Here is a 47,141-nt window from a genome sequence, read left to right as displayed (position 1 = left end):
CCCCGCCCCGCCGCTCGAGCTGGTCTGGTCGACCCGCTGGGTGTACGCCGGGATCGCGCCGATGTCGTGGGCCAATCCGTTCATCACGCCGGTCTGTCCCTCGAACTCGCCGCTGGCCATGTTCGAGACGTACAGGTGCTCGACGTCGCTCGCGTCAACGCCCGCGTCCTCGAGGCACTCGAGTCCGGCCTCCGCGAGGAGTTCCTGAATCCACTCCTCGCGCTGGCCGAACTGGGTCATCGAGGCGCCGATGATTGCGACACGTTCCATACCCCATCCGACTCAACTCAATGATTTATATGGACGGGTTCGCGGCAGTGCTCCGGGTCGGGCCGCGGCTACTGCCGTCGCGTTCGAACCGCCGTCCCCGAGAGGTTAATCCAGAGCATCCCCTCGCCCATTTCCTCGTAGTCGAACGTCGCGCCGACGACCGCGTCGGCGCCGAGCTCCTCGGCTTCCATCCGAATGTCAGCGAGCGCCTCGGTTCGCCCCTTCTCGACTTTCTTCTCGTAGGAGTCGCTGCGTCCGCCGACGACGTCCCGGATGCCGGCGGCGATGTCGCTGACGACGTTCGCACCCATGATCGCTTCTCCGGAGACGACGCCGAGGTACTCGGTCACCGCTCTCCCGTCCAGTCCGTCGGTCGTAGTAACGGTAACGTCCGTCATTCGTCCGGACGTGCGGACGGCTCCACCATAAGCCTAGAGGCCGGACGCCGGGTCGCTCCCGGACCGTCAGGCCGACTCCGCCGCGGCCGTCTGGAGCTCGCTCGCGCGGGAACGGGCCTGCGAGACGACCGCGGGGCGGGCCTCGAAGGAGACGAGCACGTCGTCGTCGCCGTAGCTGACGTCCTCGACGTGGGCGTTGTCGTGGAGCCAGGAGACGACGCTCATCGTGTCGTCGGTCATCGGGAGAACGAGCCGCTCCTGCTCCCAGGCGGGCAACTCGCGGTCGATGCGCTCGAGCAGGGCGTCGACGTTCGTTCCCTCCCTGGCGCTGACGGCGACGGGGTTCGGCGCGAGCGCCGACAGGGCCTCGCGCTTCTCGGCGAGTTCGTCCTCGCTGACCTGGTCGATCTTGTTCAGCACCGTCACGATCGGCGCCTCGTTGCGCTCGTAGAGGGTGTCGTGGCTGGTCACGAGCTTCTCGTGGATCTCGTCGACGTCCTCGCTGACGTCGACGACGAGCAAGACGAGATCCGCCCGGTAAACGGAGTCGAGCGTCGACTTGAACGACTCGACCAGCCAGTGGGGCAGGTCGCTGATGAACCCGACCGTGTCGGTCACCAGCACGTCCCGGGGTTCGATAGCCGCCCGGCGGGTCGTCGTCCCCAGCGTCGTGAACAGCCTGTCCTGGGACTCGGCGGTCGTCTCGAGGTCGGGGTGGAGCTGCTCGTTCTCACCGACGTCGAGGTCCGCCGCGAGCCGGCGAAGCAGCGTCGACTTCCCGGCGTTGGTGTATCCCGCGAGCGCGACCAGATCGAATCCCGAGTCGCGCCGTCGCTCGCGGCGGTGCTCCTCGGTCTGCTCGATGCGCTCGAGCTCGTCTTTGATACGGCTGATCTGATCCTTGATGTCCTGCTCGCGGCTCTCGTCGTACTCGCCCAGCCCCATGAACCCGGGGTGTTCCTCGCGCTTGGCGAGGCTCGTCTTGGCCTCGGCCCGCGGGAGCTCGTAGCGCAGCTCCGCGAGTTCGACCTGAAGCTGGGCCTTCCGGGTCTGGGCGCGCTGACCGAAGATTTCAAGAATCAGCGTGAACCGGTCGATAACCTCGACGCCCTCCGGCAACAGCTGACCGAGGTTGTACGTCTGGTAGGGTCCCAGCCGGTTGTCGAAAATGACCGTCTCCGCGTCGGTCCGTTCGACGACCGCGGCAAGCTCCTCGGCTTTCCCCTCGCCGAGCTGGAGCGCCGCGTCGGCCGTTCGGGACTGGGTCACCTCGCCGACGACGGTGTAGTCCGCGGCTTCGGCGAGCTCGCGGATCTCGGTCGTGTCTGCGGTGCCGGAGTCGACTCGCTTGGCGATGATCGCGTTCATACGAGTTGTCGTGTTCGGGGACGGCGGTGGTCGCTCGGGACGGCTCGTCCGTCGCTACCCTCGGCCCGTGACCGTCGCCCGAGCGACGCGCGCGTTCGGACGCTACGGATGGCGGTCGAACACCTCCGTCGAACGGTCGCGGGTCATAGCTCGGGGTACGCCGCCGATCGTCTTGAATCCAGTGCACGATGGGGCTTGGATCGGCGCCCTCGATCGAGAAGCGGAGCGAATCGGTCGCTATCGAGTGTTGAGCTCGTCCTTGTCCTTGACGAGTTCGGTTTCGGCCTCGCCGCTTGAGTGTTCGTTGACCGTGTCGTAGAACTCGTTTTGCAGTCCGGCCGGGAACGTCAACACACCGATCCAGGAGCCGTCGGCCTGCCACTCCTCGCGCTCGAGATCGCCGAACTCGCGGATCTTCGCCTGGGCGCTGCCGGCGTGTTCGGCGGGGATCTGGACCGCCATCGTCACCTCCTCGAACCGGATCGGAATCACCGGCCGCAGGGCGTCCAAGGCCTCGTCGACCTGCTGTTGGACCGGTTCCATCGGATCGACGGTAAAGCCGGCCTCCTCGAGGGCGTTGTCGATCCGCTCGGGCGGATGCGGGGCGTTGTCCATCTGCGGGTTGACCGCGTTGCGCGTGATCGTATCGATCAACTGCTTGCGCTTTCGCTCTTGCATCTCGCGGCGCTGGTCGGCCGTGATCTGGATCTCCCCTTCCCTGATGACCTCGGGGATGATCTCCATGGGATCGGTCGTGTCGAAGACCGTCTCGAGATCGCTCTCGGCGGGTCGGTCCCCCCGGGAGGCGTTCTCGAAGACGTCCTCGGCGGCGATGACGTCCTCGAGGTCGCCCTCGAAGTCGCCGCGTTTGATCGCCAGCGCCGCGTCCGGGTCTACGAGTACCTCGAAGCGCGCCCCGTGTGACTCGAGTCGCGCCGTCACCGCCTCGTCGAGCGATATCATACCCGAGCATACCTCCGGCCGGGTAAAAGAGCTTTTCCTGCCGGCGTTTTACCGTCCGGAGCCGGTTACTCGTCGGCTTCGTCGGTCTCCTCGCCGTCGTCGAGCAGGTCGTTCTCCTCGAGGTGGTCCTCGATGCGGTCGTAGTCGAACTGCTCGAAGCGCTCGGTCTCGGCATCGACCGTCGCGAGACCGACCTCGCTGGGCAGCAAGGAGCCGTCGTTGACCGACGCGAGCGCGTCGAGTGCGAGCGCGATACCGCCGTCGAGGTCGGCTTCGTCGTCGTAGTTCTCCTCTAAGTACTCCTGGAGCTCGCCGCGGTCGGAGCCGACGGCCAGGGCCTTCCACTCGTAGGGCGTTCCCGAGGGATCGGTCTCGAACAGTCGCGGCTCGCCGTTGTCGATGCCGCCGACGATCAGCGCGACGCCGAACGGTCGGGCGCCGCCGACCTGGGTGTACTGCTGGATGTGGTCGGTGACCTCCTTCGTGAGCGTCTCGACGCCGATCGGCTCGCCGTAGCGCAGCTGGTTGACCTGGGCCTGGCGGCGCGCGAAGTCGATCAGCTGGCGCGCGTCGGCGACGTGGCCGGCGCTGGCGATGCCGACGTGGTCGTCGGCCTTGTGTATCTTCTCGACGCTCGAGTCCTCGAGCAGCGGCGACGGAACTCGCTTGTCGACGGCCAGTACGACGCCGTCGTCGGTCCGCACGCCGATGCTTGCTGTACCCCGCTTGACCGCCTCGCGAGCGTACTCGACCTGGTAGAGTCGGCCGTCGGGCGAGAAGATCGTGATGCCGCGGTCGTACGCCTGCTGTTGTTGTTGTCCCTGCATAGTATCACGCGAAATCGCAATCGAGGTCTGTCGCGCCCGCGAACGCGTCATCGAGTCGCACGTCTGCAGACCCGTCGCGCACGACGGCGACTCGCTCTTCGTTCCCGAACACGACGTTTCTCTCCTCCGAATCTTGCCGGCCGCGTCCTAAATAGTTTTCTTCACCGGCACGGATCGTGCCACTGATACCGCAGACCCGGAGGCCGACCGCAGCGCCGTCGATCTCGTCGATGCAAGCGATCGCCGCCCTGGCGGGTTCGGTCTCGCCCCGGCGGACCCGAACGATCGCCGACCCCGCGCCGTCGTCGAAGGTAAACCGGACGACGGTTAGATCCGCCGCGGCGCTACCCGGATCGCCGAGCAGGTTCTGACCCGCGTACCAACACTCCCGCTGGAACGCCCGCCGATCGATCTCGGCGTCGGGCCAGGCCTCGAGCTCGATGACGAGATAGCGCCACCGGGGCCGGAGGTGTTTCGGGAGGTGTTTCATCCGTCGATCCGGGCGTCCGTTTCGGGCTCGCCGTCGGTCGCCGGACCGCGCTCGGCGACCAGGACGCCGACCTGGTCGTGGACCCGCTCGACGGCCGTCAGCGAGAAGCCCGCGCTCGTGAAGGCGTCCGCGAGGGTGCCCACCGTCGCGGGATCGTCGACGTCGGGCGAGTAGAAGGGTTCCTCGGGATCGGGTTCGCCGAAGAACATGACGTCGCCGAGGACGAACTTCCGGGGCTCGAGGCCGGCGATGACCTCGATCGCCTCCCGTTTCTCCTCGTCGGAGAGGTGGTGCATCGCGAAGTTCGACGTCACCACGTCGACGGGCCCGTCGTACTCGGGCTCGCGGAAGGTTCCCCGATCGAACTCGACGGTGTCGAGGCCTTCATCTTGGGCTTTCGCGTGCGCCTCGTCCATCATCCCCTCGCTGATATCGCGGCCGACCACGCGCTCGGCGTCGGGCGCGAGCGCGAGCGCGATGGCGCCCGTGCCGGTTCCCAGATCGAGGACGACGTCGTCGCCGTCGGGCGCGGCGTGTTCGATCACCAGGTTCGCACACGCGCGGTACTCGGCGGACTGGTCGTCGTCGTAGTCGCCGGCGATCTCGTCGAAGCGATCCGCGTGCTCATCGAGGCTCCTCTTCATACCTGCCCCGTTCGACCCCCGGCTCAATGAACGACTCGGACTGGACGTGTCGGTTGCGCTCGGCGACGCGGCCCCACTCGGCGAGGCCGTCCGCGACGAACTCGCCCGAGAGGCCGATCTCCTCGCCTAACGCCTGCAGCTCCCGGGGCGCGCGGAGCTCGAGGTGCGATGTCGGGTCTGCGCTGACGACGTACGGTGCGTCGTAGTAGTCGACGATCTCGGCGAGCTTGCGCAGCGACTGAATCGCTCGCACGCGCCGACCGCCGCTTTCCCGGAGCGCCCTCGAGAGGTCGAACTCGATGCGGACGCCGTTCTCGACGGCCGCCTTCGCCAGCACGTGGTTGACGTCGCCGTCGCCCGCCATCGGTCCCGCCAGCACGTCGACTTTCGCCTGCTCGACCGCGAAGCGGTTCAGAGCGTTCGTCCCACCCTCGAGGGCGACGATCGTCCGCGAGGTGCGGTAGTTGCCGACCGCACCGCTTGCCTCCTGGGGGGTTTCGGCCCGGATCTCGACGCCGTCGACGACGTCGATTCCGTACGTTTCGGCGATCGCGTCGGCGTCGTAGTCGGCCCGCGATCCGGAGCGGTTGCGCACGACCACGCCCTCGTAGCCGTAGTCGGCCGCCCGCTTGGCGAGCCTGGCGACCGTGCTCTGTCCCTCGGGGTGGGCGCGGACGGCCTCGTACATACTCGAGGACTCTCGGGGCTTCGACTTGGGGTTTGCGTCACGCGCCGCCTTGATCTACCTGACCGAGTAACACACTACGGCCGGGAGCGCGCTCGCCGGTTTCGGCGAGCGCGCGACTCGGGGAAGGGCAGGCAGACTCCCAGTACTCACCGCGAGCGAACCCGAAGGGTGAGCGAGCGGACCGACGACCGATGTGAGTGAGGACTATCGGGACGAACGAACGGAGGGAGGAGTGTTTTTGATCGAAATTTTATCGAGGGACATCGCGGTCGCGAACCGCCGCGACCGCGATAGACCGTAGAATAAAATTTCGTTAATTGAGAATCGACTGCGCCACGGTCGCGAGCTGGCCGTTGTCGGCCTCGGTCAGTCGCTCGTCGCCGATCTTCAGGCGCAGGCGCGGGCGACCGACGTCGATGGGAACCTTCTCGGTGTCGATCAGGCCCATGTCCTCGAGCTTGGTCTTCGTGCGGCTAAAGGTCGCCTTGCTTGCGATGCCGACGTCCTCGCCCCACTTGCTGATGTCGTACAGCAGCGCCTCGTTCTTGGCGGCCACGAGCAGCGAGATCGTCACCTCGTCGAGCCCGTCGCCGTCGCCGCGGGCGGTCTCGAGCGAGTCGAGGATGGCGCTGAAGTCCTCCTGGGCATCGGGGCTGATCTCGTCGGAGAGCGTGTTCTGTACGTCCGAAATCGGCGGCGTCCGGAGATTGTACTCCGTGGCGTCCTCCCAGCGGATCGCGTACGCGTCGTGGGTGTCCGCGACGAAGCTCTCGTCGTCGGTGACCAGGCCGCCGACGCGGTCGTTCGCGTGGACGATAGCGACGACGCTGTCTTCCGTGACGAGCAGGGAGTTCTCGGGCGCCTCCTCGAGCGAGCGCAGCGAGAGCGACCCCTGGCTGACGAGGTCGGCGGCGTTCGAGGCGACGATGAAGTCGTCCATAACGTCTTTGAGCGTGCGCTCGTCGGCGAGCATGTGAACCGACGGGAGCTCGCCGTCGAAGGCGGTCGCGACGGAGACGAACTCCTTGATGGCCTCGCGCGAGGGGTTGACCATGTAGACGTCACCGCTCGCGTCTTCGAGGACCGATTCGAGGATATCGTCAATCTGGTGATTGAGTAAATTCGAGGTCATGCCAATACAGAAGTAAACGAGGTACAGTTACTTAATTTTGGTGGCCGTTTTTCCGCCAGAACCGCCGCGTTCCGTTCGATCGCCCGGCGTGAACGCGAGCCCGCGGGCGGATTCTGCCGCCTCGAGCCACATTAAATTCTACAATTTATGACATCAAATTAATATTGTAGATCGCCCTGTGTCTAATTATCTTTGAAATTACGACAAAACTTATGTTGGAGTTCTGGTATTGTAGGATTGCATGGGTGCAATTGGTGACCTGATCGACTCGGTGCAGGTGTGTGTGGAACAGCGACTTCGAACGGATCCGGACCGACCGCTCTTCCGAACCAGCGCTATCAGTACGTACAGCGGCCCCTAGCCGCTCAGACGAACCGCGACCACAGTTCTCCGGACCAGTAGATATCGCCGTCGTAGATGACCGACGACCCCGTACTTTTCAGCAGCGACACGAGTTCGGTCCGTTCGATCGTAAAACTCGACTCGTTTCCACAGAGGTAGGCGTACTCGCTGTCGGTCGTGTGGGGCACGTAGTACGATCCCGTCGCGCGGGTCGAGTAGCAGTCGAAGGTAACCAGGTAGCGGTCGTCCTCGAGTTCCTCAAGGGTGATCGTCGTCGGCAAGCGACTCTCGCTTTGGGTGAGCGAGTGGGTACCGTCGCCGACGACGGCGTAGTCCTTGCCCATCATGATCCGGCGGCGAGCGAGCCGGAGCGCGCGCTCGATGCTGAACCCGTGGACGAGCAGCCTGGCGAACGTCGAACCGACCTTGATGGCGTGGTCGTTCAGCACCTTCCGGAACGTCACCGCGCCCGCGACGCTGCCCTTCTCGATCAGTTCCATCCCCTCGTAGTAGGAGCCGCAGGCGTTGAGGAAGAACGTCTGTGCGGAACACCGATCCAGGCTCGAGGCCGAGAGCATCCCGTCGGTGCAACGCAGGCCGTCGGTCTCGCAGTGACCGATGTAGTGGACGAAGTCGTAGTCGCTCTCGAAGACGGCGGCGAGTTCGTTTCGCGTCAGCCCCTCCTCGACGGTGACGTCCATCCGGACCTCGTTCGATCGCTGTCGGTAAATCTCGGCGACGTCGTCGTGTTCGCCGGCCATGTCGGGGTCGTTCAGGACGACGCAGATCGACGTCGCCTCGCTCGAGCGCTCGAGGTACGACAGCCGGTTGTGGTAGGCCGCGGCGGTCGACTTGAAGACGTCGATCGGCACGCCGTCGGCGAGCCAGCCGTGGGCCCGCGCGTCCCGCAGGTCCGGTTTGACGATGTCGACCGACGCGACCTGCCCCGAGTGGGCTCCGCCCGGCGAGCCGTTTCCGCCCCGGTAGAAGTCCGTCAGCGACCGTTCGATCAGCTCCTGACCCTCGAGTTCGGAGGTTCGCGGCGTGTAGAGAAGGCTCATCCGATCGAGCAGGAACGGGAGCGTCTCGGCGGTCTCGTACTCCGGGGTGACGTACGTCGCGAGGTGCCACTCCGGGAGTCGGTGTTCGATCGCGTCGAAGGGCGTCTCGAGGTAGGCCGCGAGCCGGGTCGCCGGCGTCGCCTCGTACAGCCGCTCGGCGTCGAACTCCAGCGCGTCGAGCAGACCCGCCTCGGCGAGTTGCGTTCCGTACGGACCGGCGTTGCGGACCAGACAGTCCAGAAAGAACGTCTTTCGGAGGAGTCGTTCCACGTTGCGCTCGAGGCCGGGCATCGGCGACAGCTCCGTTTCGACGCCCTCCTCGGGAACCCGGAGTCGGGGACGCATTCCGACGCCGTCGGCGCCGTTCGTCGTTCGCACCGTCGCCTGGAGGTGGTACGCGAGCGGGGCGGTGACGTACAGCGACTCGTAGCAGGGTGGAACGACGAGTTCGATCCCGCTGTCCCGGTGCTCCGAGCGGATGGCGTCCGGAATCTCGAGGTCATCGCCGAACTCGATCAGCGGCGGATGGCCCCGGAGCGTCGGGTAGGTGCGGTCGGGGCTGGCGGTCTTGTACGACGAGGAGAGATACGAGATGGCCGACGCGACGTCGGCCGGCGAGTCGGAGACGGTGATCGTCCCCGCGGGGCGTTCGTGGCGGCTCCTGAGTCCGACGACGACGCGAACCGGCTCCGGGAACGAGACGACGATCGACTCGAAGTCGTCGGTCTTTCGAATCGTCGCGCGCCCCGAGAACCGGAGGTAGCTCTTGATCTCCGTGTCGACGTCGATCACGTACTCGTCGGTCGGCAACGAGAGCGGTTGACCGCCGGGATCGAGCTCGTACCGGGCGCTCGAGCCGAGCGCGAACGCGTAGACGACCGCGTTCGGAAACCGGAGCTCGTCGGTCGTGACGGTGATCGTCTCGTCGACGGGACGCGGGAGCTCGCGCCCGGTACCGACGACCGAGAGATCGCTACCGACGACGGTGAGCTCGGCGTTGTCCGTGTCCATGACGTGGAGCGCGTCCCCGGCCATCGCCCACTCTATCATTCGATATACTGAATGCCCGCCCGATTAGTTAGGTGTATCGGACGTTCCTCTCCGCCCGAAACGTCTCCCTGGCTGAACGTACCGACTCGACTTGCCGTAGACGGGTACACTTATACGGAGTCCGAACCGCACACCAGACATGGATCACGAGCACGTCCGGGACGTCGATCCCGCCGTCGCCGACGCACTCGAGGGAGAGATCGACCGGCAGCGCGAGTCCCTGCAGATGATCGCCAGCGAGAACCACGTCAGCCGCGCCGTCCTCGACGCCCAGGGCAGCGCCCTCACCAACAAGTACGCCGAGGGCTACCCGGGCGCCCGGTACTACGGCGGCTGCGAGTACGCCGACGAGGTCGAGGAACTCGCCATCGAGCGCGCGACGGAGCTGTTCGGGGCCGAGCACGTCAACGTCCAGCCCCACTCGGGCACCCAGGCCAACCAGGCCGTCTACTTCGCGATGCTCGAGCCCGGCGATAAGATCCTCTCGCTGGATCTGAACCACGGCGGCCACCTGAGCCACGGCCACCCCGCGAACTTCGTCGGCCAGCTCTACGAGGTCGAACAGTACGAGGTCGACCCGGAGACGGGGTATCTCGACTACGAGGGGCTGGCCGAGCACGCCGCCGAGTTCGAGCCCGACGTCATCGTCTCGGGGTACTCGGCGTACCCCCGCGAGGTCGAGTGGGAGCGCATCCAGGAGGCGGCCGACGACGTCGGCGCCTACCACCTCGCCGATATCGCCCACATCACGGGCCTGGTCGCCGCGGGCGTCCACGAATCGCCCGTCGGCGTCGCCGACTTCGTCACCGGCAGCACCCACAAGACGATCCGCTCCGGACGGGGCGGGATCGTGATGTGCGACGAGGAGTACGCCGACGACATCGACGCCGCCGTCTTCCCCGGCGGACAGGGCGGCCCGCTGATGCACAACGTCGCCGGCAAGGCGGTCGGATTCAAGGAGGCTCTCCAGCCGGAGTTCGAAGAGTACGCCGAACAGACCGTCGCGAACGCGAAGGCGCTTGGCGATCAGCTCTCCGAGCACGGGTTCTCGCTGGTCTCGAACGGAACCGACAACCACCTCGTGCTCGTCGACCTCCGGGAGAGCCACCCCGACACCAGCGGGGGCGACGCCGAGGAGGCTCTCGAGGACGCCGGGATCGTCCTCAACGGGAACACGGTGCCCGGCGAGACGCGCTCGCCGTTCGATCCCTCGGGGATCCGCGCCGGTACGCCCGGGCTGACGACCCGGGGATTCGACGAGGACGACTGCCGCGAGGTCGCCGACCTGATCGCGCGCGTGATCGACGCGCCCGACGACGAGGACGTCATCGCCGACGTTCGCGACGAGGTCGCGACGCTTTGCGAGGCGAACCCGCTCTACGAGTAGCGATCGATAGCGATCCGTTTCGGTAGCCGGCGACCGACAGGTCGCCGGCGCGTGCCTTTTCCGACCCGTTCCTGTACGCCCGCCGTGTCGACGCGCTCGACGAGGGGCGCCGATCCACGACCTGTCCACAGACGTGGGTATCGAGTTCCGTCCGTGGGTGGAGATGAGCACGAACCCGAGCGTTGATTAGCCTCGCGGTCGCCTCCTCGAGTATGACCGAGATCATCGACGGGAAGGCGGTCGCGAGCCGGATCCGCGACGATCTGACGGAATCGATCGAGCGACTCGCGGACGCCGGCGCCCGGCCCGGGCTGGCGACGGTGCTGATGGGCGACGATCCCGCGAGCCAGACGTACGTGAACATGAAACAACGGGACTGCGAGGAGGTCGGCATCGAGAGCCACCACGTCGACGTCGACGGCGACGCCCCCGCCGAGGAGCTGTACGACGCGATCGCCGATCTCAACGGGAACGACGACGTCCACGGCTACATCGTCCAGGCACCGGTTCCCGACCACGTCGACTACCGCGATGTGATCCGCCGGGTCGACCCCGCGAAGGACGTCGACGGCTTCCACCCCGAGAACGTCGGTCGACTGGTCGCCGGCGACGCCCGGTTCCGTCCCTGCACGCCCCACGGCGTCCAGAAGCTGCTCGAGGCCGCCGGCGTCGAGACGGAGGGCGCGGACGTGACCATCGTCGGCCGCTCCGATATCGTCGGCAAGCCGCTGGCGAACCTGCTGATCCAGAAGGCCGACGACGGGAACGCGACGGTCACCGTCTGTCACTCCCGCACCGAGGACCTCGCCGAGAAGACCCGCAGCGCTGATATCGTCGTCGCGGCCGCGGGCGCGCCCGAGCTGGTCGACGGCTCGATGGTCGGCGAGGGCGCGGTCGTGATCGACGTCGGCGTCAACCGCGTCGATGCCGACACCGAGAAGGGGTACGAGCTCGTCGGCGACGTCGAGTTCGAAAGCGCCAGAGAGCGGGCGAGCGCGATCACGCCCGTCCCCGGGGGGGTCGGGCCGATGACCCGCGCGATGTTGCTCTACAACACGGTCAAGGCCGCGAGCCTGCAGGAGGACGTGGCCGTCGACCTGCCCTGAGCTGCAGGTTCGAGGCCGACGACGGACGTCCCTTCAGCCGTCCTCGAATCGGATCAGGCCGCGCTCCTCGAGTTGCATGAGGAAGTACGCGAGCGTCTCGTCGACGGGTTCGACCCGGTCGGCGTCGTGCGCGTCGGCGACGATCGACGCGATCTCCGAGATCGTGTGGTCGCCGTCGCAGTGACGCCAGACGGTCGTCCCGACGGAGTCCAACGTCAGCTCGCGTTCCCTGCTCGTCCCGAAGAGGTCGAACAGGAACCGATCGAGCCGGTTTCGCGGCGTTTTCGTCCAGGTGATCGCGACCCGGGACTCGCCGTCGACGGTCGTCTCTTGCCAGTCCTCGGCGTCCCGCCGCGGAACCGCGGTCGGCGCGTGTCCGCTCATAGTCGGACGGTCGATCAGGCGTTCTCCGACTCGGACGCGTTCCAGAGCACGCTCGCCGCGAACAGGCCCACGAGGGCGACGAGGGCGACGACGCCGAGCGTCGCCTGGGTGGCGCCCGCGAGGCCGAGCGGGAACGGGGCGCCCTCGGCGTTCCCGATCCCGCCGACGTAGAGCGCGCCGATGACGATCCCCATGATCGCCTCGCCGGTGATCAGTCCGGCCGCGACGATCCGCCCCCTCGAGGTCGTCCGTTCGGCGAGCGATCCCTCCTCGTCGTCGCGTCGTTCGACGTACCGGTCGATCCCGGCCCGGAGCAGCCCCCCGAGGAAGATCGGCGTCGCGAGCGTGATCGGCAGGTAGATGCCCACCGCGAACGGGAGGACGGGGACGTCCATGAGGATCAGAACCAACGCGAAGACGGCGCCGATGAGGATCATCCCCCACTGGGCGGTACCCGTGAGCACGCCCTCGGAGATCAGCGCCATCATCCCGGCCTGGGGCGCGGGGATCGTCTCGCTCCCGATGCCGTAGGCCCGGTCGAAAAAGGACAGGACCCAGCCCGCGAACAGCGCCGACAGCGCGATCCCGATCACCTGCGCGAGCTGTTGTTTTCGCGGCGTCGCGCCGAGGAGCTGGCCCGTCTTGAGGTCCTGGGAGGTGTCGCCGGCGACCGCCGCGGCGATCGCGACGACCGAGGCCGTCATCAACACGACGACGGGGTCGGTCGCGCCGACCGACCGCAGCGCCAGCGCGGCGATCAGGATCGTGGCCACGGCCATCCCGGAGACGGGGTTCGAGGAGCTGCCGACGATCCCGACGAGGTACGCCGAGACGGCGACGAAGAGGAACGCGGCGATCACGGCGATGAACCCGCCGACGAGGCCGACCTGTACCTGGGGCACCGCGACCAGCGCGAGCGCGATCAGGACGGCGCCGACCACGACGACCTTCATCGGCAGGTCGCGCTGGGTTCGTTTCGCGTCGGCGGTCGCGCCGGAGCCGCCGATCTCCGCTGCGGCGGTCCCCAGCGCGTCGACGATGGTGCCCCGCATCGAGAGGATGGCGTAGAAGCCGCCGACGATCATCGCGCCCGCGCCGACGTAGCGGACGTACTCGTCCCAGACGGCGTCGGCCTGGGCCATCAGCGCCGCGTCGGCGGCCGACTCGGGGACGAACCCGCCGGTGATCAACAGCGGGATCAGCATCAGCCAGGCGACCAGCCCGCCGCCGAACACGTAGCCGGCGATCCGCGGCCCGATGATGTAGCCGACGCCCAGCAGCGCGGGCGTGAAGTCGCCGCCGATGGCGAACCCGTCGGTCTCGCCGACCGAGAACGCCGTCTGGATCGTCGTCCGGAACGCGGCCATCCCGTTGGCCAGCCACATGTAGAGGAAGCTCACCAGAAAACCGAAGGAGATGAGCTTCACGCCCTCGTCGCCGCGGGACCCGGCCTCGAGCACGTCCGCACAGGCGGTCCCCTCCGGGTAGGGGAGTTCCTCGTGGCGGTCGACGATGAGATAACGGCGCATCGGGACCATGAAGAGAACCCCGAGCAGCCCGCCCAGCACCGCGACCACCGCAGTGTTGACGATGTCGATGGGCTGATCGAGGAAGGTAACCCCCGCGATGGTGAAGATGACGCCGGCCGCGAGCGCCTCGCCGGCGGAGGTCATCGTCTGGACGATGTTGTTCTCGAGGACCGTTCCGCCGATACCGACCCGTCGAAGGCCGTAGAAGACGCCCATACTGATAACCGCGGCCGGAATCGAGGCGCTGATCGTCATCCCCGAGCGCATCCCGAGGTACATGTTCGCCGTCAGCATCACGACGTTGAGCGCGAGCCCGATGAGCACCGCCTTGATCGTGAGCTCGGCGACGCTGCGTCCCGCGGGGACGTGGGGACTCGGCCCCGCCGCCGATTCGCTGGCTGTACGATCGTCGGTCCGCACCGCTCCGTCTTCCGATGGTCCGTGTGACATGATAGAGCCCAGTGGACGCTCCCGCGAGCCGCCGGCGCGGCGACGGTCGAGCGTCCCTGCGGTCGCTTCGACGCTAACCGGTCACGGGTATAAATGCGGCAAGATCTGTCCGTCCGTACACTATATGCTACCGTTTCACAGGTAGTGTGAGGTCGATCGAGTGGTTCTGGGCAGGTCCGTTCCACGGCGTCGGAGACGGAACGGCGGCCGACCCCGCAGCGGTCACTCGAGCTCCTCGAGTTGCTCCTGGGCTCGGGCGAACGCCAGTTCGTCGCCCCGCAGCCCGTTCGCGAGGTCGCGGGTCGCCTCGACCAACCGCTCGGCCGTGCGCGGCTCGACGTCGCCGTCGAGCATCCGGATTCGCTTGACGTGCTCGCCCAGCGTCTCGAGGGCGCCGCGCTCGGCGCCGGTTAGCTCCCGGCTCTCGCTCCAGTCGCGGACGTCGCGTCGGTACTCTCGAACCGCGTTCGCGTAGGCGAGCCCGCGGGCGCCCCGTAGCGACGGCGGCACGTCCTCGGCGGGCGGGCGCTCGCCCTCGTCGGCCCCCCGTAGCAGCGAGAGGAAGTACAGTTCCTCCCGGTCCTCGAGGTCGGCGGCGCGACCGACGACGTCGGCGACGTGGAGCAGTTCGATCGCGGCCAGGTAGTCGTCGTCGAGTTCGCGGAGGTCGCCGGCGTTGATGAACCCCCGCCGCCGAACGTACTCTTTCGTGCGGTCGCGTGCGCGTCTCGCGAGTTCGTCGGTCGACACCTCGTCGATGGCGTTTCGAACGGGGGTGAGATCGAACTCGACGGCGAGGTCGGTGTGTTCGGTGCGCGCGTCGAGGCCGACGCTGCGGAGGCTCCCACAGGCGGGACAGCCGACGCTGCCCGTCTCGTAGTACGACCACCTGGTTCCACACTCCTTGCACTCGCGTTCGCCCCTGACCTTCATGCTCGACGGTACGGACGGGTCGGCAAAAAGTCCCGGCGGACCCCGGCGGCGAGCCCGCGAGCGACGGGTCCCGTCACCGAGCCGCAAGCGATCGATTGCCGACCGGAAAACCGCCACTTACTTTCGAAATCGAACGGCCCCGCGTCGGGTCCGCGGCCTCGACGTCGCCAATCTCGGATTAGCGTCCGCCACGGCGACCTTTTTTGCGATCGGTCCGGTAGTGGTCGGCATGCGCGACGAGGAGGAAATCCGGGAGCAGTACGAGTTCCTCGAGGAGCACCTCGAGAGCGAGGAGATGCGTCACGACGGCGTCAGAGAGATGTTCACCTACTACAAGCGAGCCCTGGGGTGGGTGCTCGAGGAGGAACACATCTAACGTCCTCCCGCGAGTGGCGTCGTCGAGTTCCCGTTACAGACGGGGCCCACGGATTGGAGCGGGTCCCCGCTCGTCGAAGACGGTGGGGTCGTGCCGGTCCGATCCCAGCCCGAGGTAGTGGGCTCTCTCCTCGAGCCACCGTGAGGCGGGGGGCTCAACCTCGGAGGAGGCCGCGACCGTCGGACGACGCTTTCCGCGCACCGATCGCACGCGGCCGTCGCCTCCGGGACGGGTCGTGAGCTCCGATCGGACGTTCGCTACCGTCTGTCGGCAGTACGAGGAGTCCCTCCGAACGGAACCTCTCGGCGTCCGACCGATTTGCGACAAACTTAAGTATGGGGAACGGAATCTTTCGAGTGACGCTTCGCTTGGAGGGCCGAAGCGTCAGCGGGGACCAATTCAGGGCGGCAAGCGGCCGCGCGACATTTTTCCGTCGCGCGGCCTGCTTTCCTGTTTCCACACTCACTGTCTATCGACCGATACGTGTGCGTGTTCCAAACCCGCCCGAAACCGGTCGGTTCGAACTGGTGGTCAGACGACATGAAAGCGGAGTTACGATCCGTCTCCGACCTAAATCCCAATTGAGTTATCATTTGAAACTGGCCGAAACAGCTATCCTCGATGGTAATATCCCCGTTTCGGTCGAAACGACCCGATAGCCTTATTAAAATTCGACAGTAAGTAGGAGTGGTACTTTCCCAATGTACGACCTGACAGGATTCCAGCGCGATCTCCTCTACGTCATCGCCGGCGAGGAAGAACCACACGGGCTGGCCATCAAGGAGGAACTCGAGGAGTACTACGAGAAGGAGATCCACCACGGTCGGTTGTATCCCAACCTCGACACGCTCGTCGACAAGGGGCTCGTCGAGAAGGGGAGCCGGGACCGTCGGACCAACTTCTACACGCTCACCCGTCGCGGTCGCCGGGAGCTCGAGGCGCGCCGGGAGTGGGAAGCGCAGTACGTCGATCTGTAAGGCGCGCTGACACGTCCGGACGACGAGACCGCTCGGTTCCTGTCGGTCCGGCCTCCTCGCCGGAACGCCGCCGGCGCCGAACGGGGCGAGTCGAGCGTGCCCGTCCCGGATCGCCCCGGGCGGCGGCGGTCGGCTTATATACGCCCGTGCGAAACTACGTGGAGTGAACGGGGTTACGCTGCAGCTGGCCGAGGGACCGCTCGACGCCACCGTCGCCCGCATCGCGCTGGCCGGGGCGCTGGGTCTGTTCCTCGGGCTCGAGCGCGAGTGGTCACAGAAGTCCGCCGGAATCCGCACCTTCTCGCTGATCAGTCTGCTCGCCGCGGTCTTTACGATCCTCGTTCTCGAGACCGACGTCGGAGAGAGCCTGCTGGCGCTGGGCGGAGTGCTCGTGATCGTTCAGGGCGTGTTACTCGCCGTACAGGGGTTGACCAGCGACGAGGACGAGACCAGGCTCTCGCTGACGACGTCGGTGTCGATGCTGGTCGCCTACGGCGTCGGCGCGCTCGTCGCTTCCGGCTTCATCATCGAGGGCGTCACCGTCGCCGTCCTCTCGTCGCTGCTGTTGGTCCTGAAGCGGGAACTGCACCAGTTCGCCGGCGGACTCAACCGCGAGGAGATGCGCTCGACGACGGAGTTCGCGATCCTCGCCTTCGTCGTCTACCCGCTGTTGCCCGCCCGGTACGAACTCGATCTCGGCGAGTTGACGATCCCGCTCGAGCCACAGGTCATCTGGCTGATGGTCGTCGCCGTCGCCGGAATCGGCATCGCGAACTACGCGATCGTCTCGACCTACGGCGGCCGCGGGATCGCCGTCACCGGCTTTTTCGGCGGGCTGGCGTCCTCGACGGCCGTCGTCGGGACGATGCTCGATCACGTCAACCAGCGCCCCGAGGCGGCCTCATACGCCGTCGCCGCAATCTTGCTCGCGAACGCGGCGATGGCCGCCCGAAACCTGGCGATCGCGGTCGGGTTCACGGTCGGCAGCGGCAGCGCCGTCCTGCTCGAGGCGGTCGTCCCGCTCGGGGCGGTCATCCTGCTGGCGTTCGTCATCGCCGGTCTCACCGCCGACTGGCGCGAGTCGGGATCGATGGAACTCGAGAGTCCGTTTTCGTTGAAAAACGCCCTCGGATTCGGCGCCGTCTTCCTCGTCGTGCTCGTGTTCGGCTCGCTCGCCGAGACGTGGTTCGGCACCCTCGGGTTCTACGCGACCGCGGTCGCCAGCGGGTTCGTCTCGAGTGCGGGCGCGACGACCTCCGCGGTCGTCCTCTACCGCGGGGGCCAGCTCAGCGACCCGGAGGCGACGATCGCGATCCTGCTGGCGACGGTCTCGAGCATCGTCGTCAAGACGGCGCTGGCGGCGACGTCCTCGAACAAGGGGTTTCGCAATCAGGTCGCGCTTTACAGCGCCGTCCTGCTGGTCGGGGGCGGGCTCGCGGCCGCGCTGGTCGTCGTGTAGCGGGCGAGGGAGCGTCTCTTTAACTCGGTAGCGCCCCAACGGCGTGCATGGACCGCGACACGGTCGAACCGCAGGTGGGGACGATGCCCGGCGAGCGGGCGAAACGCTGGGCCGAGTACCACCATCGATACGCCGCGCCGAGCACGTACGTCTACGAGTTCGTCTGGGACGCGCAGGCCGACGCCGTCGGCCCGTTCTGCACCGACGTCGACGGCAACGTCCTGCTGGATTTTACGAGCCACGTCGCCGCCGCACCGCTTGGCTACAACAACCCGACGATCCGCGAGAAGCTCGCCGAGTTCGATCTCGTCGATCCGTTGAAGATCGCCGGCCAGGACTTCTACGTCAGCGGCGGCTGGCCGCCCGAGGACCCCGAGTTTCCGGGCCCGACGCAGTTGATGGACCGATTAGTCGCGATGACCGACCACTACGACATGGATCGGGTTTTCCTCTCGAACTCCGGCGCCGAAGCCGTCGAAAACGCGATCAAGATCTGCTACGCCGCGGGCGGCCACCGCGCCGTTACCTTCGAGGGCGCGTTCCACGGCCGGACGCTGGGCGCGCTCTCGCTGAACCGCTCGAAGACCGTCCACCGGCGGGGCTATCCCGAAATTCCGGGCGTCGTCAGCGTTCCCTACCCCGCGACCCCCGAGGAGTACGAGACCCGCTGGCTGACCAACGGTCCCGGCGGGAACGTCCTCGCCGACAAGCTCCACCCCGAACGGGGCGTGATCGACCCCGACGAGGTCGCCTACCTCATCCTCGAGCCGATTCAGGGCGAGGGCGGCTACCGCGTCGCCGACCCCGAGTTCGCCCGGGACCTCGAGGACCTCCGCGAGCGCTACGACCTGACGATCGTCGCCGACGAGATCCAGTCCGGGCTCGGCCGCACCGGGGAGCTGTGGGCCGTCGACGACCTCGAGTTGACCCCCGACGTCATCGCCGCCGGAAAGGGACTACGTGTCGGCGCGACGATCTCGCGGTCCGACGTCTTCCCCGAGGAGACGGGGCGGCTCTCCTCGACGTGGGGCGCCGGCGACGCGATCGCCGCGATGCAGGGGGTCCTGACGATCGACGCCATCCACGAGGACGACCTGCTTTCGAACGTCCGCGAACGCGGCGAGCAGCTCCGCCGTCGCCTCGAGGCGGCCGACCTGCCGGGGGCCGTCGACGTTCGCGGGAAGGGGCTGATGGTCGCCGTCGAGTTCGACACCGAGCAGCGACGCGAGGCCGTCGTCGCGGCCACCCTCGAGCGGGGGCTGCTCACGATCGGCTGCGGCCACGCGTCGCTGCGACTCCTGCCGCCGCTCGACGTCACCGAGCGGGAGATCGACCTCGGGGTCGAACTGTTGCTCGGGGCCGTCGAGAGCGCCGCAGCCGACCGGTCGCGGTCCGCGTAGGCGGACCACGAAAGCCGCAGCTACTTGGCGCTACCGCACCCAGTGGCGATACGATGATCGGTGCCTACACCATCGGCAAGAAGGCGCTACTGTTCGGGTACAAGCGATACGGCGTTCCGGGAGCGATCCTCTCCGGCGGCGTCGTGCTGGCGGGCTACGTGGCCGTCCGCCGCCTGCTTCGCGGCGACTCGAACGCGAACTCGCTCGGCGAAGCCCTCGAGAACGAACTCGAAGAGACGACGACGGACGACGACGGGGCGACCGACGGCTCGAGCGCGTCGAACTAGCGCGCGACTCGGTCGGTCGCCGTCGGCGACCGCAACGCTATCCTGCAGCCGCTTCGAACCGCCGATAGATGTCACGAGAACCGCGGATCCGACAGCTCGTCGAGGAGCTNGTCGGCGACCGCAACGCTATCCTGCAGCCGCTTCGAACCGCCGATAGATGTCACGAGAACCGCGGATCCGACAGCTCGTCGAGGAGCTCTCGCTCGAGGAGAAGGTTCGGCTCACACACGGCGCGAACGATCCCGAAGGGCGCGCGACCGGGTACGTAGCGGGCGTCGAGCGACTCGGAATCCCCCCGCTTCGGATGGCCGACGGGCCCCTCGGCGTGCGGATCCCCGACGAGTCCGCGACGGCGTTTCCCGCCCCGATCGCGCTGGCCGCGACCTTCGACGCGGATCTCGCGAGCGAGCACGGGGAAGCGCTGGGCCGCGAGACCAGGGGCAAGGGACAGGACGTCCTGCTCGCCCCCGGCGCGAACCTCGTTCGGGTCCCCCACAATGGTCGGAACTTCGAGTACTTCGCCGAGGACCCCGTCCTCTCGGCGTCGCTCGCGGGGGCCGTCGTCGCGGGGGTCCAGTCCCAGGACGTCGTCGCGACGCCGAAACACTACGTCGCGAACAGCCAGGAAACCGCCCGCGCCGCCGTCGACGCCGAGATCGACGAGCGCCCGCTGCGCGAACTGTACCTCCCGTCGTTTCGGTCTGCCGTCGAGGCTGGCGCGGGCTCGGTTATGACCGCCTACAACGACGTCAACGGGACCCGGATGAGCGACCACGAGCGGCTGGTTCGAGACGTGCTGAAGGGCGAGTGGGGGTTCGAGGGGTACGTCGTCTCGGACTGGTTCGGCACCGAGGGAGCCGCCGCCGCGGCCAACGGCGGCCTCGACGTCGAGATGCCGGGAATCTCGATGGCGGAGATGCAGTCCGCGATGGCGGGCGACGACGCCGACGCGCCCGACCCCGCGGGCGGGGACGGTGACGAAGCCGACGAGCTCCCGGACGCGATCGCCGACGGGATGCCCGACCACGAGAGCTGCGAGCGGTTCGCCGACTCGCTGGCCGACGCGGTCGAATCGGGCGCCGTTTCCGAGGAGCGACTCGACGACATGGTCGCGCGGGTTCTCCGGGAGATGGACCGCATCGGCCTGCTCGAGGACGGCGACGACCGCACGGACGGCGCGGTCGACACGCCCGCCCACCGCGAGCTCGCGACCCGTGTCGCGACGCGTGGGACGGTGCTGCTCGAGAACGACGGGGTCCTGCCGCTCTCGGACGACGCGGACGTCGCCGTTATCGGCCCGAACGTCGACGAGCCCGTTCTCGGCGGCGGCGGGTCCTCGGAGACGACGCCCGTCGTCGAAACCGATCCGCAAGCCGGAATCGCCGAGCGCGCCGACGGCGAGGTGACGGTCGCACACGGCCTCCCGCGGGTCGAGGGTGTCTCGATGCTCGAGGAGTTCGCCGGTGTCGACGCCGACGAGGACGATCCCGAGGATTCCGCCGGCGGTCCGGACCTCGAGGGCGCCGCGGCGGCCGCGCGCGAGGCCGACGTCGCGGTCGTCTTCGTTCGCGACACCGCGAGCGAGGCGGTCGACCGCGAGGATCTGCGCCTGCCCGGTCGACAGGACGAACTGGTCGAGACGGTCGCCGCGGAAAACGACCGCACGGTCGTCGTCGCCAACTCGAGCGGGCCGATCGAGTGCCCGTGGCGCGAGGAGGTCGCGGCCGTCCTCGAGAACTGGTACCCCGGACAGGCCCACGGCGAGGCCGTCGCCGCGGTGCTGTACGGCGACGCCGACCCGGGCGGACGACTGCCCGTGACGTTCGCGCCCGAGGGCGCCTACCCGACGGCCAACGGGCGCCGTTACCCGGGCGTCGACGGGACGGCTCGCTACGACGAGGGCGTCTTCGTCGGCTACCGCCACTTCGATTCGGCCGAGCGGGAGCCAACCTACCCCTTCGGCCACGGCCGCAGCTACGCCGACTACGAGTACGTCGGCGCCGACCCGGACCTCGAGGACGGAACGGTTCGCGTCGCCGTCGAGAACACGACCGACCGGGACGGACGGGAGGTCGTCCAGGTCTACGTTCGTCCGCCGTCCGTCGAGGGGGTCGATCGCCCCGTTCGCGAACTCGCGGGCTTCGAGAGCGTCGCGATCCCGGCCGGCGAGCGCGTCTCGGTCGCGGTCGACCTCGAGGACCTCGCGTTCGCTCGCTACGGCGAGGACGGTGAGGGCTGGACGGTCGATCCGGGCGAGTACGTCCTCGAGATCGGTCGTTCCTCGCGGGATGTCCGGGAGACCCTGCGGACGGAACTCGAGGACGGGTTCCGAAAACGGGTTCGGGAGTCGCTCGCGACCCGCGAGTCGTCCTCGGCCGATCGGCGCGATCGGTAGCTGGCGAGGTGAGGGTGGGCGTCCGAGCAGTCGGTACGGCAGCGTTATTCGCCTGGGACGGCATTCGGACTCGTGGAGCTGAAATCGACACNGATGTGTATAAGAGACAGGGACGGTACTGCTGCCGGTCATTCTCTACGCGACGTACCGACGGAACTGGAACGTGGCGGTTTTCGCCGCGGTATTTACGCTACTCAACCCGATTCTGTTCTCGCCGCCGGAGACCGAGGACGCGTGGATGACCCGCGTCGTGCTCGCCGAGCGATGGTGGAGGGAACGCGGGAACGGCGTTATCGGCCTCACCTACCCGGCCGTTCTCAACGCCGCCAACGTCCCGATGACGGCGTACGCGGTCGTCGCGGCGTACCGACAGCGGCCGCTTCGAGCCGCGCTCGCCGGCGTCGCTTCTATGGCGCTCAAGTTCTGGTACGTGGCGGCCCTCGTCCGCGAGTACGACGCCGAGACGAAAACGACACCGTAGCGTGTACCGACGGACCGTCGTACCTCGTCTCGATCGCGACTGGAGTCGGCTACCGGAGCCGCGTTACGCTACCGCTCGCCTCGAAGTTCCTCGACGTGGTCGATCCGCTGCTGGACGAGATCGGGTTTGCCGATGTCGTGGCGGACGTGGAGTCCCTCCTCGCCGGCGACCTCGAGGGCGTCCTCGGCGATCTCCTCGGCTGCGGTGATCGAGTCGGCGACGCCGACGACGGCGACGGCTCGCGAGGTCGTGGTGTAGATGCCGTCGTCGCGTTCGTCTACACTGGCGTAGTACAGCAGGGCGTCGCCCGCGCTCTCTCGCGGGTCGCTTTGCTCCCCGCTCGAGTTCTCCGTGGCGCGTGCCACACGCGCCACGCTCTCCTCGTCGGCCTGCACCTTCGCACCCGCCTTCGGATCCGTCGGGTACCCCTCGGGGACGGCGTACTTACAGACCGTCGCCTGCGAGGCGAACTCGAGTTCGGGCAGCTTCTCGCCGTCGCGGGCGGCCGTCAGGACCTCGAGGAACTCGGTCTCGAGGACGGGCAGGGTGTTCATCGCCTCGGGGTCGCCGAAGCGGGCGTTGAACTCGATCACCTTCGGCCCCTCGGCAGTGAGCATGAACTGGCCGTAGAGGACGCCGCGGTAGCCCTCGAGGGCCTCAACGGTCGCCTCCATGATCGAGACGGCCTCCTCGTAGTCGGACTCGGTCATAAAGGGGAGTTCGAACGCGGCGTCGGAGTAGCTGCCCATCCCCCCGGTGTTCGGCCCCTCGTCGCCCTCGTAGGCCCGCTTGTGGTCCTGGACGGCGGGAGCGGTCCGGACCTCGCCGTCGGCGACGAACGCCTGGACGGTGAACTCCTCGCCGACGAGTCGCTCCTCGAGGACGATCCGATCGTAGTCCGACTCGCTGACGTACGCTTTGCCCTCCTCGGCGGTGACCTGATCGCCGATAACCTTCACGCCCTTCCCGCCCGTCAGCCCGGCGGGCTTGATCGCGAGGTCGCCGTCGTACTCGTCGATGTAGTCGCAGGCCGCGTCCACGTCGTCGAAGGTCTCGAAGTCGGGACAGCCCGGCACGTCGTGTTCGGCCATGAACCGCCGCTGGAAGGCCTTGTCCGTCTCGATGCGAGCCTCCTCGGCCTTCGGCCCGAACGCGTAGATCCCCGCGTCCTCGAGTTCGTCGACCACGCCGGCCTCGAGGGGTGCCTCGGGGCCGACGACGGCAAGCGTCGCCCCGACCGCCTCGGCGTACTCGCGGACGGCCTTCGGGTTGGTCGTCTCGAGCGTCTCGAACTCGGTCGCGAGCCGGGCGATCCCGGGGTTTCGGTTCCCCGCGCAGGCATAGAGGTCGACTTCGCCGTCGTCGGATTCCGTCCGACTGCTCGAGGCGCGTCGCGCCTCGCTACCCTCGAGCGCCCGCGCGATCGCGTGTTCGCGCCCGCCGCCGCCGATCAGGAGCACGTGCTCTGCCATGCCCGATAGGGAAACGCACGAACCTGTAAACGTTGCCCTTTGTGCGAGCGAAAAGTATGCACGAGTACGGGTATGATTCGCCGAAGTCCGCCGTCTCGGTCGGTCGCTCTCGAGTTTCAGTCGTCGCCGGCGGGCGAGGGCTCGAGGGGCGCGCCGGCGTCCTCGTCGGTGTCGCCCGTCTCGATCCCGTCCGGACGGGGGAAGTGCTCGATCGTCTGCTCGCGGAAGGCCTCTTCGTCGAACTCGTACTCGCCCTCGAGGAACTCGAGCACCTCGAGGGTGTCCCGTCGCGCGTTCTTCAGGCAGGTCGAGGCGCCCGGCGAGGGGGTGATGTTGAAGATGATGTCGTCGCCGACGATCTTGGCCTCGCCCATGTCGAGAGACTTCGTCTCGGTGTCGACGATCTGAGGACGGACGCCGCCGTACCCCTTCGCGCGCTCGATGTCGTCGAGTTCGACGCTGGGGACGACCTTCTGGACGTGCGGGAGGAACTGTTTCGGGCCGACGTTCGGCACGTCGTAGACCAGGTTCCGGAGCACGTACGGCAGGAGGATCCGATCCGAGAGGATGTTCGCGTAGCTGAGAAACGCCGCGGCGTTGAGCCCGAAGACGTCGAGGAAGTCCGTGACGGTCGAGATGCGTCCGCGCTCGAGGGCCGGGACGAGCTTCGCGGTTGGGCCGAAACGCGTGATCGAGGGGTCGTGGACGTCGGCGTCGCCGTGGACCGCGGCGAAGGGGAGTTTCTTCATCTGGAGGGTGTAGACCTTCCCGTTGAGCAGGTCGTCCGCCAGGAAGAAACTGCCCGCGACCGGGAGCAACACCTTGTTCTCGCCGTAGCCCAGCTCCTTGGCGATCTGGAGGCTGTGGGAGCCGGCGGCGACGACGGTCGCGTCGCAGTCGAAGCGCCCGTCGGTCGTCTCGATGGTGTAGCCGTCGAGCGTCGGCGTGATGTCCTCGACCTTCGTCCCGGTGTAGACGTCGACGCCTGCCTCCTCGCGGGCGAGTTCGACGAACGACTGGGTCGTCGCGCCGTAGTCGACGACGTAGCCGTCGGGCGTCTGGAGCGCGCGCAGCTCCTTGTCCGGATCTCGATCCTCGACGACCTTCGGCTCGAGGTCGGCGATCTCCTCGCGACCGATCGAGCGCAGCTTCGGGAACAGGTCGCCGAAGCCCTCGCCCTCGTAGCGCCGTTCGAGCTCCGCGACCTCCTCGTTGCCCACGCCCAGCACCATCTTGCTGCGCTTGTCGTGCATCTCCCGATCGGGGTCGTGGTTCTCGAGGTAGCCCGCGAGCATCTCCGCGCCCTCCTTGACGTCCCGGGCCTTCTCGAGGGTGTAGTTGGTCTCGATGTCCCCGAAGTGCAGCGTCTGGGAGTTGTTCGTGTGGTCGGAGTTGATCGCCGCGATCTCGTCTTCCTTCTCGATCAGTGCGATGGAGTCGATGTCGGTAAACGTCGCCGTCGTGTACAGCAGCGACGCGCCGCTGATACCGCCGCCGACGATAACGAGGTCGTACTTGCCAGACATTGTTATGGTGGCCGCTACTTGCCCCACTTCGGTCCAGACGTATAACTCATATTTTTCTCTCGGGAGATTCGTCGATCGACGAAAACCGTCTCGACAGAGATTGTGCTGGTCTCGAGCGACGGTCTCACGATCGGACTCGAGGACAGTTCGCGGTCGAAATCGAAGTCGACGAAAATTAATCGGGTCGCTGCAAAGGACGCGCTAATGCGACAGTACCTCGAGCTCGTCGACGCGGTGCTCTCGGGAGGCACCCACAAGCCAAATCGGACCGGAGTCGACACGATCTCGTCGTTCAGCGAACACTACGAGGTCGACCTCCGGGAGGGGTTCCCGCTGCTGACGACCAAGAAGATGGACGGCTACCGCTGGAACTCGATGCTCCACGAGGTCGCCTGGTACCTCTCGGGACAGGAACACATCCGGGAGCTGCGCGAGGAGACGAAGATCTGGGACGCCTGGGCCGACGACGAGGGTCGTCTCGACACCGCCTACGGGCGGTTCTGGCGGCGGTACCCCGTTCCCGACGAGGAGGCGCAACTCGAGGGCGAGAGCTGGCCCGACGAGGGCCACCGCTGGGTCACCGAGGAGGCCGACGGTCGCCGGACGTTCGACCAACTGCAGTACGTCGTCGACACCCTCTCCGACTCGCCGAACTCCCGACGGCTCGTCGTCGACGCCTGGCACCCCGCGAACGCGGCCGTCTCGACGCTGCCGCCGTGTCACTACTCGTTCGTCTTCAACGTCCAGGGCGACCGGCTGAACTGCCACCTGACCCAGCGCTCGGGCGACGTCGCGCTCGGGGTCCCGTTCAACGTCGCGGCCTACGCGCTCCTGACGAAAATCGTCGCCGAACAGACCGGGTTCGAGCCCGGCACCTTCGCCCACACCGTCGTCGACGCCCACGTCTACTGCGGGCGCGGCGAGCGCGGGGCGTGGTACGCCGACAACCTCGAGGCGCTGCAGTCCCGGCTCGCCGACGTCGACGCCCGCGAGGACTACCTCGCGGTCGGGGAGTGGCTCGAGCGCGAGGCCCCCGCGGAGGCCGACGGCGACGAACGGCTCGATCACGTCCCCGGCCTGCTCGAGCAGTGTGCCCGGGAGCCCCTCGAGCGGCCGACCCTCGAGATCGGGGACGCGTCGATCGACGATCTCTCGGTCGACGACCTCGAGTTGCGAAACTACGACTCCCACGAGGGACTGCGGTTCGCGGTGGCCGAATGACCGACGCCCCCGAACTCGAGACCGACCGCGAGCTCGTCGGCATCGTCGCGGTCGCCGACAACGGCGTCATCGGGCGGGACGGCGAGATGCCCTGGCACCTCCCCGAGGATCTGCGACACTTCAAGGAGACGACGATGGACCACCCCGTGATCATGGGGCGGGTGACCCACGAGGGGATCCTCGAGGCGCTCGGCGAGCCGCTGCCGGGCCGGACGACGGTCGTGCTGACGAGCCGCGATCTCGAGACCCCCGGCAACGCCGTCGTCGCGCGCGACCTCGAGGGGGCGCTCGAGGCGGCCGAGCGTGCAGCCGACGAACGCCACGGCGGGACGAACCGGCTATTCGTCGCGGGCGGGGCGACGGTCTACGAGGGGTTCCTGTCGAGTCTCGATCGACTGATCGTCACGGAGATCGACGACGACCCCGCCGGCGACGCGACGTTTCCGGAGCGCGATCCGGAGACGTGGCGCGAGGTTGAACGGGACGACCGCGACGGGTTCTCGTTCGTCGAGTACGTTCGGAAGGAATGAGGAGCCGTCGGGACGTCCCTGGTCCTGGGCCCGCTCGCTCGTTGGGAAGCAGGAAACGGCGCGTTTTGGCGCGTGGAACGATTCGATCAGGAGCGACCGCCACGGAATTCGCTCGACGTCGGCGGATTCGCTTCGGCACCGCGGGTCGCCGACGGCTCCCGCACCCCACGCGAGACGGGGCCGACGACGATGCGGTTTAACGACACCCAACACGCGCCCACCGGCGCCCGTCCGAGCGCTACGCGGCTCCCGTCGGTCCCGGCCGACGACTGCCCGCGGTCCGCCCGAAATCTGCGCATATCCCGTTCACTAGTCCCAGCCTACTGATACGGGTCACCTTAGAGGGTGAAACGATCTGCCTCACTTATGCCAAAATTGAGTCAAGACTCGCTCGTCCCGAACGGGGCACCACTGGTGAGAGACATGACAGAAAATACGAGCGGAATGTCCAGCGACTCGAAACGTTCGATCGGAAAGAAAGGGGCACTCGCCGCGACGGGGATCGCCCTCGGTGCGAGCGCGATAGGAACGGCCGCGGCTCAGGAAGACGGCGACGTCGTCGTGTTCGGCGAGGATTACGTTCCCGGCGCCGGCTTCGAGGTCGCCTCACAGGCCGACGAGTCGACGAAGAACGACGTGTTCCAGACCGCCGGACTGGACGAGGAGTTCGACGATCCCGACGACTGGGACCTCTACCTCATCACCGTCGACGTGAGCGGGTCCGCTTCGCCGCCCGGCTTCCTGATGACCGAGGATTCCGACGTCGACAGCGGCGATACCGGAACGATGGACGAGGACGCGACGATGCGCAACCCCGAGCTGAACCTTGTCGAGTTCACGCCCTGACGCGGACGAGACGACGAACCGCTCGAGACGGTCGGCGGAACACCGAACGATCGGGCGTCGAACCCGTGTACTTTCGATCGCGCGGCCGCGCTCGCGGGGCGGCGCCCAGGTCCCGGTTCGAAACACGGAACGCGAGCGCGGCGGAATCGTCGTCGAATCCGCGGACGGTCTCGGCGCGCGAGCAGTTCCCCGTGCTCGCCTTCCGACGGACAGTCCGAGGAAACCGATTGTTTTACCGGGTGAGCGATCTCGAGCCGCGCTCCGCTACCCCACAGCCTCTCGAAATCGAGCGACGGACGGAGCTTCGCTCCCTCGTCACTACCCGTCTCGTCGGCGTCGATCCGATCGCCTTCGCTGCCGGCAGTCGGATTTAACGGCTCCGAAACGGACGCGCTGAACTCCGTTCCGGCCGATAAACAACCGTTTCTGACAGCTGGCATCCGTCTCGCCTCGACGTGCCGAAATCGTGGCACGATACGGTCAATGACCGTATTTTACGAATACAGCCCGTCTTATACCGTGAAACGATCGGCCTCACTTATGCCAGAATTGAGTCAAGAACAGTCTACCCCGAAGAGGGGGAACACCAGTGAGAGACATGACAGAAGATGATCGCGGACTGTTCGACGATTCGAGACGATCGTTCATGAAAAAAGGCGCGCTCGCGACGACCGCGGTCGCCCTCGGCGCGGGTGCGACCGCGAGTACCGGCGCCGCCCAGGAAGATGGCGGCAGTGACGGTGAAGTGGTCGTGTTCGGAGACGACTACCTCCCGGACGTCGAGTTCGAGGTCGCCTCCGAGTTGGATCAGGGGACGAAAGACGACGTGTTCGAGACCGCCGACCTAACCGACGAGTTCGACACGCCGGACGACTGGGACATCTACCTCATCAGCTACGACACGGGCGGCTCCGCCCCGACGCTCGGCTACCTGATGACCGAAGACGTCGACCTCAGCGCCGGAGACACCGAAACGATGGGCGCCGACGGATCCTTCCGCAACGCCGAGCTGAACCTCATCGAGGCCACCCCCGGCGCGTCCGCCAGTGGCGGCAACGGAGGAAACGGCGGAAACGGCGGTAACGGCGGCAACGGCGGCAACGGCGGTAGCGGCAACGGCGGCGACGGCGGCAGCGGCAACGGCGGCGACGGCGGCGGCAACTGACGCTTCGATCGCCGATCCGTCGACGCCGTCTCGCGACGACGGCGGCCCGTCCCGAGACGCCCCTTCGTCGTATTTTTCGGGCAGCTTCCTTCCGTACCGGCGGGTGCGGTTCGCGAGCGGCGTGCGATGACGGTTCTCGTCCCGCGAGCTTTTACAACCGACGCCCGTACCCGGTGGTATGACCCGGCCGACCGAGCGCAATCGGCTCGACGAGGAGGAAAGTCCCTACCTGCGCCAGCACGCGGACAACCCCGTCAACTGGCAGCCCTGGGACGAACGGGCCCTCGAGGCCGCGCGCGAACAGGACAAACCGATCTTCCTCTCGATCGGCTACTCGGCGTGTCACTGGTGTCACGTCATGGCAGACGAGAGCTTCGCCGACGAGGAGGTAGCCGAACTCCTCAACGAGGAGTTCGTCCCGATCAAGGTCGACCGCGAGGAGCGACCCGACGTCGACAGCATCTACATGACCGTCTGCCAGCTGGTCAGCGGCGGGGGCGGGTGGCCCCTGTCGGTCTGGCTCACGCCCGAGGGGAAGCCGTTCTACGTCGGCACCTACTTCCCGAAGCGCTCGAAGCGGGGCCAGCCGGGCTTTCTGGACCTGCTCGAGGGGCTTGCCGACTCCTGGGAGACCGACCGCGAGGAGATCGAGAACCGGGCCGAGGAGTGGACCGCGGCCGCGCGGGATCGCCTCGAGGAGACGCCCGACTCGATCGGCGCCGCCGAACCGCCCTCGAGCGAGGTCCTCGAGCGAGCGGCCGACGCCGCCCTCCGGAGCGCCGATCGGCAGAACGGCGGCTTCGGCTCCGGCGGGCCGAAGTTCCCCCAGCCCGCCCGGCTGCGGGTCCTCGCCCGGGCGTTCGACCGCACCGGGAACGACGAGTACCGCGAGGTCCTCGAGGGCTCGCTCACCGCGATGATCGAGGGCGGGCTGTACGACCACGTCGGCGGGGGCTTCCACCGGTACTGCGTCGACGCCGACTGGACGGTGCCCCACTTCGAGAAGATGCTGTACGACAACGCCGAGATCCCCCGCGCCCTGCTGGCGGGCTACCGGCTCACGGGCGACGAGCGCTACGCCGATTACGTTCGGGAGACCCTCGAGTTCGTCTCGCGGGAGCTAACCCACGCGGAGGGGGGCTTTTTCAGCACGCTGGACGCCCAGAGCGAGGACCCGGAAACGGGCGAGCGAGAGGAGGGCGCCTTCTACGTCTGGACGCCCGCGGAAGTGCGGGACGTCCTCGGATCGGAGACCGACGCCGACCTCTTCTGTGCCCGCTACGATATCACCGAGTCGGGCAACTTCGAGGGGCAGAGCCAGCCCAACCTCGCGGCCTCGATTTCCGAACTGGCCGACCGATTCGACCTCGAGGAACGCGAGGTCGAAGAACGGCTCGAGTCCGCTCGCCGGGAACTGTTCGAGGCCCGCGAGGAACGTCCCCGACCGAACCGCGACGAGAAGGTGCTGGCGGGTTGGAACGGCCTGATGATCGCGACCTGCGCCGAGGCCGCCCTCGCGCTGGGCGAAGACCGCTATGCGGGGATGGCAGTCGACGCCCTCGAGTTCGTCCGCGATCGGCTCTGGAACGCCGACGAGGGACGGCTCTCGCGGCGGTTCAAAGATGGAGATGTCGCAGTGCAGGGCTACCTCGAGGACTACGCCTTCCTCGCCCGGGGGGCACTGGGCTGCTACGAGGCCACCGGCGAGGTCGACCACCTCGCGTTCGCCCTCGAGCTGGCCCGCGCGATCGAGGCCGAGTTCTACGACGCCGAGCGCGGGACGCTGTACTTCACGCCCGAGAGCGGCGAGTCCCTCGTGACGCGACCCCAGGAGCTGAACGACCAGTCGACGCCCTCGGCGACGGGCGTCGCCGTCGAGACGCTGCTCGCGCTCGGGGACGTTGCGGGCGAGGACGACGGCTTCGAGGAGATCGCAACGTCGGTCCTGCGGACCCACGCGGGCCGCCTCGAGTCGAACGCGCTCGAGCACGCCACGCTGTGTCTCGCCGCCGACCGCCTCGAGGCGGGCCCCCTCGAGGTGACCGTCGCGGCCGAGGAGGTGCCCGCGGCCTGGCGCGAGCGGTTCGGCTCGCGGTACCTGCCCGATCGGCTGTTCGCGCCGCGACCGCCGACCGAGGACGGACTCGAGAGCTGGCTCGACGAGCTGGGACTTGAGGCGGCGCCGGCGATCTGGGCCGGCCGCGAGGCTCGCGACGGCGAGCCGACGCTGTACGTCTGCAGAAATCGGACCTGTTCGCCGCCGACCCGCGACGTCGACGAGGCGCTGGACTGGCTCGCGGAGTCGGAGGCGAGCGGAGAACTGGACGACGACGTGCCGTTCTAACGATTCAGGCCGTTTCGGTCTCGAGGTCGCCCTCGAGCTCTCGGGCGAGCCAGACCGCCGGCGGGACGTCCTCGTCCTCGACGAACCGGATCACTTCCTCGCCGTCGTCCTCGACGACGATCGTCGGAATGTACTCGACGTCGTACTCCTCGACGCCGGGCCCCTGTTTGTCCTGGTCGACGGCGATCTCCTCGATGCGCTCGTCGGGGACGCCCGCAGCCTCGAGGGCCGCGGCGAAGTCGGGCAGCAGCGCTCGACAGTCCTTGCACCAGTCGCCGCCCCAGACCGTGTACGTGAGGTTCTCGCGGGCCGCCAGCGCGTCGACGGTCTCCTCGTGGGAGGCGGCGTCCCACGTCGGGTTCGGTCGCATGGTCTCGAGACTCATACCCGCGAGTTCCGGCTCCGAGGGCTTAACCGCCGCGCTTCGGCGAGCGGATCGGTGACATTTTTACGGGAAGCGAAAAGAATATCAGATATGGTGTTCGACGAGATCGGCGACGCCGGCCACGAACAGGTATCGTACTTCACCGATCCGGAGACGGGGCTGCGAGCGATCGTCGCGATCCACGATACGACACTGGGGCCCTCGCTGGGCGGCACGCGGATCCTCGACTACGAGACCGAAGACGCCGCACTCGAGGACGTGCTCCGGCTCTCGGAGGCGATGACGTACAAGGCGGCCGCGGCCGACCTCCCGCTTGGGGGCGGGAAAGCGGTGATCCTCGGGGACCCCGACGAGGTCAGAACCGAGGCGACCCTCGAGGCCTACGGCCGCGCGGTCGACTGCCTGGGCGGACGGTACATCACGTCGGTCGACATCAACTCGAGCGCCGCGGAGATGGACGTCGTCGCCCGGGAGACCGACCACGTCGTCGGCGCGAGCGACGGGCTACAGAACCCGTCGGGGGTGACCGCCCACGGGGTGTTCTGCGGGATCCGGGCCTGCGTCGACTACGTTTACGGCGAGGACGACCTCGAGGGCCTCGAGGTCGTCGTTCAGGGGCTGGGCAAGGTCGGGCGGTCGCTGGCCGAGGAGCTGCTCGAGGCCGGCGCCGCGGTGACGGTCTCGGACGTCGACCGGGAGGCCCTCGAGGCGTTTGCAGCCGAACACGGCACCGAGACGGTCGAACCCGACGCGGTGTACGAACGGTCCTGCGACGTCTTCGCGCCGTGTGCGATCGGCGGGATCCTGAACGACGAGACGATCCCCACCCTCGAGTGCGATATCGTCGCGGGCGCGGCGAACAACGTGCTGGCCGAACGCCGCCACGCCGAGGCGCTTCGCGAACGCGGCATCCTGTACGCGCCCGACTACGTGATCAACGCCGGCGGGCTGATCACCGTCGCCAAGGACCACTTCGGGGGGACCTACGAAGAGGCCTACGCGGAGGCCGAGGCGATCGAGGGACGGCTGCGCGGGATGATCGAACGCGCCGACGAGGAGGGGACGACCGTCCTCGAGGCGGCCGCGGCCTACGCCGAGGAGCGGATCGCGGGCGCCGACGACGGATCGCGGTCGGCGCCGCGGCTGTAGACGCGCCGTCGGGTCCGTTCGGTCGCTCTCGATCGCCGACCCGGCACGTCCTGCGAGGGCCAGTACGGGTTTACGTCTCCGCTTCCTACGCGCTCGCAATGAAGGGAAGCATCCTGGACACGATCGGCTCGCCGCTCGTCCAGGTCGACTCGCCGGATGGAGCGACCGTCGCCGCCAAGGTCGAATCCTTCAACCCCGGCGGGTCGGCCAAGGATCGGCCGGCCCTCGAGATGATCCGAACCGCCGAGCAGGAGGGCGAAATCGAGCCCGGCGACTGGCTCGTCGAGCCGACCAGCGGCAACACCGGGATCGGCCTCGCGCTGGTCGCGGCCGCCCGAGGATACGACCTCACGATCGTGATGCCGGCCTCGAAATCGGAGGAGCGACGCCGAATCATGGCCGCCTACGGCGCCGAACTCGAGCTCGTCGACGGCGAGATGGAGGAAGCCCGCGAGCGCGCCGACGAACTCGAGGCCCAGGGGGCGGTCCAGCTCGGCCAGTTCGAGAACCCCGCCAACCCGCAGGCCCACTACCGGACCACCGGCGAGGAGATCCTCGAACAGGTCGGCGACCGCCAGATCGACGCCTTCGTCGCCGGCGTCGGCACCGGCGGCACCCTCTCGGGAACGGGCCGACGGCTCCGCGAGGAGTTCCCCGAGATGGACATCGTCGCCGTCGAGCCGGCCGAGAACGCCGTCCTCTCGACGGGCGAACCCGGTAACGACGACTTCCAGGGGATGGGACCGGGGTTCGTCAGCGACAACCTCGACGTCGACCTGATCGACCGCGTCGAGACGGTCCGCCTCGAGGACGCCGAGGACGAGTGCCGTCGCCTCGCCCGCGAGGAGGGGATCCTCGTCGGCCAGTCCAGCGGCGCGACGAGCCTCGTCGCAAATCTGATCGCCGACGAGATCGCCGAGCCCGAGGCCGACTGTCCGGAGGTTCCGGACGTCTTCGACCGCCAGCCCCAGGCGACCCCCGAGACCGACGGCGGCGCCCCCGAGGACTGCCCCCTCGTCGTCACCGTCTTCTGGGACAGCGGGGAGCGCTACCTCTCGACGGGCCTTTTCGACTGAGACGACGGTCGCTTTTCGACCGTGGAGAACGTTCTTTGTACGGGACGTCATCGGAACGAGCATGGACCGCCGATCCAGGCGGACGGTGTTGAGCGCGGCGACGGGAGCGGTCGCGGTGCTCGCCGGCTGTCTCGGGGCCGATCTCGACGACGGATCGGAAGAAAACGGCGACGAGAGAGACGACGGAAGCGGTGGCGACGACAGCGTCGGTGACGAGGGGGACGACGACGGAAGCGGTGGCGGCGACGCTGCGGACGCGGTGGACGAAACGACGTTTACCACTTCGGAGCCGCGATCGGAGCCGAACGCGACGCTGCTCGCCGACCGCGAGGCCGCCGCCGGCTGGCTCGCGGGCCGGGACGTCGGCGACGACGCGGTCGCGTTCCTCGAGAACACCGCGTTCGACGACGCGTCCCTGATCGCCGTCGAGGCCCGCGCGCCGAACCTGTGTTACGAACTTCGGATCGAATCGATCGAACTCGAGGACGGGATCGCGCTCGAGGCGGTCGTCGACGACGGCGACGCCGCCGCCTGCGCACAGCAGGAGGCGACGGCCGGCCTGCTCGTCCGGGCTTCGGACGGCGGCGAACCGATCGAGGAGGGGACCGCGACGGTCGTCGACCACGACGGCGCGACCCACGAGTTCGATCTCGGCGCGGACACCTAGCCCGCGACGCGTCGGCTACGGCGAGAACTCGGCCTCGGTGAGCCGGACGACGAGCGTGTCCGGGACATCCCGGAGGTCGTACTCCGGGAGTTCGCCGTCGGTTCGGCGGACGTACAGCGGCTCGACGAGCCGCGGTCTCGCCCGCGACCCGTCGGTCGCGGCCGGTTCGTCCTCGCCGTCGTTTCCGTCGCCGTCCTCGTCCGGGTCGGGTCGCTCGAGGCCGTAGATCTTGCAGAATTCCCCGGTGTCGCCGGCCTCGAGGGCGCCGTTTCGTAACTCGTCGGCCAGCGATCGCGAGAGCCACTCCGTCCCGCTGACCGAGGGCTCCCGGACGAGCGCCTCGTCGACGAACCGGGTGAGATACCAGTCCAGATCGTTCAGCAGCGAGACGGCCGCGCCGACGCTGACCGTGCGAACCGCCAGCGAGTTCTCGAAGGGGCGCTCGAGGTCGTAGGTCGCGAGCGCCTCGCGGGAGGTCTCCCGGGACAGGAGCTCGTACCGGAGGTTCACCTCGGGATCGCCGACGAGACAGACGCGGGTCACTGTCGGGGAGTTGGCGGATCGCGATAATGGGCGTTTCGTCTCCCGGCCGTCAGACGGACTCGAGGGACTCCCTGACGGCGTCGGGCTCCTTCCAGAGGACCACGTCGCCGCTGCGGTGGTCGTACTCGACGAACAGCTCCGCCTCGAGCCGGGGCAGGTGCTCGTGGTGGAGCGTGAGTTCGATCCGCTCGGCGTCGTCGTGGGGAACCGCCTCGTCCGCGGCCAGCAACGCGGCGAGTCGCTCGCGACCGACGGGCTCGCGCTCGAGGAGGATCGATAGCGCTCGACGGCGAGCGGTGTGAGCGAGCGCCCCGGCGGAGTGAAGCGCGTGAACGACGGTTTCGTCGACCGCGGCGACGATCGCTACCAGCGCCTCGACGGTTGACCAGACGACCATGGGGTATCGCCGGCACGAAGCGACAAAACTGTTCCGCCAAACCGTCCGATCGGCCGACTGTTCGGCGAATAGTAGAGCGAAATCGATTTTCTCCGCGGGATACTCTCCGTCCGTTCGAAAGCATCCTCGCTCGGACGGCGGGGACGGCCGCGCCGCGAGCGGTCAGGGCTCGACGAGTTCGGCGTTCCGCGCGGCCTCCTCGGCGCGCTCGAACAGATCGTCGGGCTCGGCCGCCAGCAGGGGCTCGAGGCGGGCGTTGGTCTCGGCCCGATCGGGCGCGACGCGGTTGCAGCCGGCGTCGATCGTCGACTCGGTGAACGTGCCGATCTCGCGGGCCCGGGCGACGATCTCGGCCTTGTCGCGGGTCAGCAGCGGGCGGTGGATCGGCAACTCGGTGGCGCGGCTCGTGATCGCGAGGTTTTGCATCGTCTGGCTCGACTTCTGGCCGACCGCCTCGCCCGTGACGATCCCGTGGGCGTCGACGCGCTCGGCCAGCACTTCCGCGGCACGGTAGAAAAAGCGCCGCATCGAGAGCATCCGCCCCTCCTCCATCTCCTCGACGAGGACGGACAGCGTCTCCCCGCCGGGGAGCTCGTAGACCTGCGTGTCGAAGTTCGGCGCGTACCGCGAGAGGACCCGAACCGTCTCCATCGCGCGGGCCTCGTGGTCGATTCCGCCGAACGGGCCCAGATCGACGTACACCGGGACGATCGGGCTGCCGCGTTTCATGATCTCGTAGGCCGCGACGGGCGAGTCGATCCCGCCGCTTATCATCGCGATCACCGGCTCCTGGGCGCCAAGCGGCAGCCCGCCCGGCCCGTCCCGCTTCTCGAGGTAGACGAACGCGACGTCCTCGCGGACCTCGACGCCGAAGGTGAGGTCGGGATCGTCGAGGTCGACTTCGGGGTCGAACTCGTCGGCGACGGCCTCCCAGATCGCCGACCCGCCCTCGCGGGCGAGGTCGTCGCTGTCGTAGGGGAGGCTCTTGTCCGCCCGCCGGGCGTCGACGGCGAAGCTGCCGCCGTCGTAGCGGGACCGCGCCGTCTCCACGAGGGCCTCGAGGATCCGTTCCTTCTCGGTGCTCGTGGTCAGACACGGGCTCGCGGAGACGACCCCGAAGGCGTCGGCCGCGGCCGTCGTCGCGTCTTCGACCGCCGCCTCGGTCGTGTGGATCAGCGGTCGGCTCCAGCGGCGCTCGACCTCGCCGGGAACCGATCGGTCCGCCAGCAGGGCCTCGAGGTTCTCCGCGAGGAGTCCCTCCATGTACCGCTTGACGGTGTTGCTCTTGGTGTTTACGTCCCCGTGGCGGACGAGGACGGTGTCGGCTCCCGGCGGGTGCATACCGGACCGTAGCCGGACGCGGGTATAAGGGGATTACGAGGGGCGGACGTCAGCGCTCGGCGACCGAGAGCGTGCGCTCGAGGGCCGTCTCGATCTCCGCGGTCGCCTCGTCGTCGGTCGCGACCAGCGGCGGGCGGACCTCGTCGGAGGGGACCACGTCGCGGAGGACCAGTCCCGTCTTCGTCGCCTGGGCGAACCCGTGGCTCGCGCAGGTCTCGAACAGCGGCCCGATCGCTTCCGACTGCAGCTCCTGCCCGCGGTCGGTTTCGGCCGCCTCGACGGTCTCGCGGAACGTCTCGGGGATCACGTTCGACAGCGCGTTGATCCCGCCGTCGCCGCCCAGCCGGATCGACGGCACGAGCAGCGAGTCGTAGCCCATCAGACACAGGAACTCCTCGGGGGTCTCGCGGACCAGCGACTGGAAGTAGGTCAGGTCGCCGCTCGAGTCCTTGATCCCGACGAACGCCTCGCGCTCGGCGAGCGCGGCGACGGTCTCGGGCTCGATCCGTCCGCCCGTGTACTGGGGGATGTTGTAGAGGACGATCGGCAGGGACGTTTCCTCAGCGACTCGCTCGAAGAACCGTTCGTTCCCTTCGGGGGCGTTCGCGGGGGTGAAGTAGGGCGGGACTAGCGCGGCCGCGTCGGCGCCGGCGTCCGCGGCGTTGCCGACGTGTGCGACGGCCTCGTCGACGCTCGTTGCGCCCGAGCAGGCGACCACCGCCCCGTCCGCGTGGTCGACGGTCAGCTCGATCGCGCGGCGGCGCTCCTCGGGGCTGAGGCTGGGAAACTCGCCGGAGGTGCCACAGGCGAAGACGCTATCGATCCCGCCCTCGCGGAGGTGCGCGAGCAGGTCGACGAGCGCGTCCTCGTCGATCTCGCCGTCGTCGAACGGCGTGACGGTCGGACAGGTGATCCCGCTGAGCGCGTCGTGAAGGTCCATGGTGGGGGCAGTATCGCTCGCGTGAAAGTCGTTGCCCTCGCGGCGATACCGAGATCAGAACGTCGTGAGTTCGCCGTCGATCACCTGTCGGGTGATCTCGGTGACGTTGGCGAGCTCTCGGTCGACGATGACCTCGACATCGGTCTCGACGTCCTCGAGGGAGACCCCCTCGTCGGTGACGACGTGGACGTCGGCGACGTGGGGGCGGTCGATCGGGCGGCCGATCTGGGAGAGCAGCCGCACCCGCAGGTCGCGGATGCCGTCGACGTCGTCGACGACCGACTCGGCGATCGACGTCGAGAGCAGGTTGTAGATCTTGCCGATGTGGTTGACCGGGTTCTTTCCGCTCGTGGCCTCCATCGACATCGATCGGTTCGGCGTGATGAGTCCGTTCGCGCGGTTCCCCCGACCGACGGAGCCGTCGTCGCCCTGCTCGGCGGAGGTGCCGGTGACGGTGAGGTAGATCGAACCCTCCTCGTAGTCGTCGGCGGTGTTGACGTGGACGTCGACGTCGCGGTCGGTGTGCTCGCGGGCGACCTCGGCGACGAAGTCCCGCACCGACTCGACCGCGTCGGCGTACTCCTCGATGTCGGCGACGTACTCGTCGACCATCGCCGCCGCGACGGTGACGTCGATCTGCTCTCCCTCGCGTTTGCCCATGATCTTCACGTCGGGGCCGAGCTCGGGATGGGTGCTGGCGTACTCGCCGTTGAGCCGTCGCTCGGCCTCGAGGACGATGCGCTCGGTCTCGGTCAGCGGTGCGTGGCCGACGCCGAAGCTGGTGTCGTTGGCCATCGGGACGCCCACTGCGCCCTCGAGCTCGTCGTCCTCGCCGAAGACCTCCTGCAGGTCGCCGCTGCCCTCGCCGAGTTTGACGTCGACGACGATGTCCTCGCCGTACTCGAGTTGCGGGATCGTCTCCTCGAGGTACTCGCGGGCCGCCCGCAGCGCGATCGTCTCGGTCGGAATCATCTGGCCCTCGTAGCGCTTGGTCGCGCGGCCGACGATCAGCAGGTAGATGGGGTCGACGACCTCGCCGCCGCCGAACGCGGGCGCGGCCTCGCCGGCGACCAGCTGGGTCTCGTCGGTGTTGAAGTGCAGTACCTCGCCGACGCGGTCGATGTACTCGCGCGCGAGCGCGCCGGCGACGCTCTCGGCGACGCCGTCGCAGATCGAGTCGGGGTGCCCGATCCCCTTTCGCTCGACGATCTCGACCTCCTGGTCCTCGACAGCCCGGCGGTCGATCGGTTCGATCCGGATGTTCCGTTCGCTCATTGGCGGGGATAGTCGGCTCGAGGTTCTATAACTTCCGGAAACAAATCTCGGCAGAAAATACCCCGCGGTAATCCCGCTCAGGCGTCGTCCGCCAGCAACAGGCCGAGGTACGACGTCCGGACCTGCTCGTCGGGATCGCGGCCGAGGCGCTCGAGGACGTCGTAGGCGCCCTCGCGTGCGGACTCGAGGTCTGCCTCGTCGTCGACTTCCGTCTCGACCTCGACGTACTCGCCGACGTCCTCGACCGAATCGAGCGTGATCGTATACTCCTCGAGGGCGAACCGCTCTCGGTCCTTCCGGACCGTCGCCGCGGGCTCGAAGCCCAGCTTCGTCAGGACGGTATCGATCTTTTCGCCGCTCGCGACGGCCGTCTCGACCTCCTCGCGGGTCTTCGAGGCGTCGTCGACGAGCGGTCCCTTGTAGGTGAGCCGGACCTCATCCGCCCCCGTTTCGGCGCGCTCCGTGCGGATGCGCAACGCCTCGTCGGTCTCCGGAAACGAGCGGTGCGGGGCGTCGTAGTAGGTGTCTTCCTGTGCGACGTCGTCGACCGGCGTCGCGTCAAGCTCCTCGAGTCGGGCCCGAACGGCCTCGAGATCGGCGGGGACCTTGACCTCGACCTCGTACATACCTTCGGGGACGGGGAGGGCTCGTAAGTATCGGTCGCTCTCGGGAGAAAACGTCGTACTTAAATGTAGACGGGCGGACGTACAACGTATGACCGAGGAACAGGAGGCCGAGCTCGATGAGCAGGCCGATGACGTCGAGAACGGAGACGACGCCGCCGAAGCCGAGGGGCTTCAGGCGGGCGATTTCGTAAAGCTCGCGTACACCGCGTACACCGTCGAGGACGACCAGCTGGTCGACACGACCGACCCCGAGGTCGCCGAGGAGGAAGGCGTCGGCGACCAGGCCGAGGAGTTCAAGCCGCGGACGATCGTCCTCGGCGAGGGCCACATCTTCGACGAGGTCGAGGACGCGGTTATCGGGGGCGAGGTCGGCGACTCCGGCACCGTGACGATCCCCGCCGAGGACGCCTTCGGCGAGTACGACCCCGACGACGTCCAGACCGTCAGCGCCGAGAAGATCGACGAGGACGACCGCTACCCCGGCGCGAACGTCCAGGTCGACGGACAGCAGGGCTACATCAGCACGATCGTCGGCGGCCGCGCCCGCGTCGACTTCAACCACCCGCTGGCCGGCGAGGACGTCGAGTACGAGTACGAGGTCGTCGAGGAGGTCGACGACGTCGAACAGCAGGCTGCCGGCCTGTTCGAGATGTACCTCGGGATGGAGCCCGACCTCTGGATCGAGACCGACGAGGTCGAGGAGGAGGTTCCCGTCGAGTCCGACGAGGATGACGACGAAGACGAGGACAGCGAGCCCGAGTTCGAGACCGAGGTCGTCGAGAAGGAGACGCTCTACCTCGAGGCCACGCCCCAGATGACGATGAACCAGCAGTGGATGATGGGTAAACAGCAGATCGGCCAGGACGTCATCGACAAGCTGGGCGTCGACCGCGTCATCGTCCAGGAAGTCATCGACGGCATGGGCGGCATGGGCATGCCCGGCATGATGGGCGGCATGGGCGGTATGGGCGGCGGCGAGGCCGACATCGAGGAGGCCCTCGAGGAGGCCGACGTCGACGCCGACGAGATCGTCGAGGAGCTCGAAGGCGCCGAAGAGTAACGGATCGACCGTTTCGTTTTTGTGGACCGCGTCCGGTAGCGTGCCGTCCCGCGTTCTCACGGTGTTTCGTTCGGAGCCGAGCCGTCCGTCAGTCGTCGGTCGACGCGGTGCTTTCGAACGCGGACGAGGGGGCCGCGTCTGCGGTGAGGTCGCCGTCACGCCAGGTGCCGCGACGGAACCAGAGGGCCGCGCCGACGGCGCCGACCAGGTGGGCCGCGGCGAAGGACAGCCAGACGCCCGTCGGTCCGAGCGCGTTCGCGGCTACCCACGCGACGGGGATCTGGATCCCCATAAACGCGAGCAGGACGAGCCCCGCGGCCGTCCCCGTCATCCCGGCGCCCCGGTAGCCGCCGATGTAGATGTACATCGCGCCGAAGAGTCCGAACGTGGGCGCCACGTAGTCGAGGAACGTCGCACCGGCGTCGACGACGGCCGGATCGTTGGTAAACAGCGCGACGATCGGTTCGGCGGCCAGCGTCGAGAGCACGCCCGCGGCGGTCAGGAACACGAACAGCGTCGCCGCGGCGAGGTGGTTCGCCTTCGCCGCGCGATCCGGTTTTCCGGCGCCGACGTTCTGGCCGGTCATCGTCTCGACGCCCTGGGAGAGCGCCATCGCCGGCAGCACGATCACCGAGAGGATCCGCGTTCCGATCCCGTAGGCCGCGACGACCGGGGTCGTAAACAGCGCGACGACGAACAGCAACAGCGACATCGAGAGGGCCCGACTGGCGCCCTCGAACGACGCCGGCAGCCCGATGCGGACGAGTTTCAGCCCGTAGCTCGGGTCGGGAACCAGCTCCCGGAGTCGGATCCGAACGCCCCGGTACCCGCGGAGCATGAGCCAGAGGCCGACCGCGAGCGTGAGCCCGCGGGCGATGATCGTCGCGTAGGCCGCCCCGGCGATGCCGAGCTCGGGGAGCGGGCCGACTCCGAAGATGAGCAGCGGGTCGAGGACGACGTTGATCGCCACGGAGACGAACATGATCAGCATCGGCGTCACGGTGTCCCCGTACCCCCGCATGAGCGACATGAACATCAGAAAGCCGAAGACGAAGACCAGCCCCAGCGCGTAGATGCGCATGTAGTTCGCCGCGGCCGCGGTCACCTCGGGCTCGGCGGCGAACAGCGCCAGCACGTCGTCGACGACGGCGTAGCCGAACACGCCGAGAACGAGCGCCCCGATGATCGAAAACGAGACGGTCTGAGAGGCCGCGTACTCGGCGTCTCGCTCCCGGTTCGCGCCGACGTACTGGGCGACCAAGACGCTGCCCGCGACCGAGAACCCGATCGCAAAGGAGATCAACAGGAAGATGATCGGGAAGGCGAAGCTGATCGCCGCGACCTCGGTCGTCCCGTACCGCCCGAGCCAGAACGTGTCGGCGACGTTGTACGCCGTCTGCAACACGTTCGTGATGATAAGCGGCAGCGAGAGGTACAGAAGCGGTTTGACGATCCCGCCCTCGGTCAGGTCGACCTCCTCGCGGGCTGAAAACGTTCGCTCGAGGTGTTCCCGAACCGTCACTCGCCGATCCCTCCGGCAGAACTGGACGCGCTCCGATCGTTCATACACTGACTAACTGTTCAGTCAACTAAGTACCTTCGGACTCCGACGTCCGCGGCGCGATTCGCGACGGGACGACTGCGAGCCTCCCGGCTCGAGGGAGAGCACGGACGGTCGGAAGAAGGCGCGGCGATCGTCTCAGTTCGTCGACCAGTACCGGGGGGCGACGTCGGCTCTCGATTCGGCAGCGATCAATCGGAGAGGCTCGGCGAGGGAGCCGGTTCGGCCTCCTCCGGCGTCACGTCGAGTTCGGAGGTAACGAGCGATCGGTAGGCCCGGCGCAGGCGCTCGGAGAGGGCCTGGTGGGAGATGTCGAGCTCGGCGGCGAGCTCCTGCATCGACACTTCCCGCGGAATGTCGAAGTAACCGTGGTCGACGGCCGCGACCAGCGTGTCGTACTGGCGCTCCGTGAGCCCGGCCTGAGAGTGACTCTCGTCGGTCGTATCGAACAGCCGGATGATCGTCGGGCTGAGTTCGCGATCCTCCAGGGCCTCGTAGATCGAGCTGGCGTCGTTGCGCTCCTGGACGCGGATGTTCAGCACCCAGGAGCCGTCGGGCGCCGAGGCATCGAGGATCGTGCCCCCCTCCTCGAGCACCAGCTCGAAGATGTCGATCGTCTCGTCGGCGAACTCGACGTTGTACAGCCACTCACCGTCGGAGCCGTTGATCAGGGCGTACTCCTCGACCGCCGAGGCCTCCGCCAGGCCGGCCTCGATCTCGTCGTTCGATGCGCCGGAGAGCCAGAGGTCGCGCCCGTTCGAGACCACGGCGGTCTCGGCCTCGCAGGTGAGCGACGGAACCGCGTCGACCAGTTCCGCGAGTCCAGTCCCCTCGCCGGAAATCTCGAGGTTGACGATCGAGGTCATGTGTTCGGTTCTACCGATGGGCCGAAATGGTATAGGATCGTTTCCAAAAAGGTTTGATGTCCTCAAGATGAGTTTAAAATAATACTATATTTCGACTCTTTCGATATGAAACGCTGACGGCCCTACGCGATGTCGCGGCTCGTGTCGATCGCGACGCCCTCCGTGAGCTCGAGCGTGATCGCCTCCGTGGGCTGGCCGCCGTCGCGGAACTTCGGGACCGTAAGCGCCGTCTCGAGGCGACCGCCCGCGCGTTCGGTGTGGAGTTCGAAGACGGCGTCCGCCGCGTGAAGCGTTCGGGCCCGGTTCGCCGGGGCGTCGCCGCGCAGACAGTGGAGAACGGCCGCACCGCCGGTCTCGAGCACCCGCCGCTTGAGGGCGGCGAGGAAGTCGACGTAGGCGTCGGGATCGGCTCGTTCGAGTCGGTCGACCGGGTCGACGATCAGGATTTCCCCCTCGGAGAGCCCGGCGACGACCTCGGCGGCGTCCTCGAGGGCGTCGGTCGAGAGGGCGTCGATCCGCGGCTCGCCGGTCGCGGTCGGCGAGCGCTCGAGGGCGTCCCGGGCGGCCCGGGCCGGGCGCTCGGTCGCGAGGTACCGCGTCTCGCGGGCGGCGGTCAGCTCGTAGAGCAGCAGCTCCGACTGGCTGGCGGGGTCGGCGGTGTAGGCGACGAGCGCTCCCGCCGGGAGCCCGCCCTCGAGCTTGCGATCCAGCGCGTCGATCCCGGTCCGGAGCCGATCGGCCATGCGGTCGGCGAGGTTGTGACAGCGACGGTATAGCTTTTCTCCCCGCGAACAGGGAGATTCAAGGGGTTCGCAGGCTCCGTTTCCAACGAGATGCGCCACGACCACGTGATCACGAGCAAACACCTCTCGCGGGGGGACATCGAGACGGTCCTCGACCGGGCTGCCGAGATCGCTGCCGATCCGTCGGCCGTCGCGGATCGCCACGCCGGAGCCCTACTCGGGCTGCTCTTTTTCGAACCGAGCACGCGAACGAAGATGAGCTTCGAGACCGCGATGAAACGCCTGGGCGGGGACGTCGTCGACATGGGGAGCGTCGAGTCCTCGAGCGTGAAGAAAGGCGAGACCCTCGCCGATACCGTCCGGGTCATCGAGGGCTATGCCGACGCGCTCGTCCTGCGCCACCCCAGGGAGGGGGCCGCGACGATGGCCAGCGAGTTCGTCGACGTGCCGCTACTGAACGCCGGCGACGGGGCCGGACAGCACCCGACCCAGACGCTGCTGGACCTGTACACGATCCGGGAGAACGCCGGGCTCGACGACCTGACGATCGGCATCATGGGGGATCTGAAGTACGGCCGGACCGTCCACTCGCTGGCCTACGCGCTGTCGAACTTCGATACCCGCCAGCACTTCGTCAGCCCGGAGAGCCTGCGGCTTCCCCGGGAGGTCGTCTACGACCTCCACCAGCAACAGGGCGGCCGAACGGGGATCCGCGAACACGAGTCCCTCGAGGCGGTCCTGTCCGACCTCGACGTCCTCTACGTGACCCGAATCCAGCGCGAGCGGTTCCCCGACGAGTCGGAGTACCGGAAGGTCGCGGGCGAGTACCGGATCGACGCGGAAACGCTCGAGGACGCGGCCGACGACCTGACCGTGATGCACCCGCTGCCCCGGGTCGACGAGATCGCGCCCGAGGTCGACGACACCGATCACGCGGCCTACTTCGAGCAAGCGCACAACGGCGTGCCGGTTCGGATGGCGCTGCTGGATCTCCTGTTGAGCGAGGGTGGGGGTGGTCGCGATGAGTGACGACCGCGGCGACCACGAGCTGCGGGTCAGCAAGATCCGCAACGGAACCGTCATCGACCACGTCCCGGGCGGCCAGGCGCTGAACGTGCTGGCGATCCTGGGCATCGACGGCAGCGAGGGCGAGGAGCTCTCCGTCGGGATGAACGTCCCCTCGGATCGGCTCGCCCGCAAGGACATCCTCAAGGTCGAGGACCGGGAGCTGAGCCAGGACGAGGTCGACGTCCTCTCGCTGATCGCGCCCGACGCGACGATCAACATCGTCCGGGAGTACGACGTCGTCGAGAAACACCGCGTCGATCGCCCCGACGTCGTCGAGGGCGTCCTCTCCTGTCCCAACGACGGCTGTATCTCGGCGGGCGACGAACCGGTCGACTCCCGGTTCGAGGTCCTCGACGACGGCGTTCGCTGCGAGTACTGCGACACGATCGTCCGCGAGGGGATCGCGTCGCTGATCGATACCTGATCCAGAAAGGTCATAGATAGAGAAAGAAGCCACAATTGATAAGTAACCGGCGTTCGACTCTCCGGGTGGATATGTCCCGCGCAGCCAAGATTCTGCTCGCCACGTTCGCCGTCGCCGTCGTCTGGAAGGTCGCCTTCGGGGGCGCCTCGGACGTCGAGTACGAGTACCATCCCGTCGAAGAGTAACCGATCCGAACGGCTTACGGCCCCGTAGCCGTACACCGTTCGTATGTACGGCGTCGTCACCCGAAACGAGGAGGAGGTGCAGTGGGAGGAGTTCGATCGCGGCTTCTACGAGGTCAAAGACGTCACCGGCAGGTCCGTCGAACCGATCGCCGACGCGGTGAACATGGTCTCCTGTTTCGGCGACAACGCCGCGGCCGACGCGGATCCGTCGCTGGTCCCGGTCGACGATCTGGGTCGGCCCGCCACGCGGGATCGGACGTACTTCGACTGGGCCTACATCTGTCCCTCCCGCGAGGATTACCGCGAGGGACTGCTCGAGATCGTCGACGACTGCGCCGCGGCCAACGGGGACGTCCGGCTGGACGATATCGGCTTCCCCCGCGAGGAGTACTGTCGCTGCGGAGTCTGTGAGCGAAACTTCGAGGAGAGCGAGTACGACGACCGCCTCGAGTGGCGCGCCAGCGTCATCACCGAGTTCGTCGCGGAGGCCGTCGAGCACGTTCCGGGGCGGGTCTACATGACGCTGTACCCCGATCCCTACCCCGGCCACCTCTACGAGCGTGCCGGGATCGACCTCGAGGCCCTCGAGGAGCACGTCGACGAGTTCGTCGTTCCCCTCTACGACACCGCCTACGAGACGACCTACTGGCTCGAGACGATCGCGAAGGGGTTCGAAAGCGCGCTCGAGACGCCCTTTAGCATCGAGCTGTACGCCGTCGACGTCGACGTCGATAACCTGATCCACGCGACCGAGGTCGCCGAGAACTACGGAACGGACGTCTTCTTCGGCTACGAGGCGTCGAACGCCCGGGCCGCGCTGCGGCGCCGCCGGGCCGACGAGCGCGACGGCGTCACCCACGGGGACCCCGACGGCGACTGATACCGCCGCACGACACGGTTGCACCGGTCGCGTGCGAACGGCCGTCGCTGGAGACGGTAGCGACGCCGAGGCTTCGGTAGAAACGAGCGGTCGGATCGCCCATCGAGGCGCCGGCGAGAACGTCGGCTCCCTATCTGGGCGGCGACGGTCCGCTACCGCCTCGAGCGGCGAAGCTGCCGTCTCCGGGGTAGCGGTCTCGAGTTCGTCGCGTCCCCTGTGGTACTGGTCGGTACGTCCGAGCGACGATAGATCGGGGAGAGTCGGGACTCCGCTCGAGCGAGGGCGCGGAACGGAACGCTATCGCGTGTCGCCGCGTCGACGATCGTCGTCGTCGTCACCGATCAGGTCGTCATCATCGTCGTCGCCGATGAGATCGTCGTCGTTGTCGTCGCCGATGAGATCGTCGTCGTTGTCGTCGCCGATGAGATCGTCGTCGTTGTCGTCGCCGATGAGA

46 protein-coding genes are annotated in these 47,141 nt (G+C 67.7%); 21 read left to right on the top strand and 25 right to left on the bottom strand.

Annotated features, from left to right (window positions below; translation table 11 throughout):
- From C492_RS17095 to C492_RS17050, 10 genes are all read right to left on the bottom strand, one after another.
- Positions 1-270: thiolase family protein (locus C492_RS17095; RefSeq protein WP_008425914.1), on the bottom strand; the 270-nt coding region annotated here is incomplete at its 3' end.
- A 68-nt stretch (positions 271-338) separates the two neighbouring features.
- Complete coding sequence (locus tag C492_RS17090; protein ID WP_008425912.1) at positions 339-668, bottom strand: YbjQ family protein; 330 nt, start codon at positions 666-668, stop codon at positions 339-341.
- 66 nt (positions 669-734) lie between these two features.
- Complete coding sequence (gene hflX, locus C492_RS17085) at positions 735-2,036, bottom strand: GTPase HflX (RefSeq protein WP_008425911.1); 1,302 nt, start codon at positions 2,034-2,036, stop codon at positions 735-737.
- A gap of 237 nt (positions 2,037-2,273) precedes the next feature.
- Positions 2,274-2,999: a ribosome assembly factor SBDS gene (locus C492_RS17080; RefSeq protein WP_008425909.1), complete on the bottom strand. Its 726-nt coding sequence runs from the start codon at positions 2,997-2,999 to the stop codon at positions 2,274-2,276.
- 65 nt (positions 3,000-3,064) lie between these two features.
- Complete coding sequence (gene psmA, locus C492_RS17075; RefSeq protein ID WP_008425908.1) at positions 3,065-3,826, bottom strand: archaeal proteasome endopeptidase complex subunit alpha; 762 nt, start codon at positions 3,824-3,826, stop codon at positions 3,065-3,067.
- Positions 3,827-3,830: 4 nt separating this feature from the next.
- Entirely contained in the window at positions 3,831-4,316 is a 486-nt protein-coding gene (locus C492_RS17070; protein ID WP_008425907.1) for an Rpp14/Pop5 family protein, read from the bottom strand.
- Positions 4,313-4,960 carry a class I SAM-dependent methyltransferase gene (locus tag C492_RS17065; protein ID WP_008425906.1) on the bottom strand — a complete coding sequence of 216 codons (648 nt, stop codon included), beginning with the start codon at positions 4,958-4,960 and terminating at the stop codon, positions 4,313-4,315. Before C492_RS17065 ends, C492_RS17070 begins: the two co-directional genes overlap by 4 nt.
- Positions 4,941-5,648, bottom strand: coding sequence for an RNase P subunit p30 family protein (locus C492_RS17060; protein ID WP_008425905.1), 708 nt, complete (start codon positions 5,646-5,648; stop codon positions 4,941-4,943). Before C492_RS17060 ends, C492_RS17065 begins: the two co-directional genes overlap by 20 nt.
- Positions 5,649-5,961: 313 nt before the next feature.
- A complete protein-coding gene (gene tbsP, locus C492_RS17055) occupies positions 5,962-6,780 on the bottom strand; it encodes a transcriptional regulator TbsP (protein WP_008425904.1) in 819 nt (272 codons plus the stop codon).
- Positions 6,781-7,145: 365 nt separating this feature from the next.
- Positions 7,146-9,233, bottom strand: coding sequence for a hypothetical protein (locus C492_RS17050; RefSeq protein WP_049893153.1), 2,088 nt, complete (start codon positions 9,231-9,233; stop codon positions 7,146-7,148).
- A 139-nt stretch (positions 9,234-9,372) separates the two neighbouring features.
- Here C492_RS17050 and glyA point away from each other — a divergent pair, with 139 nt between their 5' ends.
- Complete coding sequence (gene glyA, locus C492_RS17045) at positions 9,373-10,620, top strand: serine hydroxymethyltransferase (RefSeq protein WP_008425902.1); 1,248 nt, start codon at positions 9,373-9,375, stop codon at positions 10,618-10,620.
- 212 nt (positions 10,621-10,832) lie between these two features.
- Positions 10,833-11,726 (top strand): bifunctional methylenetetrahydrofolate dehydrogenase/methenyltetrahydrofolate cyclohydrolase, encoded by an 894-nt coding sequence (locus tag C492_RS17040; RefSeq protein ID WP_008425901.1) that lies wholly within the window; start codon positions 10,833-10,835, stop codon positions 11,724-11,726.
- 33 nt (positions 11,727-11,759) lie between these two features.
- Here C492_RS17040 and C492_RS17035 read toward each other — a convergent pair whose 3' ends face one another.
- The 3 genes from C492_RS17035 to C492_RS17025 form a co-directional block, all read right to left on the bottom strand.
- Positions 11,760-12,110 (bottom strand): PqqD family protein, encoded by a 351-nt coding sequence (locus tag C492_RS17035; protein ID WP_008425900.1) that lies wholly within the window; start codon positions 12,108-12,110, stop codon positions 11,760-11,762.
- Positions 12,111-12,124: 14 nt separating this feature from the next.
- A complete protein-coding gene (locus C492_RS17030; protein ID WP_049893152.1) occupies positions 12,125-14,089 on the bottom strand; it encodes an OPT family oligopeptide transporter in 1,965 nt (654 codons plus the stop codon).
- A gap of 222 nt (positions 14,090-14,311) precedes the next feature.
- Positions 14,312-15,022 carry a DUF7117 family protein gene (locus tag C492_RS17025; protein ID WP_008425898.1) on the bottom strand — a complete coding sequence of 237 codons (711 nt, stop codon included), beginning with the start codon at positions 15,020-15,022 and terminating at the stop codon, positions 14,312-14,314.
- 229 nt (positions 15,023-15,251) lie between these two features.
- Here C492_RS17025 and C492_RS24740 point away from each other — a divergent pair, with 229 nt between their 5' ends.
- The 7 genes from C492_RS24740 to C492_RS16995 all read left to right on the top strand — a co-directional run bounded on the left by C492_RS24740 (position 15,252) and on the right by C492_RS16995 (position 22,397).
- Positions 15,252-15,398: a hypothetical protein gene (locus C492_RS24740; protein WP_005555567.1), complete on the top strand. Its 147-nt coding sequence runs from the start codon at positions 15,252-15,254 to the stop codon at positions 15,396-15,398.
- A gap of 701 nt (positions 15,399-16,099) precedes the next feature.
- Positions 16,100-16,375 carry a PadR family transcriptional regulator gene (locus C492_RS17020; protein ID WP_008425896.1) on the top strand — a complete coding sequence of 92 codons (276 nt, stop codon included), beginning with the start codon at positions 16,100-16,102 and terminating at the stop codon, positions 16,373-16,375.
- A gap of 163 nt (positions 16,376-16,538) precedes the next feature.
- Complete coding sequence (locus C492_RS17015; protein ID WP_008425895.1) at positions 16,539-17,834, top strand: MgtC/SapB family protein; 1,296 nt, start codon at positions 16,539-16,541, stop codon at positions 17,832-17,834.
- Between the two features lie 47 nt (positions 17,835-17,881).
- Positions 17,882-19,234 (top strand): aminotransferase class III-fold pyridoxal phosphate-dependent enzyme, encoded by a 1,353-nt coding sequence (locus C492_RS17010; RefSeq protein ID WP_008425894.1) that lies wholly within the window; start codon positions 17,882-17,884, stop codon positions 19,232-19,234.
- Between the two features lie 53 nt (positions 19,235-19,287).
- Positions 19,288-19,521: a hypothetical protein gene (locus tag C492_RS17005; protein ID WP_008425893.1), complete on the top strand. Its 234-nt coding sequence runs from the start codon at positions 19,288-19,290 to the stop codon at positions 19,519-19,521.
- 157 nt (positions 19,522-19,678) lie between these two features.
- Entirely contained in the window at positions 19,679-21,916 is a 2,238-nt protein-coding gene (locus tag C492_RS17000; protein WP_008425892.1) for a beta-glucosidase family protein, read from the top strand.
- Positions 21,917-22,079: 163 nt separating this feature from the next.
- Positions 22,080-22,397: a DUF6653 family protein gene (locus C492_RS16995; protein ID WP_008425891.1), complete on the top strand. Its 318-nt coding sequence runs from the start codon at positions 22,080-22,082 to the stop codon at positions 22,395-22,397.
- 68 nt (positions 22,398-22,465) lie between these two features.
- Here C492_RS16995 and purD read toward each other — a convergent pair whose 3' ends face one another.
- Together purD and C492_RS16985 are read right to left on the bottom strand one after the other, a co-directional pair.
- Positions 22,466-23,869, bottom strand: a complete 1,404-nt coding sequence (gene purD / locus C492_RS16990; RefSeq protein WP_008425890.1) for a phosphoribosylamine--glycine ligase — start codon at positions 23,867-23,869, stop codon at positions 22,466-22,468.
- A gap of 116 nt (positions 23,870-23,985) precedes the next feature.
- Positions 23,986-25,395, bottom strand: coding sequence for an FAD-dependent oxidoreductase (locus tag C492_RS16985; RefSeq protein ID WP_008425889.1), 1,410 nt, complete (start codon positions 25,393-25,395; stop codon positions 23,986-23,988).
- A 204-nt stretch (positions 25,396-25,599) separates the two neighbouring features.
- Between C492_RS16985 and thyA the strand changes: the two genes are divergently transcribed.
- The 5 genes from thyA to C492_RS16955 all read left to right on the top strand — a co-directional run bounded on the left by thyA (position 25,600) and on the right by C492_RS16955 (position 31,501).
- Positions 25,600-26,616: a thymidylate synthase gene (gene thyA / locus C492_RS16980; RefSeq protein WP_008425888.1), complete on the top strand. Its 1,017-nt coding sequence runs from the start codon at positions 25,600-25,602 to the stop codon at positions 26,614-26,616.
- Positions 26,613-27,146, top strand: coding sequence for a dihydrofolate reductase (locus tag C492_RS16975; protein WP_008425887.1), 534 nt, complete (start codon positions 26,613-26,615; stop codon positions 27,144-27,146). The genes thyA and C492_RS16975 overlap by 4 nt, the downstream gene beginning before the upstream one ends.
- Positions 27,147-27,569: 423 nt before the next feature.
- On the top strand, positions 27,570-27,992 hold the full coding sequence (locus C492_RS16970) for a calcium-binding protein (RefSeq protein WP_152424939.1): 423 nt from the start codon (positions 27,570-27,572) through the stop codon (positions 27,990-27,992).
- 598 nt (positions 27,993-28,590) lie between these two features.
- The gene (locus tag C492_RS16960) at positions 28,591-29,157 is read left to right on the top strand and encodes a hypothetical protein (RefSeq protein ID WP_049893151.1); all 567 of its coding nucleotides are present in this window, start codon (positions 28,591-28,593) and stop codon (positions 29,155-29,157) included.
- Positions 29,158-29,335: 178 nt separating this feature from the next.
- On the top strand, positions 29,336-31,501 hold the full coding sequence (locus tag C492_RS16955) for a thioredoxin domain-containing protein (RefSeq protein ID WP_008425881.1): 2,166 nt from the start codon (positions 29,336-29,338) through the stop codon (positions 31,499-31,501).
- 4 nt (positions 31,502-31,505) lie between these two features.
- On the opposite strand, the gene C492_RS16950 is transcribed toward C492_RS16955, so the two are convergent.
- A complete protein-coding gene (locus C492_RS16950) occupies positions 31,506-31,886 on the bottom strand; it encodes a thioredoxin family protein (protein WP_008425880.1) in 381 nt (126 codons plus the stop codon).
- A gap of 90 nt (positions 31,887-31,976) precedes the next feature.
- Between C492_RS16950 and C492_RS16945 the strand changes: the two genes are divergently transcribed.
- From C492_RS16945 to C492_RS16935, 3 genes are all read left to right on the top strand, one after another.
- A complete protein-coding gene (locus C492_RS16945) occupies positions 31,977-33,035 on the top strand; it encodes a Leu/Phe/Val dehydrogenase (protein WP_008425879.1) in 1,059 nt (352 codons plus the stop codon).
- A 98-nt stretch (positions 33,036-33,133) separates the two neighbouring features.
- Positions 33,134-34,111 carry a PLP-dependent cysteine synthase family protein gene (locus tag C492_RS16940; protein ID WP_008425878.1) on the top strand — a complete coding sequence of 326 codons (978 nt, stop codon included), beginning with the start codon at positions 33,134-33,136 and terminating at the stop codon, positions 34,109-34,111.
- Positions 34,112-34,172: 61 nt separating this feature from the next.
- A complete protein-coding gene (locus C492_RS16935; protein WP_008425877.1) occupies positions 34,173-34,778 on the top strand; it encodes a hypothetical protein in 606 nt (201 codons plus the stop codon).
- 15 nt (positions 34,779-34,793) lie between these two features.
- On the opposite strand, the gene C492_RS16930 is transcribed toward C492_RS16935, so the two are convergent.
- From C492_RS16930 to cyaB, 6 genes are all read right to left on the bottom strand, one after another.
- A complete protein-coding gene (locus C492_RS16930) occupies positions 34,794-35,321 on the bottom strand; it encodes a DUF5804 family protein (RefSeq protein WP_008425876.1) in 528 nt (175 codons plus the stop codon).
- Positions 35,322-35,370: 49 nt separating this feature from the next.
- Complete coding sequence (locus C492_RS16925) at positions 35,371-35,718, bottom strand: DUF7344 domain-containing protein (RefSeq protein ID WP_008425875.1); 348 nt, start codon at positions 35,716-35,718, stop codon at positions 35,371-35,373.
- 162 nt (positions 35,719-35,880) lie between these two features.
- Positions 35,881-37,059 carry a tRNA sulfurtransferase gene (locus C492_RS16920; protein WP_008425874.1) on the bottom strand — a complete coding sequence of 393 codons (1,179 nt, stop codon included), beginning with the start codon at positions 37,057-37,059 and terminating at the stop codon, positions 35,881-35,883.
- Positions 37,060-37,108: 49 nt separating this feature from the next.
- A complete protein-coding gene (locus tag C492_RS16915) occupies positions 37,109-37,999 on the bottom strand; it encodes a dihydrodipicolinate synthase family protein (protein ID WP_008425873.1) in 891 nt (296 codons plus the stop codon).
- A gap of 54 nt (positions 38,000-38,053) precedes the next feature.
- Positions 38,054-39,274: a methionine adenosyltransferase gene (locus C492_RS16910; RefSeq protein WP_008425871.1), complete on the bottom strand. Its 1,221-nt coding sequence runs from the start codon at positions 39,272-39,274 to the stop codon at positions 38,054-38,056.
- A gap of 77 nt (positions 39,275-39,351) precedes the next feature.
- Positions 39,352-39,900, bottom strand: a complete 549-nt coding sequence (cyaB, locus tag C492_RS16905; RefSeq protein ID WP_008425869.1) for a class IV adenylate cyclase — start codon at positions 39,898-39,900, stop codon at positions 39,352-39,354.
- Between the two features lie 88 nt (positions 39,901-39,988).
- Between cyaB and C492_RS16900 the strand changes: the two genes are divergently transcribed.
- Positions 39,989-40,960: an FKBP-type peptidyl-prolyl cis-trans isomerase gene (locus C492_RS16900; protein WP_008425868.1), complete on the top strand. Its 972-nt coding sequence runs from the start codon at positions 39,989-39,991 to the stop codon at positions 40,958-40,960.
- 88 nt (positions 40,961-41,048) lie between these two features.
- Here C492_RS16900 and C492_RS16895 read toward each other — a convergent pair whose 3' ends face one another.
- The 3 genes from C492_RS16895 to C492_RS16885 form a co-directional block, all read right to left on the bottom strand.
- A complete protein-coding gene (locus C492_RS16895; protein WP_008425866.1) occupies positions 41,049-42,482 on the bottom strand; it encodes an MATE family efflux transporter in 1,434 nt (477 codons plus the stop codon).
- A 230-nt stretch (positions 42,483-42,712) separates the two neighbouring features.
- Positions 42,713-43,387 carry a helix-turn-helix domain-containing protein gene (locus C492_RS16890; protein WP_008425864.1) on the bottom strand — a complete coding sequence of 225 codons (675 nt, stop codon included), beginning with the start codon at positions 43,385-43,387 and terminating at the stop codon, positions 42,713-42,715.
- A 122-nt stretch (positions 43,388-43,509) separates the two neighbouring features.
- Positions 43,510-44,130: an RAD55 family ATPase gene (locus C492_RS16885; protein ID WP_008425862.1), complete on the bottom strand. Its 621-nt coding sequence runs from the start codon at positions 44,128-44,130 to the stop codon at positions 43,510-43,512.
- Between the two features lie 90 nt (positions 44,131-44,220).
- On the opposite strand from C492_RS16885, the gene pyrB reads away from it, so the two are divergent.
- The 3 genes from pyrB to C492_RS16870 all read left to right on the top strand — a co-directional run bounded on the left by pyrB (position 44,221) and on the right by C492_RS16870 (position 46,687).
- Positions 44,221-45,159, top strand: coding sequence for an aspartate carbamoyltransferase (gene pyrB, locus C492_RS16880; protein WP_008425861.1), 939 nt, complete (start codon positions 44,221-44,223; stop codon positions 45,157-45,159).
- Positions 45,152-45,622 (top strand): aspartate carbamoyltransferase regulatory subunit, encoded by a 471-nt coding sequence (gene pyrI, locus C492_RS16875; protein ID WP_008425860.1) that lies wholly within the window; start codon positions 45,152-45,154, stop codon positions 45,620-45,622. Before pyrB ends, pyrI begins: the two co-directional genes overlap by 8 nt.
- A 228-nt stretch (positions 45,623-45,850) precedes the next feature.
- Positions 45,851-46,687 (top strand): hypothetical protein, encoded by an 837-nt coding sequence (locus C492_RS16870; protein WP_008425858.1) that lies wholly within the window; start codon positions 45,851-45,853, stop codon positions 46,685-46,687.
- Positions 46,688-47,141: the final 454 nt, after the last annotated feature.

It is taken from the genome of Natronococcus jeotgali DSM 18795, assembly GCF_000337695.1.
In the GTDB taxonomy this organism is placed as follows: domain Archaea; phylum Halobacteriota; class Halobacteria; order Halobacteriales; family Natrialbaceae; genus Natronococcus; species Natronococcus jeotgali.
Note: the sequence above shows the minus strand (reverse complement) of the source record. Positions and strands in the feature narration are given on the sequence as shown.

Coding starts and splice junctions, on each gene's coding strand:
- C492_RS17090 (WP_008425912.1), bottom strand. CDS start 668: ATGACGGACGTTACCGTTACTACGACCGACGGACTGGACGGGAGAGCG.
- hflX (WP_008425911.1), bottom strand. CDS start 2,036: ATGAACGCGATCATCGCCAAGCGAGTCGACTCCGGCACCGCAGACACG.
- C492_RS17080 (WP_008425909.1), bottom strand. CDS start 2,999: ATGATATCGCTCGACGAGGCGGTGACGGCGCGACTCGAGTCACACGGG.
- psmA (WP_008425908.1), bottom strand. CDS start 3,826: ATGCAGGGACAACAACAACAGCAGGCGTACGACCGCGGCATCACGATC.
- C492_RS17070 (WP_008425907.1), bottom strand. CDS start 4,316: ATGAAACACCTCCCGAAACACCTCCGGCCCCGGTGGCGCTATCTCGTC.
- C492_RS17065 (WP_008425906.1), bottom strand. CDS start 4,960: ATGAAGAGGAGCCTCGATGAGCACGCGGATCGCTTCGACGAGATCGCC.
- C492_RS17060 (WP_008425905.1), bottom strand. CDS start 5,648: ATGTACGAGGCCGTCCGCGCCCACCCCGAGGGACAGAGCACGGTCGCC.
- tbsP (WP_008425904.1), bottom strand. CDS start 6,780: ATGACCTCGAATTTACTCAATCACCAGATTGACGATATCCTCGAATCG.
- C492_RS17050 (WP_049893153.1), bottom strand. CDS start 9,233: ATGATAGAGTGGGCGATGGCCGGGGACGCGCTCCACGTCATGGACACG.
- glyA (WP_008425902.1), top strand. CDS start 9,373: ATGGATCACGAGCACGTCCGGGACGTCGATCCCGCCGTCGCCGACGCA.
- C492_RS17040 (WP_008425901.1), top strand. CDS start 10,833: ATGACCGAGATCATCGACGGGAAGGCGGTCGCGAGCCGGATCCGCGAC.
- C492_RS17035 (WP_008425900.1), bottom strand. CDS start 12,110: ATGAGCGGACACGCGCCGACCGCGGTTCCGCGGCGGGACGCCGAGGAC.
- C492_RS17030 (WP_049893152.1), bottom strand. CDS start 14,089: ATGTCACACGGACCATCGGAAGACGGAGCGGTGCGGACCGACGATCGT.
- C492_RS17025 (WP_008425898.1), bottom strand. CDS start 15,022: ATGAAGGTCAGGGGCGAACGCGAGTGCAAGGAGTGTGGAACCAGGTGG.
- C492_RS24740 (WP_005555567.1), top strand. CDS start 15,252: ATGCGCGACGAGGAGGAAATCCGGGAGCAGTACGAGTTCCTCGAGGAG.
- C492_RS17020 (WP_008425896.1), top strand. CDS start 16,100: ATGTACGACCTGACAGGATTCCAGCGCGATCTCCTCTACGTCATCGCC.
- C492_RS17010 (WP_008425894.1), top strand. CDS start 17,882: ATGGACCGCGACACGGTCGAACCGCAGGTGGGGACGATGCCCGGCGAG.
- C492_RS17005 (WP_008425893.1), top strand. CDS start 19,288: ATGATCGGTGCCTACACCATCGGCAAGAAGGCGCTACTGTTCGGGTAC.
- C492_RS17000 (WP_008425892.1), top strand. CDS start 19,679: ATGTCACGAGAACCGCGGATCCGACAGCTCGTCGAGGAGCTCTCGCTC.
- purD (WP_008425890.1), bottom strand. CDS start 23,869: ATGGCAGAGCACGTGCTCCTGATCGGCGGCGGCGGGCGCGAACACGCG.
- C492_RS16985 (WP_008425889.1), bottom strand. CDS start 25,395: ATGTCTGGCAAGTACGACCTCGTTATCGTCGGCGGCGGTATCAGCGGC.
- thyA (WP_008425888.1), top strand. CDS start 25,600: ATGCGACAGTACCTCGAGCTCGTCGACGCGGTGCTCTCGGGAGGCACC.
- C492_RS16975 (WP_008425887.1), top strand. CDS start 26,613: ATGACCGACGCCCCCGAACTCGAGACCGACCGCGAGCTCGTCGGCATC.
- C492_RS16970 (WP_152424939.1), top strand. CDS start 27,570: ATGACAGAAAATACGAGCGGAATGTCCAGCGACTCGAAACGTTCGATC.
- C492_RS16960 (WP_049893151.1), top strand. CDS start 28,591: ATGACAGAAGATGATCGCGGACTGTTCGACGATTCGAGACGATCGTTC.
- C492_RS16955 (WP_008425881.1), top strand. CDS start 29,336: ATGACCCGGCCGACCGAGCGCAATCGGCTCGACGAGGAGGAAAGTCCC.
- C492_RS16950 (WP_008425880.1), bottom strand. CDS start 31,886: ATGAGTCTCGAGACCATGCGACCGAACCCGACGTGGGACGCCGCCTCC.
- C492_RS16945 (WP_008425879.1), top strand. CDS start 31,977: ATGGTGTTCGACGAGATCGGCGACGCCGGCCACGAACAGGTATCGTAC.
- C492_RS16940 (WP_008425878.1), top strand. CDS start 33,134: ATGAAGGGAAGCATCCTGGACACGATCGGCTCGCCGCTCGTCCAGGTC.
- C492_RS16935 (WP_008425877.1), top strand. CDS start 34,173: ATGGACCGCCGATCCAGGCGGACGGTGTTGAGCGCGGCGACGGGAGCG.
- C492_RS16925 (WP_008425875.1), bottom strand. CDS start 35,718: ATGGTCGTCTGGTCAACCGTCGAGGCGCTGGTAGCGATCGTCGCCGCG.
- C492_RS16920 (WP_008425874.1), bottom strand. CDS start 37,059: ATGCACCCGCCGGGAGCCGACACCGTCCTCGTCCGCCACGGGGACGTA.
- C492_RS16915 (WP_008425873.1), bottom strand. CDS start 37,999: ATGGACCTTCACGACGCGCTCAGCGGGATCACCTGTCCGACCGTCACG.
- C492_RS16910 (WP_008425871.1), bottom strand. CDS start 39,274: ATGAGCGAACGGAACATCCGGATCGAACCGATCGACCGCCGGGCTGTC.
- cyaB (WP_008425869.1), bottom strand. CDS start 39,900: ATGTACGAGGTCGAGGTCAAGGTCCCCGCCGATCTCGAGGCCGTTCGG.
- C492_RS16900 (WP_008425868.1), top strand. CDS start 39,989: ATGACCGAGGAACAGGAGGCCGAGCTCGATGAGCAGGCCGATGACGTC.
- C492_RS16890 (WP_008425864.1), bottom strand. CDS start 43,387: ATGACCTCGATCGTCAACCTCGAGATTTCCGGCGAGGGGACTGGACTC.
- C492_RS16885 (WP_008425862.1), bottom strand. CDS start 44,130: ATGGCCGATCGGCTCCGGACCGGGATCGACGCGCTGGATCGCAAGCTC.
- pyrB (WP_008425861.1), top strand. CDS start 44,221: ATGCGCCACGACCACGTGATCACGAGCAAACACCTCTCGCGGGGGGAC.
- pyrI (WP_008425860.1), top strand. CDS start 45,152: ATGAGTGACGACCGCGGCGACCACGAGCTGCGGGTCAGCAAGATCCGC.
- C492_RS16870 (WP_008425858.1), top strand. CDS start 45,851: ATGTACGGCGTCGTCACCCGAAACGAGGAGGAGGTGCAGTGGGAGGAG.